We start from the raw sequence: 57,671 nt of genomic DNA, 5'->3' as shown, positions 1-57,671 counted from the left end.
ATTAACGGCTGTACCATAAACTCTAGCTAAGATGCGATCGCCATTTTCCAGCGCTTGACTCAACCGCTTGAGAACAATCATCCCGCAACCTTCGCCCCGAACCATTCCATTCGCACTCGCAGCAAAAGTTTTGCAACGTCCATCAGGCGCAAGCATGTGGGCGCGACTTTCAATTAAGGAAATTACCGGGGTTAAAATTACGTTGACACCACCCGCCAGCGCAATGTCACACTCACCATTACGCAAAGCATTACAAGCCAGATGTACTGCCACCAATGAAGAAGAACAAGCAGTATCAACTGTCATTGAAGGTCCTTGTAAGCCAAGTACATAAGATAGACGACCAGCGGCTACACTTATAGAAGTCCCCGATCCGGTATAAGCATTGATTGCTTCTGGTGCATAACTCAATTGTGCATAGTCTTGAGTCATCGCCCCAATAAAAACACCAGTTTGACTGTTGCGTAACTGTTGCGGATTTTGACCGGCAGATTCCAAAGCCTCCCAAGTAGTTTCTAGCAGCAAACGTTGCTGAGGATCTATAGCCACAGCCTCACGGGGTAAAATTCCAAAAAATTCAGCATCAAAATGGTCGATTTGCTCTAGAAATGCTCCATAAGGGCAATATATTTTTCCGGGTGTATCTGGATCGGGATGATACCATGCATGAATATCCCAGCGATCGCTAGGAATTTCTCCCACCGCATCCTTCCCCTGCTCTAAAAGTTGCCAGAACGATTCGAGATTGTTCGCACCGCCAGGAAATCGGCAAGCCATACCCACAATGACAATTGGATCTTCAAGCTGTGGTTTTGCGTTATATTGCCCATCGATTTCTCTCAACGAGCCCAAAGAAACCCGGTTTCTTAACGAAAAATCTTCGTTTTGAGTCAGAGTCGTTCTCAAGAAACCGGGTTTCTCAAAGGATTCCAGTTGTTCTGGCACAGGAGTTTGCACCTTATCTAAAACTTCCCGCTGCAAATAATCTGCTAAAGTTTCCACCGTAGGAAAACGAAAAGTAATTGTTGTCGGTAGCGAGCAGTTGAAATCTGTTTGCAGGAGATTGCGAAGTTCTGTGGAGGTGAGAGAGTCCATCCCCAGATCGAAAAAGCCTTGTTGGGGAGATACTTCATCGGTTGATAGTCCTAATACAGTGGAGAGGAGCAAACTAATATGACGGATGAGCAAATCACGACGCCGTTTTACAGGAGTTGTTTGCCATTGCGCTAAAATATCCGATGAGGTTTGAGGCTTAGTTTCTACTTGGGGTAAGAACTGTTGATAAAAGCTTTGGTTGATGTAGGGGAAACGTTGCCAGTCAATGGCGATCGCACCAGCACGCACAATCTGATTAAACAAGATTTTTTCTAGAGTATTGAGCGCTAAGTCAGGTGCCATTGCATTAAAACCTTTGGCTGCTAACCTATCCAATACATTGCGATCAACTGCTGCACCAATCTCGCTCCACGGGCCCCAGTTGATGACTGTAGCTGGGAGATTGCGTGCATGACGAAAATAGGTAAAGGCATCCTGAAAGGCATTAGCCGCAGCAGCATTAGCTTGTCCTGCGGAGCCAATCAGCGACACAGCAGAGGTATAACAAACAAAGAAATCTAAAGGATCGGTGAGGGTTAATTGATGCAGCAGCCAAGTTCCTTTCACCTTGGGCGCTAAAACATGGTTAAAACGTTCTGGTGTCAGTCGCAGTAATGTAGTATCGTCTAAAGTGCCAGCGATGTGGAAAATCCCCCGCAAAGGATACTGGGAACGGCATTCTTCTAGCAAGGTGTGAAGTTTCTGTACATCAGTGACATCAACATCCTTAATTTCGATGTCTGCGTTGAGTGATTGCATACTTGCCAGAATTTCGGGAGTGACAGCGTTTGCACCACTGCGACTGCACAATACTAAATGACGAGCGCCACGTTCTATCATCCACCGGGCAGTTGCTAAACCTAACCCGCCTGTACCACCAGAAATCAGATAAAAGCCATCTTGACGGAAATTAATGTTTCCATCTTCTAGTTTTTGCTCTACCAGACGGGGACAGAAGCGTTGTTCGCCGCGCAAGGCTATGCGGTTTTCCCGTGTCTGGCTGTAAAGTTCTCGGAATAATTTTTCTCCTAAATCTTGTCCATTTGGCTCTAAGTCAATCGCTCTAAAATTTAGTTCCGGATGTTCTAGTACCAGGCTCAAAGCGATCCCCAACAACGAAGATTGTTCTGGAGAAGTCAGCGTCGCTACCCCTGCCGCTACACATCCTTGGGTAACGAGAATCAGCGCAGGCGGATTTTCTTGCTGCAATAATGCCTGAAGTAGAAATAGGAAACGTCTACAATGAATCTCTACGGCTTGATAAATTTCACCTTCTATCTCCTGCAATGCCCAAAAGTAGACAATTTCACGAGTTTCTGGAGTTAATAGTTTTTGCAACAGTAGTAGGTAGTCATCGGCATTATCAGGATCGATCGCAGTTTCGCCCTCTTGAGTAGTAACTCCTTGAGGCAATATTACAGAACAAGCAACCCCTCGCTGTTGCAATGGCGTAATTAAACTGTGGGCAATTCCTTTAGTATCGGCAAAGATTAATTCATGGGAAACAGACTTAGAGTAGTCATTTGCTTTGGCGATAATCACACTTTGCCGCAATAGATTGCGTGTTTCTGCTTTCGTTGGTTCAATAACATTAATTTCTGTAAATCCATGACTGACAAGCAAATCTTGCCAATGTTTTGTATCTACCAAAGGATAACCAGCGCGGAGTGGATCGTTAGAGCATAGCCACCAGCCCTCTGTTAAACCAAAGGTTAAATCTATCCAACGGCGTGCTCCAGTACTTTCCAAAAGTATCAGCAGTGCATTAGGAGCGCTTAAAGAACGTACATGCTGCAATGTCTTGTCAATATCTGTTGTTGCATGGAGGACATTAGCTGCAATAATGATATCAAAACTTCCCGGCAGAAAACCTTGAGCAAAGGGATTATTTTCTATATCTAAAGTTTCATATTTAATGAAGGGATAGCTGAAATTTTCTTTAGCTCTAGTTAAAAACCGAGAGGAAATATCGGTAAATACATATTCAATTTGCTCTGGAGGTAAGTGCGGTAAAATTGCCGAGGTAGTGGCTCCTGTTCCGCCGCCAATTTCTAGAATCCGTAGCTGACGATTTGCTGGTATTGCCACTGCAGTTCTAATTGTTTCTGCAACTAGCTCATTCATCAACTTAGCACCAGCCGCATCAGAATAGATAGATGCGATCGCATTCAGATTCCCTTGGGGGAATAGTAACTCTAACGGCTCAATTTGGCGACGCATCACAGCAGCCAAAGCCGAACCACAACGTTCTATGAGATTAATTTCTGCAAGGTAATGAGGAAATTCGCTCTCCAGGCGTTGAATCTCCAATTGAATCGAAGTTGTACTTGGTTCTTTTTCTAACAGCCATCCATCTTTTTGGTGAGTCACAATTCCTTCTTCGGCAAGGATGGCTAAACACCGCGATAATAAGGGACGATAAAAATCAACTACTCCACCTTGAGCGGCAATCTTTTCTTCTTGATAAGTTTGACCTAATTCCGGTTGCCAGTTAAGCTTTTTTAAACCTGACCATATATAATTTACACTTAAACATTCCAACTCCCCAAGCAGGCGTTCATATTGGCGCAATTCCGCCAATTGTTGTTCTAATTGCTGTGGTTTTACTCGCTCTTTAATTAGATTAGGAGTAAGTAAATAATCTCTACCATCAGCTAATAAAGGTGATAAGGAAATCCACTTCTCTAAGTAAGCTTGAGGTTGAATTTCCTGGGGGATAATTTCTTGGCGTTGAACTGATTTGAGTTGAAATCCTGTAATTGATACCAGTAATTCTCCTTGCTCTGAGTAAATTTCCAGATCGGAGATAATATGATTAGCAGAATTTTTCTGTACTCTAACTGAACTAATTACGCTATCACCTGGAGAGCGGAAGAATTGGAATTTAGCAATGCGGATCGGTACATAAGTTACAGAAGACTCTTGCTGAAATAAAATAGCAGCGATCGCTTGAAAACAAGCATCAAGCATTGCCGGATGAAAATAGTATTTTGCTTCGGGAACATCTGTTAAGTTTATGTGAGCCAAAGCACTATTTTTACCGTACTGGAGTTTTTGGATTAACTGAAAGTTAGTCCCGTAACTGACGCCAGATTGCTGGTATTTTTCATAAAAAGAATTAATTTCTAGCTGCTGTGGACAGTTAGCTTCTAGTTGCTCTAGATTTTTGTAAACTGAATCAATTGCTTTTAACTTTTCAATTTCTCCCGAAACAAGTAGATCCCAATTATTTTCAGATTGATTGTAGATTTGAAAACTTTCTTTATTACCACCATCAATAACTAATTGCAATACATCATCATCTTCTCCAAGTACTAATGCTTTATGAAATTCAATTTTCTCTAAAACAACGGTACCTTCTGCCGCAGCTAAAGCCATTTCAATAAACGCAGCCCCTGGAAAGATGGGTTTGTCAAAAACTTGATGCTCTGCTAAAAAAGCTGGGTTTTTCTGACTAATCCTAGCTTGATATTGAATAGAAGATAGAGGCGAGGGTAGACGTTCGCCTAGTAACGGATGCCCGGAGTGATAATTATGAGATTTAGATATGGCTGTTGAATTCTGTCTATCATTAATGGGAACCCAATAGCGTTTGCGGATAAAAGGAGAAGTTGGTAAACTAACTTTTTGTCCTGGACGAGAGCGATGAAATTCTTTCCAATTAATATTTGCCCCTCGGACATATAGTTGTGCTAAGATAGTTTTCAGTTGCTGATCGTCGCTGCAATCCTGAGCTAAGCTACACAACCAAAGGATTTCGCTAGCAGGCAGGCGACGAGCAATGTCGCTAGGCCGGGGCTGGGTGCCAATTTCTATAAATATTTGATAGCCCATCTGATGCAGGGTAGCAATTCCTTTAGCAACATTAACTGGTTGATGTTGCTGTTGCACCCAATAAGCAGCATTTTGAATCTGATGACTTGCCCCACCATCAAGATTTGAAATTAGAGTGAGTTGCGGAACGCTGTAAGAAATTTGCTCTGCTACTTTTTCAAATGGTAATAAAATCGATTCTACAAATCTGTCTACCCCAGTTTGTTGGCTCATACGAGTGCGAGATGCAACCAACTTGACAGCATCTTCAAGAGAAAAAACTCCTGCTTGTTGAGCAGCCACATACTCGCCCACACCACACCCTAAAAGGGCAGAAGGGCGAATTCCCCAAGATTTCCACAGTTCGCAAAGAGCATATTGCACAGCAAATAATGCTGGTTGTACATATAAGGAATCGTGCAGGTGTTGAGTATTTATATCGTGATTTTTATAAAGTAGGTCTTCTATAGAAAAATTTAAATATGTCTGGAATAGGCGATCGCATCGAATAAAAGCATCATGAAATACAGGCTCACCTGTAAACAACTGTTTCCCCATTCCCGGAAATATTGTCTCATCATTGCAGAAAAAAGCAATTTTGGGATTTGCTTGTACCTCTTTGTAAAGAATATTAGTTTCTCGGTTATTACCACTAGCAAAAGCATGAAGCTGTTCTGGAAAACTAGTAGAGTTGGAAACCAATAAAGATAATCGATGTTTATGGTGAAAACGACCTGTATTTAGAGAAAAAGCGAGATCCGTTAAGTTTAAATTGCGACTATCAAGATCGTCAACGAAGCGAGCAGCCAGCAGACGCAAACGCTCTTCATCTTTAGCAGATAGGGTAATCAGTACGGGAAATGTCGTTTTAGTCGGGGATTGTGCTTGAGGAGGTTCGCTCAAGATCACATGGGCATTAGTTCCTGATGCTCCAAAAGAACTAACTCCAGCAGCTTTCATCTTACCAGTGGCAGCCCAGGGACGAGTTTGTGTTACCACATTGAGGGGTAAGCTGTCCCAACTAATATGAGGATTTGGTTTTTGGAAATTGAGATGAGCCGGAATGGAGGAATGATAAATAGATAATACAGTCTTGATTAAACCAGAAATCCCCGCTGCCGCCGCCAGATGACCGAGATTTGTCTTGACAGAGCCGACTAATAAAGGTTGGGATTGAGAGCGATTGACGCACAAAGCATCAGCGATCGCTTTGATTTCAATGGGATCTCCTAAAGCTGTACCTGTACCGTGAGCTTCGACATAATCAATGGCATCGCCGCTCAAACGAGCTTCATTGAGCGCCTCACGAATTAAATCTGTCTGCACCGGACCGTTAGGAACTGTAAAGCCGCCACTTGCACCATCGTTATTAACCGCTGTTCCCCGAATTAATGCCCAGATGCGATCGCCATCTTCTAAAGCGTCGCTCAACCTTTTTAAAACGACGACTCCACAACCCTCGCCAATACCGAAGCCATCAGCGCTTTGGTCAAAGGTTTTGCATCTACCATCAGCAGCTAACATCTGATTTTTACACAACGCGATCGGCACTTCTGGCGTCAGGATCAGGTTCACTCCTCCCACCAGCGCCTGCCGACATTCCTGTGTCCGCAAAGAGCGGCAGGCTAGATGAACTGCCACCAGCGAAGAAGAACACGCTGTATCAACAGCTAAACTCGGTCCGTTGAGATTCAAAAGATAAGAGATGCGTCCAGCAGCAGCATTTAGATGGTTTCCAGAAATATGATAAGCACCAACACTGCTATAATCTTCCCCCGGTGCAATCAAACGAGCATAATCATTGTTTGTGATGCCAATAAAAACGCCTGTTTTGCCGATGCGGGCAGTAGGCGCAGCCATAGCAGCATCTTCTAACGCCTCATAAGCACATTCCAAGAGTAATCTTTGCTGCGGGTCCATGTGCAAGGCTTCTCTCGGCGCAATCCCAAAAAATTGTGGGTCAAACATCGAGACATCATCGAGAAAACCGCCTTGAGATACATAGATTTTGCCCGGTTTACCAGGATCTGAGTCATAAAAATCAGATGTATTCCAGCGATCGCCCGGTATTTCTCTGAGGGTATTGCCACCTGAAGAGAGAAAAGACCAAAATTCTTGGGGAGTGGAAATATTTTTGCCAAAACGACAACCCAAACCAACGACTGCGATCGGTTCGCTTTGTTTAGCTTCAACCGCCTTTAATTTCTCCTTTGCTTCGTTGAGTGCTTTGAAAACTCTCGTTTGAACAGATTTGTCTTGATCTAATATGTCCATGAAACCTGAAATTATTATAAATTACGAATTACTCAGAAAAGCTTCTAAATCCGAAAGCTCTTGCAAAATTAGATCGTTATCAATTTGCTGCGGTGGAAGAGCGGGAACACTGTCCACAGCTACGTTAACCTCCCAACCGAAAACCCGCTCCACGAGATAATCAACTAATCGTTGGATATTGGGAAAATCAAATATCAAAGAAGCAGGTAGAGAAACTTCCAATCCTTTTTCTAAACGATTTTTTAATTCAATAGAAAGAAGAGAGTCAATCCCCATGTCTAAAAATCCTTGCTCGGCGTCAGGAATCTGGTTAATTCCTAAAATGGTAGCTACTTGTTTGCCGATATATTTAAACAAGTGTTCGCGACGTTCCCCTGGTGGTAGCTCTTTGATCAAACCGCCTTCCCCTGGCTGTTTGACAGATTTGACGGGAATTTGGGTTTGTCCAAGTTTTTCTAGAAGTGGTTTATTGCCTTGAAATTCATAAATGTTTTTGAACCGGAGCCAATCTACATCAGCCAGTAAAACTTGCGTTTTACTAGATGCCATAATAGCAGTCATAGCTCGAAAAGCAATATCAAGAGGTATTTCTTTCATACCAATCTGTTTGAGCCAATCTTCATATTCTTCGGAAACTATGCCATTTCCAGCTAATAATGCCCAATTTAAAGTAGTAGCTGGTAATCCTTGAAGATGACGTAAATGAGCCAAAGCATCCATGAGATGACTGGCAGCATCGTATATACCTTGCTCTTTGGCTCCCCAAATTGCACCTGCGGAAGAGAAAAAGACAAAGTAGTCTAATTCCGTTTTTAAAGATAAATGGTGCAGATTCCAAGAACCGCGAACTTTCGCCTGAAAAACCTCTTTGAGATCTTCCAATGTACATTCGCTCAATCGAGCTTTGCGTCCTGATACTCCAGCTAAATGGAAAATACCCCGTAGCGGATAGGATGTTTTTTGTATGCTTTCAAAGATGCGGGACATCTGCTGGAAATCTCCAACATCTGCTTGACAAACCTCTATAGACGCTCCCTTCTGTTCTAAAGTAATGAGATTTTGAATAATTTCCGAAAATTCTGCCTGCGATTCCCAAGACTCCCACTCAGATCTTTGTGGAAATTGACGACGTGTAGTCAAAATGAGGTTTTTCGCACCCGAATCAACCAGATAATGGGCAAGGTGAAGCCCTAGATGACCGATGCCTCCTGTGATTAAATAGGTCGCTTGAGCTTGGATAGTTACTGGCTTTGTAGGTATTTCAAGTGTCGAGAGACGTGCAACATATGCTTGACTGTTGCGGAAGAGAAGATGATCCTCTGCAACAGATGTCAGTTCTGGCAGTAAAGCGGCAAAATTTTGAGTAATATCGACTTGAGGATCGAGGTCAATCATTCCGCCCCATAGTTCTGGTTCTTCTAGCCCTATAACACGCCCCAATGCCCAAAGGGGAGATTGAGTGACAAAAGATGGTCGATCTAGTTCAAAGGGTTGACCACCTTGGGTGACGAGAAATAATTTGGGAGATAATGGTATTTTTTTAATTGCTTGTAGAAGATTTAAAAAATAGCTACAGCGATTAAATAAATTAGAATCAGGATTTTGAGCCAATTCTACTTGATTGTTACCATCACCATTGAGAAGATAAATAATCCCACGCGGAGCCTGAGAAGCACTAGCTTGCTCGATCCATGCTTCTAGCTGCTCTGGTTGGGTAGCATTTAAACAATACTCAAATGGGGATATCCGAGCAAAGCTATCTCCTTGATAAGCGATCGCACAAGAGCCTTGATGTTTTGTAAATTGCTCTTGAATTGCCTGCGTGCTATGAATGTTTTTTTCGCTATCGGTAAAAATTAGCCAATGTCCGGTATCACTCGTTTTGTCTTGGTTACTGCCTAATTTATTTTGGGCAACAATGATACTTTGTTGAAATAAAGCGCTACCAATTTTTTCGTCTGGAGAGACAGAAGAAGCTTGAGCAAAACCAGATTCTCTGAGAATAGATTTCCAAGCGGATGCATCGATGATGGGATGATCGGATCGTAAATGGCGATCGCTAAAGCGCCACCAACCTGGAGCCACGCCAAAGATCAGATCGATCCACCGGGACTGGTTGGTAAGTTCTAGGAGTAACAAATGTCCGCCAGGACGAAGCAAACCGCGAATATGGGGTAAGGTTTCTCCTTGTAAATCTCGCGTAGAATGCAATACATTTGCCGCAATAATCAAATCATAAGAACTGGGTGAAAAACCTTGAAGCTCCCCGTCTTTTTCTATGTCCAGAACTTTGTATTCTATGAAGGGAACTCCAGCAAAAGTTTCCCTGGCAGTCTCAAGAAAGAATGGCGAGATATCAGTAAATGTGTAGGTAATTTGGCGAGCGGCACAAGCTTTGAGTACGTGATGGGTTGTAGCTCCGGTTCCAGCGCCTATTTCTAGAATGCGGATGGGTTCTAATTGAGAATAGCTGGATAATAAAAGCTCAACTGTTCTGGAGATACCAAGGTTGAGAACTTTTGCCCAAGATGTTTCTCGGTAAAACTCGGCTGCACCAAGCTCTGTTTGTGAAAATAATATGGATAGGGGAGAAATTTTTCCTGTAAGTATCGCTGCCAAATTGGCTGCAACTCTATTAAATAGTTTCAGTTCTACACGCGCATTCGGGTATTTTTCAATCAGTTTATCTATTGTTATGGGGTTAGATTGCGGTTCACTGATGATTTTCCAGTCATTACCCTGCTTTGTCAGAATGCCTGTTTCTGCCAATATCTTCAAGCAATGATTCCATAGCAACCTATACTCTTCTTGAATGCCAGCCTGACGAAAACTGTTTTCAGGAGAAAGGATGGTATTTATTTGAAATAATCTCAAATCTTTTAATGCTTTGACAATAAAGTCCGCACTGAGTTCTTCCATCTCACAGAAAGCTAGAGAAACTCCTGTCATTTGTGCCGATTTTATCGTTTCTTCAAAAGAAGATTCTAAATCAGTCTTAATTGTTTCCAGATTCTGTAATTTTCTGGGGGATACATTCGGATGAGGTAGCCATTCAAACTGGTAAAGTAAGTTCTCAAAAGTAGAATTACCAGTGTCTTGATGATGTAGCTTGATTAATTGTTGAACAATTGCAGATAAAGTTTGTTTTTCTCCTTCAGAATAATTGCCAGTTTGTAGTATAGTCTGCATCAAAGTTTTTGTATCTCTTTGAGACAGCATTTTAACTACAGCAGATTCCTGTGAGGAAGTTTGTTGGGATTGGTTTTTTAAAGGAATCCAATGTCGGCGTTGCTGGAAAGGGTAGGTTGGTAAATGGCATCTTTTGGGTTGGTAATCTTTGTCGAAGCCAAACCAATCTACATTTGTGCCGCGAACATAAAGCTTGCCAAGACTTTCTAGTAGAACCTCCCAGTCAGAAAATCCCGAGCGGAGACTTGGTAATATCAGCGGTTTCAATAAAGAGATCGATGACTGTATAATTCCTAGTAGAACGGGTTGCGGACCAATTTCTATAAAAGAATCACACCCCAGAGATTGCAGAGACAGAACTCCTTGGTGAAATTGGACGGTATGCAGCAAATGCTGAATCCAATATTCAGGAGTAACAATGCTGTCATCAGCAACTTCTCCCGTCAGGTTAGAGATGATGGGGATTTGGGGTTGGGCGAAGGAAATTGAGCGCACTTTATTTTTAAAGTCTTCGCATATGGGTTCTATGAGGGGTGAGTGAAAAGCATGAGAAACTTTCAGAGAGCGAACTTTAGCTCCTTCGTTAGTAAAATGTTCGCACAGGTGTTGAATTAATTCTTGTTCTCCAGAAATTACAGTATGTTTTTCGGCATTGATAGCGGCGATCGCGATTTTTATCCCTTTGCTCTGGCAAACTTTACGAATGTAGTTTTCATCCAGAAAAATAGCTGCCATCGCTCCACGTGCAGGCAGTTGACTAATTAAATTTGCCCGATGTGTGATGAGTTTTAAACCACTCTCAATGTCAAAAACTCCGGCAAAACAAGCAGCAGCATATTCACCCAAACTGTGTCCTAAAACAGCAGTAGGCTGAATGCCCCAAGAACGCCACAATTCGGCTAGTGCTACTTCGACAGTAAATAGAGCCGGTTGCGTATAAGATGTATGGTTTAAAGCCGGCTCGGAATGAGCAAATATAACTTGCAGTAAAGATTTACCAGTTAGTTCTTGATATATTGTTTCACATTGGTCTAAAATTCGACGGAAAGTTGGTTGGGTCTGGTAAAGCTGTTCAGCCATTCCGGAATATTGCGACCCCTGTCCTGTAAATAAAAAGGCAATTTTGGGCGGCTTATTTTGCTCGACTTGATTGTAAATGACCGACTCCACGTCAAGTTGTACAAACCTACGTAATTTGGTGACAAAATCACTAGGTTGGGAGCCTGTCACCGCCAAACGATTCGAGAAGTGAACTCGGCTAGTATTTGCTGTGAATACTACATTGCCCATCTCATCGGGTTGATTTTCGAGATATTCTGCATAGCTTTGCGCCAATTCGATCAAAGCCTGCTCTGTTTTTGCAGAAAGCGTGAGTAAATGGTGGGGGCGCTGGATGTCGTTTCGCTGGGGAATAATGGCGGGAGCTTCTTCTAAAACGACATGGGCATTCACGCCTCCTATTCCTAAAGAGTTAACGCCTGCTCGTCGAGGCAATTCTATGCCATCTCGTTGCTTTGCAGTCCAGGGTATGGCTTGTACGTTGACATAAAAAGGAGTTTTGGAGAAATCAATTTGGGGGTTGGGAGTATTGAAATGTAGAGTAGGTGGAATAATTTGATGCTTGAGAGCAAGAGCAGCTTTGATCAAACCAACAATACCAGAAGCAATTTGCATGTGCCCGATATTTGTCTTCACAGATCCTAAGGCACACTCTCCCTGATAAGCAGCGCGATATGCACTAGCTAGGGCATCAATTTCGATGGGATCTCCTAATTTTGTACCTGTGCCATGAGCTTCCACAAAGCCGATAGTATCAGCCTCGACTCCTGCAAAGGCTAGTGCTTCTGCTGCTGCTGAAATCTGACCTTCTCCTCCAGGAGCTGTGAATCCCAATTTTGTTCCTCCATCATTATTGATGGCAGATCCCTTGATGACGGCGTAGATATTATCGTTATCTGCTAAAGCGTCTTTTAGTCTCTTGAGCAGAACAACCCCAATCCCACTCCCAAATATAGTGCCTTCAGCTTGGGCATCAAAGGCGCGACAATGCCCATCTGGAGAAACAAGCGAACCATCTTGATACAAATAACCGATCTTTTGAGGAGTGTTAACAGAAGCAGCTCCAGCCAGAGCCATGTCACTTTCTCCACTGAGCAGACTCTGACAAGCGAGATGCACAACTACTAATCCGGTGGAACACGCTGTTTGGACATTGACACTAGGCCCGCGCAGGTTAAGTTTATAGGAAATGCGCGTAGTCAAATAGTCTTTGTCGTTAGCCACCATACTTTGGAACCCTCCCATCGAATCTAATGTGAAGGGTTGCAACTCGTCATTGGCATCTAATTGACCGCGATTTGGATAGTAGTTATTGATGAAATAGGTGTTCATACTTGCCCCAGCAAACATCCCAATCGCTCCCTCATAGGAGTTAGGATTGTAGCCGGCATTTTCTAAACATTCCCAGCTACATTGGAGCAGTAAACGTTGCTGCGGGTCCATCAATTCCGCTTCTCGGTTTGTATATCCAAAAAAGTCGCTATCAAAGTACTCTACTTTGTCGAGAATCGGTCTAGCTCTCACATAGTTGGGTTGATTAAACAGTTCAGGCGAAACCCCCGATTCTAATAATTCTTCGTCTGAAAAGAAGGATATTGTTTCGACTCCGTTTTTCAGATTTTCCCAGAAAGTTTGAAGATTGTTGGCTCCAGGAAATCGCCCAGCCATGCCAATAATGGCAATATCATGAGTGTCATTATTGTTACGTGTACGTTTTTCAGCACGCTTTCGACTTTTTTCCTCTGTCGCTTTTGTTGATGATTCTTCCGTCAAGAAACGGGCTAATGTCGCTACAGTTGAATTTTTAAACATTTCAGCTAGAGGAAACTGGCGCTGAAATAGTTTTTCTAGTAGATTTTGTACGCGAATTAGGTGTAAGGAATGACCTCCCAGTTCAAAAAAGTTTTCGTGTAAACCTACTGCCGGAAGTTGCAAAACTTCACACCATACTGCGGCAATTTTGCGTTCGTTTTCTGATTGGGGAATTTGTGTTTTGTTGCGATCGCTAACTAAATACTCATTAATCTCTTGAATGCGCTTCGCAAATAATCCCTGTTCAAAATCTTTTTTTAATTTAGATTTTTGCACCTTACCAATAGATGTTTTAGGAATGAGTTCTGCTTCTAAAGGAATTACATAAGCAGGCGCAATTCCCATCTTTTGCGTAAGATGGCTCCGAATCTCTCTTACCAGTTTTACCCAATGATCAAAATTATCTGATTCCGGACTAAAAGTAATAACTAATAAATCTGTTTCTCTATTTTGATCGAAAACTGCAAAGGCTGCCGTATAAGAAACATTGACACCTTCTAATTCTTCTATAGTTGTTTCAATTTCATGGGCAAAGTAATTAATGCCGTTAATAATAATTTCTTGTTTTTCTCTACCAGTAATGACTAACTCACCATTGTGGAGATAACCCAAATCTCCCGTAAGAAACCAACCGTCCTCTTGAAAAACTTCTTGGTTTAGTTCAAAATTTTTATAATATCCTTCTGTTACTGAAGGACCTTTAATCTGAAGTCGTCCAACTTCATTTTCTGGCAAAACATTATTCTCTTGGTCAATAATCCGAATAGTAGCTCCGGGAATAGGCCGCCCAAGAGATACAAAACTATTCTCTTCTGTAAGTTCATCTTTGCTTATACCTGCTGACCAAGTAATCCCAGAACAAGATTCAGTCATCCCGAATGCTGGTCTAATCACTCTATCTCGCAGTTGATGTTTTTCCAGCAGTTCTAAGAATAAACGAATAGTTTTTCCGGAAATTTGCTCTCCTGCATTAACTAAAAACTTCATAGAGGAGAGGTCATAACAAGACTGGTTAAGTTCACCACCATGTTGATTAATTAATGAAAATGCAAAGTTGGGAGACCAAGAGATAGTAGCTTGATGCTTTTGAATGAGGTCTAACCATTTGAGGGGTTGGCGCAGAATCAATTCAATTGGAACATGGATCTGATGACATGCCAAATCCACAGCCATAATCCCTAAAAATACTATTGCCCCTACATGGTCTAAAGGCATCCAGTTAAGAGTAACTTCCTCTTGTGTAAAATTATTCATCCGCACCGTACCAGCGGACATAGATAGAAGGTTGCGGTGATTAAGCATCACACCCTTGGGAAGACCTGTGCTACCAGAAGTAAATAGTAACAATGCCGGATCTAGTGGTGTGAGATGAGGCAATTTATGAGTTGAATTAGTCCCACTTCCATGTCTGGGAATTTCTGCCAACTGTTGGTTTGATAGGGATTGATTATTTCGCAGAGCATCTATCGATACCACTCGCAATCCCTCTAAATGAGATTGAGTGGCTAATTTTTCTATTTCGGTAATTAATTCACCATCTGATAGGATAATAGGCTTATCTAAAATCTGCCAGACATTATAAAGTTTTTTAACTGCGGAGTTTTCTACATCATAATTAGGAGCAGTGGTCAGAGGTGCAGGAATGATTCCGCCTAAAAAACAAGCCCAAAGTGTGGGAATAAAATTTTGATTTATGCCAATTTGAAATATGACTTTATCTCCTAACTTTAGCCCGCACTGATAAAGTCCATCTAAAATATTTAGAGCATCGTTATATAAATCTTTATAAGTCTGAAAATATTCTGTTTCGTCATTTCTGACGTATGTAATACCTTTACTTGGGTAGCAAGCAGCACGAGCCAATAATTCTGGGAGAATCCCTAAATCCTCTTCTAGTTCCCCACCAAAACTGATTGAATTTTTAAATATTTCTTCTTGAGCATACTCAGCATTAAATTTTTCTTGCAATTCCGTTATTTTACTTTCTTGTGTATGCATAACATTTTTTTGACAATTAATAAAAGATTGCTTGACTAAATAATGAGTTTGACTTACACCTCATTACTTTCATCCTGTATTGCTTGTCTTTTTATTAGTGGAGTTTGCTTGTAACGAGCTTTTAACGCATTACAGGGAATGCTGCCAAGGGAACAATCGTCTGACGCTCAATATAAAGTATACAGTATTACTCACTGAATGATCTGCCCGATCCAAAAAAATTTTATGATTTTTACTATTCTAATATTAATTTTTCTTTTCAAATTCTATACATAACTAAATAACCGGAGATTTGGTCAAATTCTAAGTTGTAACTCAACCAACTATATAACTGTTTAGTTATATTTATAATATATGCTTCATCTCAATATTAGGGTAAAAATGCAATAGCAAATAAATTTTTTTGTCTTAACTGTCTTAACTGTCTTCTGACCTTGGTGCATAAAAGTAGGAAAAGTAGGAAAAGTCTTAACTGCCATAGCGTCTTTACCTTTAAAATGACGAGAGTATATATACTGGCATCACTTTTCAATCCCTCTTATGCTCAACGCTCCCACCCCTACTCAAAAAAAATTTACAAATAACTGAAATGCCTACAATCCTAAACACATAAGCATTTATGGCTTTTACTTTCATCAAAGCCCGGAAAAACAATCAGATTTTCTCTTAAGGGCTTATTGTTTAAAAAACACTTATGATGTAAATTGGGATTCGATGATTTAGGTGTTTACCACTATTTCCTCTTGTCTTTGACATAGCAATGCTAAATAATTTGTGAAATTATCTCTTTTTTTTTCTAGGTAAGTAGTTGCACTTTAGGGCTAAAGCGCAACTACTTACCAAAACTAAGTTTCACAATTCAAATAGGATTGCCATAGTATCTTCTCAGAAGGTTCAACCAGCTATTAATGCTGCTATAATGCTCAGATACGTAAGGTGCGCTCTTCGACGAGAGTACGGCACCAAATCCTTAAGAATGGTGCTTTACCCTGTCGAAGAGCGCACCTACAAATACTTAATTTTGTTCAAAAATCAAACCGGATTCCTATATAGCATTTTCTCAGAAGGTTCAACCAGTTGTTAATATTGCTATAATGTTCAGGCAAAGCTCAAGTAATATAAAGTAGAACAGTTAAGCAAGGTAGCAGTTCACATTGATGGCTCGGCTCCTTGAGGGGTGCAGCGCAATTTTGCAGGAGTATAAACAATTTGTCTATAGAAGTGTAAGTTTTAATTTATGTAGTATGCCTGGGAATTTATAAAAAAAATTTATTTCAGTAAAAAAATTATAATCCTTAGTGTATGGAACTGACAAAAGCGCAGATTGTTTCTCTAGATTACCAAATTCGTCAACTTCGAGGAATCCAGCCTGTCACACCTTTATTTAACAGTGTCAATCAGGAGAAACCTGAGCAAAAAGAAAAAATAATTGCTGTTATCCCCGGAACTTTACGTGAGAGAATATATCATCTAACTGCTAATTCTCCTGTTAATAAGCTGGCTTTATATCTATCAGCGCTCAAATTTCTGCTCTTTAAATATACTGCTACTGAAGAGTTTGTTGTGGCAACGGGAACTTTGACCCAATCCAGTACAGATAGCCTTATATTCTCCCGATTCAATGGGCAATTCACATCATTTAAGGATTTATTAAAAACAATTCGCCGTAATTTACAAGAGGGATACCGCTATCAAAGCTATGATATCGATGCTCTGATAGAAACATGTCTAGCAAGAGGCGGCTCTCCTGCAGCGATTTTTGATGTCGCGCTGATCCAAGAAGGATTTTGCACCCGTAGCTCTTTGTTAAACAAATTTCAATTAGTTTTTGAAATTGATGCTCTTGATACTTCTGTTTGTGTAATCGCTCAGAATTTTCCGGCAGATTTTATACAGAGAATGCAGGGGCATTTTCTGCAAATTCTGTCATCTGTTACGGCTAATAGCGATCGCGAATTGTCAGAAATTGACATATTAACAACAGAAGAACGATCGCAAATACTGACAAAATGGAATAACACGGGAATTCAATATCCCCAAAAAAAATCCATCCATCAGCTATTTGAAGAGCAGGTAGAGCTCAATCCCGATGCTGTAGCGGTGGTATTTGAAAATCAGCAATTGACCTATCGACAGTTGAATGAGCGAGCTAATCAGCTGGCTCATTATTTGCGCACAAAAGGCGTGGAACCAGAGGTACTAGTAGGTATTTGCCTAGAGCGTTCCTTGGAGATGGTTGTGGGAATATTGGGGATTTTGAAGGCTGGGGGGGCTTATGTGCCATTAGACCCCAGCTATCCAACAGAACGTCTAGCTTACACGCTATTGGATGCAGAGGTAACAGTGTTGCTCACCCAAAAGTCTCTGTTGCCATCTCTACCAGAAAATCAAGCGTTTGTAGTTTGTTTGGATGCAGACTGGGAGGTGATTAGCACTTGCAGTCGGGAGAATGCAGTTAGTAGTTCCCAACCAAATAACTTGGCTTATGTGATTTATACTTCTGGCTCTACAGGAAGACCGAAGGGGGTATTGGTCAACCATCAGAATGTGATTCGTTTATTTGCCGCTACTCAGTCTTGGTATCATTTTTGTGCAAGTGATGTTTTCACACTATTCCACTCAATTGCCTTCGACTTTTCCGTCTGGGAACTGTGGGGTGCCCTGCTGTATGGTGGACGTCTGGTGATTGTACCCTACTGGGTGAGCCGCGACCCAAGAGCGTTCCACACCTTGCTACGCCAAGAGCAAGTCACGGTTCTGAACCAAACGCCATCCGCCTTTCGCCAACTGATCCGGGTGGAGGAACTAGCGGGAACTGAAGAATCGAAACTAAGCTTACGCTTAGTGATCTTCGGTGGCGAAGCTCTGGAGCCACAGAGCTTAAAGCCGTGGTTTGAGCGATACGGAGATCGGTGTCCGCAATTAGTAAATATGTACGGGATCACAGAAACAACCGTGCATGTCACCTATCGACCACTGACAATCGCAGATGTTCACGCTAGCAAGAGCTTGATTGGTAAACCTATTCCCGATTTGCAATTGTACATCTTGGATGAACAGCTAAAACCTGTACCTATTGGAATCAGGGGTGAGATGTATATTGGTGGTGCCGGGTTGGCTCGCGGTTATCTAAATCGCCCGGAACTGACAGCAGAGCGGTTCATCACCAATCCGTTTAGCGACGATCTACACGATCGACTGTACAAAACTGGCGACCTCGCTCGCTATCTGGAAAATGGAGACATTGAGTACCTCGATCGCATCGATAACCAAGTCAAGATTCGCGGTTTCCGGATCGAACTCGGAGAAATTGAAGCCGCGCTGGTAAAACACCCAGAGGTGCGGGAGGCAGTAGTAATTGCCCGCTCTGACCAACCTGGAGACAAGCATTTGGTAGCTTATGTGGTTTCCACACAAGATCCGTCCTCAAATCAAGCATCTGAGAACCAATCGCATACCGAGCAAATCTCACAATGGCAGCTAGTATTCAATGATACCTACCGCCAAAATGCTCCCACTCAAGACTCAACCTTTAATATTATCGGCTGGAACGACAGCTACACAGGTCTACCCATTCCTCAAGAACAGATGGGTCAATGGTTAGACTCTACAGTTGAGCGGATTCTCTCTTTGCAGCCCCAACGGGTGCTAGAAATTGGTTGCGGTACTGGGATGCTGCTATTTAGGATTGCTCCCCAATCCTCACGTTACTGTGGAACTGATATTTCCAACAATGCTATCCGTTACGTTGAGATGGAAATGCACAAAGTTGGGAGCGCTTGGTCACAGGTGGAGTTATACAACAAACCAGCCCACGATTTTGAAGGTTTTGAGGCAAAAACATTCGATGCAGTTATCCTCAACTCAGTTGTCCAGTATTTCCCCAGCATTGATTATCTGGTAAGTGTTTTGGAAGGTGCAGTGAAAATGGTAGCACCAGGAGGCTCTATCTTTGTGGGGGATGTGCGTAGTTTACCGCTACTAGAAGCTTTTCATGCCGATGTTATGCTGCACCAGGCAAGCTCTGAGCTAACGACAGAAGATTGGTGGCAGCGCGTGCAAAAAAACCTGAAGGAAGACCAGGAACTGGTAATTGACCCAGCCTTCTTTAATGCCCTTGTGCAGCATCTGCCGCAAATCACAAGAGTGCAAATTCAACTCAAACGAGGTCGCGATCGCAATGAGCTAACACGGTTCCGCTACGACGTGATTCTCCATGTAGGAACTGAGGTTTCTTCCACAATCGAGCCTCAGTGTTTGGACTGGCAGAAAGAGCGGCTGACTTTGCCCAAGGTTCGCCAATTTTTGCTCCAGGCACCAGAGATTTTAATTATCAAAGGCGTTCCCAATGCACGTATTGGCAAACAAGTCAAGCTTTTAGAGCTAATAGCAAGGGATGAGAAACCACGATCCGTAGGAGATCTACTTCAGGGCTTAGAGGAAACCCAGTTTGAAGGGATAGAACCCGAAGACTTTTGGAGCTTGAGCGAAGAGTTTCCTTATACTACTGATATCAGCTGGTCGGATACTGGTAATGGTTGCTATGATGTTGTGTTCGGACGGCGATCGCCTGCTCGGATGTCTCAGAAGATACTACCTCCGCTTGGGGAAACGCAGCAGCCAAAACCCTGGAGTCACTATGCCAATAACCCTTTGCAAGGAAAATTAACTCGCCAGTTAGTCCCGCAGCTACGCAGTTTCCTCAAGCAGTCTCTTCCCGACTACATGATTCCCTCTGCCTTTGTGACGCTGGAAGCACTACCGCTAACATCTAATGGTAAAGTTGATCGTCGCGCTCTACCAGCACCCCAGACAGCCAGAGCAGACTTGGAAAATTTTGTGGCACCTCGGACTCTAGAAGAGCAAGTACTAGCCGACATTTGGGCTGAGATTCTCAGTCTGGAACGAGTTGGTATCCACGACAACTTCTTTGCCTTAGGCGGCGATTCCATTCGCTGCATTCAAGTTCTAGCTCTAGCTCAAGAACGAGGTTTGCACTTCTCAGTTCAACAGATGTTCCTGCATCAAACGATTTACGAACTAACGCAAAACCTTGCAACGGCAGAGACTGGTAGTAGAATAGCAGAGAAAGTAAAACCGTTGGCTTTGATCTGCGAACAAGACCGTCTAAAGTTACCCAACAATGTAGAGGATGCCTATCCTCTTGCCAGACTTCAGATGGGGATGTTATTTCACAGTGAGTACAGTCCTGGTTCTTCTGTTTATCACAACGTCAACAGCTTCCATCTGCAAGTTCCTTTCGACGAACAAAAATGGCAGATAGCGATACAGGAACTGGTAGCCAATCATTCCGTACTGCGTACTTTCTTCGATGTCAGCAACTTCAGTGAACCGTTGCAGTTAGTTCAGCGCACAGTTCGTGTTCCCTTGGAAGTAGAGGAACTGCGCCATTTATCTGCACCAGAGCAAGAAAGTATTTTGGATGCTTGGTTTGCAGCAGAAAGAAAACAACATTTTAGTTTGAACCGTCCTCCTCTTTTACGCTTTCATATTCATCGCCGCACTGATAAGACATTTCAGTTAACTTTAATTGAACACCACGCTATTCTCGACGGATGGAGCGTAGGCTTACTATTTACTGAGTTATTGCAAAGATATTTATCCTTCTTAGGTCAAGAAATTATACCTCTCAATCCACCGCCAGCGGTCGCATTCCGGGACTTTGTTGCTTTGGAGCAAACAGCCCTCAAGTCCCAAGAGTGCCGACAACACTGGATGGAAAAACTCAACGATATTACTATTACAAAACTGCCTCGCTGGACTCAATTCTACCGCTCATCTGAACCTGAAAAATTAGGAACATTAGGTACTCATGAACTAACCTTGTCTTTGAAAGTCTCTCATGATTTGAAACAAGTCGCAAACAAAGCAGGAGTTACACTAAAAAGTGTGCTTTTAGCAGCACATATGAAAGTGTTAAGCGTGCTTTTCAATCAATCGGATGTACTGACAGGTTTGGTATCTAACGGTAGACCAGAAGAGGCAGATGGAGAGCGAGTGCTGGGACTTTTTCTCAATACTTTGCCATTGCGTTTGCAACTTCTAGGCGGCACATGGATCGACTTGATGCAGGAGACATTCAAGGCTGAAAGGGAATCCCTACCTTTCCGACGATATCCCCTAGCTGATTTGCAGTGGAATTTGGGCGGTCAACCTTTATTTGAGACATCGTTTAACTTTACCCATTTTCACGTTTACCAGAGTATTTTAGGGCTGCCCGGTGTACAGGTATTAGATAGCAAATTTCTCGGAAAAACAAACTTCACTCTGGGAGTCCACTTTACTTTGGATATAGTCTCGTCCCAGATACAGCTAACCCTTAAATACGATGCTAGCGAGTTGTGTCCAGAACAGGTGATTGCCATTGGCGATTATTACACTAGCACCCTGGCGACAATAGCTAACGACCCATCGCAACGTTACGAATCTTTCACTTTGCATCTTCTAGAACAAGACAGAACGGCAATATCCCGTGCTCAACCAAGCCAGTCACTACAACAGATCGATCTGAACACTGATGCACCCCGGCAAAGCGATATTTTGCAAAGTGAAAATCGTAAAAACCATCTAGATTACTGGCGAAAGCAACTTGACGATGGGCAACTACCCCGTGTTCACTTACCTACAGACTTCCGTCGTCCTCCGGTAAAAACATTCAATGTTTCTCGTTTAAACTGGACATTCAAACCAGAAATTGTCTCTGGGTTGCGAATGATTTGCACACAAACAGAGACTACTTTATTTATGGGACTGGTTGCAGCGGTAAAAGTATTACTTTATCGCTATAGTGGTCAGCACGATATTGCTATTGGTACAGAAATTACCACTCACAACCATCCTCAAATTCCTATTAATACACTTGTTCTACGTGATGAACTAGAGCCAGAACAAGGGTATAAGAATCTGCTCACAAAAGTTCGCCAAACCGTTACCGAGGCATTTGAACATTCCGATTACCCGTTTGATATTTTGGTAGAAGAACTGGCATCTTCCAAAGAAGTTAACCGCACACCATTGTTCGATGTGTTGGTTCTTCTGCAATCTGGTCAAACTGTAGTAGAAATCAGCAAATTTGACCTCTCTTTTGTTTTTATTGAACAAAACGACGAACTTAGATTGGAGCTAATTTACAACACAGACCTCTTCAAAACAGATAGGATGCAAAAAGCTCTTATCCATTTGGAGAAATTGCTCACCGAGATGGTAGCAAATCCCAGTCAACCAGTTGGGGAAATTTCTCTGATATCAGCAGAAGAAACCGATTTTGTTGAAAGCTTTATCAAACCAATTCCTCGATTAGAAACACGGACAGTTGTCCAAGACTTTATCGAACAAGTAGAAGCGACACCAGAAAAAACGTCAATAATTTATCCAGGCGGAGAATTCAGCTATCGTGAATTGGATGCACTAACTAACTCTTGGGCTGATATCTTAAGAGATTTAGGTATTCAAAAGGATACTATTTGTGGCGTGATTCTAGAAGGAGATCACCGTCAGGTAGCAGCGATGTTGGCTGTATTCAAAGCAGGGGGAATTTATTTACCTCTACGTTTGGATGAACCTGAAGAACGCTCTTCACGGATGATATTAAAAACATCCCCCTCGATTGTGGTGACAGCAGCAGAATATATTGATGCTGTGAAACCCCGACTAGCAGCATTACCAAAACCTCCTCATATATTAGCGATCGCCGCTCATGAAATTAAGCACCTCTATAAGTGGGATGGCACAAATTATCAATGCTTGCCTGTAGTAGCAAGTAATGATAAAAAAGCTCTAATTATGCCAGATGCTGATGATTCTAACTATATTATGTTCACTTCGGGGTCAACAGGTGAACCTAAAGCAATACTTGGTAGTCATGGCAGCTTGCGTCACTTCATTAATTGGGAAAGAATTGAATTCGGCATTAATCAGAACTGGCGCTGTCTGCAAATTGCGCAAATTAACTTTGATGCTTATCTGAGAGAAACTCTTGTCACTTTATGTTCGGGAGGAACTCTTTATATTCCTGCTCGCACAGAGCGGGAAGATTTGGAGCGTTTGTTACTTCTGTTGGGAGAATGGCAGATTAACTTACTGCATACTGTACCTTCGGTGATGCGCCAGTTTTTAAAAATTGGTCAGAATTTAGCCAATGCCGATCGCTTACTGAAAAATTTGCAAGTTTTGGTATTGGGAGGAGAACCTTTATTCGTCAAAGAACTTTGTGAATGGCATAATGTTTTTGGTTCTCATACAGAATTTGTCAATATTTATGGAGCCAGTGAAACAACTTTTGTCAAACATTATTACCGTCTAGCCGCTCCTCAGACTATTCCTTATGCACGAGTTCCGGCGGGGAAAACATTGCCAAACTCAGCGAGTGCCGTCATTGATGGCAATCGTCCCTGTGCAGTCGGAGAAGTTGGCGAAATTTTTGTCAAATCGCCTTATTTGACTAAAGGCTATTATGCAGACGAGAATTTAACTCGGAGCGTTTTTGTGCCAAATCCTTTGAATAATGGCAGTGATTTAGTTTATCGCACAGGGGATTTGGGACGTTTGCTACCGGATATGACTTTGGAGGTGATCGGTCGCCGCGATCACCAAATTAAGTTGAATGGAGTACGAATTGAGTTGGGAGAAATTGAGGATGCACTTTCGGCTATTGATGGTGTAGAAAAAGTGCTGGTAGTCGCCGAGAAAAAGGAAGAATTGGTGACGGTAATTGCATATTATCAGGGAAATGACAAGGTAACGGTGGAACACATTAGAAGAAAATTAAAACAAGTGTTACCCATTTACATGCAACCAACCTTTTTAATGCAATTGGAATACTTTCCGCTGTTACCAAATGGGAAAATTAATCGACAGGCACTACCAAAACCAAAAGAAAATCTTGAACAAACAACTAATCAACTTACTAGCTTCAGCAAACAAGAAGCTTTATTAGCTTCAGTTTGGGGCGAACTATTGGAGGTGGAGGTAAGCGACACTGATCAGTCATTCTTTGAACTAGGAGGAAATAGTCTCAAGGCGATGCGCTTAGTATCGCAGATCCGCAACTGCTTTGGCATCTCACTGCGACTGCGGGAAGTTTTTACTCATAATACTTTAAAAGAACAAGCTGTTTTGATTAAATCACGGCAAGCAAAATGATAAATTCACAACGTTGGGAAGTTATTCAGCTACTACCACAGCAAAAATATTACGAAGTATCCCATGCTCAACGACGTATGTGGATTCTGCACCATATAGATGAATACTCAAGTGCTTACAATATCAGGCAGGCAATGAGAATAAATGGCTGCTTAGATATTTCGGCATTTGAGTCAGCTTTCCAACAACTTGTGAGCCGCCACGAAATTCTGCGCACAACCTTTACCAGTGTGGCAGGAAATATTAAGCAGATTGTTCATGAGCAAGTGCCTAAACAGCTAGTAGTTTTTAGAGATTTAAGAGGGCAAAATGATGCTGAGGAAGTAGCTGATACCTTGATTAAAGAGTCAGCAAACTCGCGCTTTGATTTAGAGAAATTGCCACTGATGCGAGTCATGCTGGTGCAGATCAAGTCAAATGAATTTTTGTTTTGTTTGACTCTACATCATATCATTGGTGATGCGCGATCGCTCGATATCCTCTTACTCGAGTTTGTCACTTTTTACTCTGCCTGTACTCAAAAAGGAATAGCCACTTTACCTCAACTAAGATTGCAGTATCAGGATTATTCTGCATGGCAGAATGAGTGGCTAGAAAGTGAGGAGGTGACAGAACAACGTAATTATTGGTGCGATCGCTTTGCTGGACAAGTACCCATACTTAACTTACCAACCGACTTCCCCCGACCTAAAATTAAATCTTCTCAAGCAGGTTTATATACTTATCGTTTTAGTCATAGTCTGAGCGAACAATTACGCACTTTTGCTGCTAAGAATGGAACAACTCTATTTATCACCCTGCTAACTTTATTTAAAATATTACTCTACCGCTATACAGGACAGTGTGATTTAGTAATTGGTGTACCTATTTCTGGGCGCAATCATCCAGACTTGGAAAACCAAGTTGGATTTTATGTTAATACCCTTGCCCTCAGAACTTTGCTGCCAGAAGAGGGAACTTTTAAGCAAGCACTGACAGAAGTTACAAATACTTGCCTCGACGCTTATGAATATAGTGATTATCCTTTTGATAAATTAGTATCTGCCCTTGATTTAGAACGTGATTTATCACGAAATCCGTTGTTCGACGTGATGTTTTCACTGCTAAGTCAAGAAAGCAAAGCAGTGAGGAAAATTCCCGAACTTGAGTATAAAGAATACCCGCTTGCACCACGAACTGCCCAATTTGATTTGAGTTGGAGTTTTTTTGAAGATGCCAATGGACTAAGATTGGTTATAGAATACGAACCAGAGCTTTTTCGCTCCGAGACGATTGCCAGAATGAGCGGTCACTTTTTACAAATAGTTCAGGCAGTAGTCGAGAATCCTAATTGCCAATTGTCACAAATAAATTTATTAACTTCTGAAGAACGTTATCAGTTACTAACAGAATGGAATGACACAGAAATTGCATATCCTCACGATAAATGTATCCATCAGCTATTTGAAGAACAAGTAAAGCGTACCCCTGATGCAGTAGCGGTAATATTTGAAGGTCAAAGATTGACCTACCAACAGTTGAATGAGCGAGCTAATCAATTGGCTCACTATTTGCAAGCAAAAGGCGTAGATGTAGAAGTATTGGTGGGAATTTTTGTCGAGCGTTCCCTGGAAATGGTAGTAGGACTATTGGGAATTTTAAAAGCAGGGGGAGCTTATTTACCTATAGATCCTAGCTATCCAGCAGAACGTTTGGCTCATATGCTTTCAGATTCGGCGGTATCAATATTGCTCACCCAGCAGTCCTTAGTCGCATCTTTACCAGAAAATCAAGCCCAAGTGCTGTGTTTGGATACCGATTGGCAAGCGATCGCCAACTATAGTAAGCACAATCCCAACAGCCAGGTAACATGGGAAAATTTGGTTTATGTCATTTATACCTCTGGCTCTACAGGTAAACCCAAGGGGGTGATGAATCTTCATAGGGGTATTTGCAATAATTTATTACGGACTGTTGATGCTTACCCACTTACAGCAGGCGATCGCATCCTGCAAATAACTCCCTTCAGTTTTGATGTTTCAACGTGGGAAATCTTCTGGGCTTTAATAGCTGGCGCTACTCTAGTAGTGGCTAAACCTGAAGGTCATAAAGATACTGCTTACCTAAGCAACCTGATTGCCCAGCAACAAGTTACCCAAATCAATTTTGTCCCCTCAATGCTGCGAGTTTTTCTGCAAGAACCAAACTTAGAAAATTGTCGTTGCTTGAAGCGAGTGTTTTGTGGTGGAGAAGCACTATCCTATGAACTTACTCAACAATTCTTTGCGCAGTTTAACTGTGAATTGCACAATCTTTACGGTCCAACGGAAACAGCAGTTGATGCAACTTTCTGGCAGTGTACCCCACAGTCTACTCATCGGATAATTCCCATTGGACGCCCCATTGCCAATACCCAAGTTTACATCCTCGATTCTCATCTACAACCAGTTCCGATTGGCATTCCTGGAGAATTGCATATTGGCGGTATCCCTTTAGCTAGAGGCTACCTCAACCGACCAGAATTAACTGCCCAAAAATTCATTTCCAACCCCTTTGGCAATGGCAAATTGTATAAAACTGGGGATTTAGCTCGTTATCTACCAGACGGCAATATTGAATTTATTGGTCGCATCGATAACCAAGTCAAGCTGCGGGGCTTACGTATCGAATTAGGAGAAATCGAATCGGTTCTAGACACTCATCCCCAAGTAGAACAAACAGTCGTCATCCTGCGGCAAGATACCGCTGAAAATCAACGGTTGGTAGCCTATGTAGTGAGAAAAGACCAGTCATTGACCCCTAACGATCTGCGCCGTTTTCTACAGCAGAAATTGCCTGGTTACATGATACCTTCAGCTTTTGTAATGTTGTCAAGTATGCCATTAAATCCTAATGGTAAAATAGATCACAAAAAGTTGCCAGAACCCGATGAAATATCGATAGTACAATCACCGTATTTAGCCCCACGGAATCACTCAGAAAGCATTTTAGCAAACATTTGGCAACAAGTTCTACAAGTGTCAAAGGTAGGAATAAATGACAACTTCTTTGATTTAGGTGGTCATTCATTACAAGCTATGAATCTCATGGCACTAATTTATCAGGAGATGGAAATTGAAATCCCTTTATCGATGATTTATGAAAAACCTACGGTAGCGGAATTGAGCGAGTATATCATCTACGCCAAAGAGATGAATATCCAACCCAAGGAACGTCCCTATGTAGTTTTTAACAAAGAGCGAGAAAAAGCTGTTTTTATATTTCCCCCTGCCCTTGGGTTTGCAGCAGCTTACGCAAATTTAGCTAATTATTTAAAAGATTATGCAATATATACCTTCAGATATATTGCCGATGAAGCAACTTTAGAAAAATATGCAGAATTGATAGACAAATTAGCACAAAATCAAGACATAAAATTGATGGGACATTCGGCAGGAGGTTTTTTGGCAATACTTATGGCTCAAAAGTTAGAAAGTCGTGATCGCGTGGTTTCTGATGTCATTTTAATAGATACTTATAGAGGGGGTCGTGAAGCTATTCAAGCTGATATGTCAGAAATCAAAGAGGGAGTTGATACTTTCTTGCTCAATCCTAAACGCCAGGAATTGAGACGTTACTTTATGGAAAACCAAAAGTTACGCGATCGCACTTACAATCAAGTTTGGGAATACTTTAATTTTCTCTGGCATTCAGATCTAAAAAATTTGCAGATCGATGGGACTATTCATCTCATACGCGCTGAGGAAAACTATGATTGTGAAGATGACTGGGTACAAGCTACAAGGAGTCAACGGATTAATTATTATGCCTATGGTGCCCATCGTGAGATGATCGACCCCCCCTATCTCAATCAAAACGCCACTATTATTAATGCGATTCTGAGTAAATAATTTTGGATGAACATATGAGTAAAGTCAAAGTTAATGACGAGTGGAGTCCCCTTGAAGAAATTATCGTTGGACGTGCAACCAATGCACGTATTGCCTGTCAAGATCGAGGTTTGTTCGCAGTCGAATACAGAGATTATGGCAGTATTGAGAAAATTCCCTCCGGACAGTATAGCGATCAAGTGATCGAAGAAACTGAAGAAGACCTTGATGAACTCGTGCGTACACTTCAAAGCCTCGGCGTAGTTGTCCAGCGTCCCGATGTAGTCGATCATTCGATTAAATTTCGCACCCCTGATTGGGAATCGGACGGCCAATATAATTACTGTCCCAGAGACTTATTCGTTACAGTTGGAAAATGGATTATCGAAGCGCCAATGACGCTACGGGCAAGATTTTTTGAAACTCTTTCATTTAAATCTATTTTAATGGATTATTTGCACAGCGGAGCTAGATGGATATCAGCCCCAAAGCCCAGACTCGCTGATGAAATTTACAATATTCATGATTATAACTCTTCAGCAATCAAAGACTATGAGCCTCTATTCGATGCGGCAAACATATTGCGGCTAGGACAAGATATTTTCTACCTGATCTCAGATACTGGCAACCGATGTGGGGCATTATGGCTTCAAACTATATTAGGCGAAGAGTACAGGGTGCATACCTATGACAATGTTTACTCTGGAAGTCATGTAGACACCACTATTGCTGTAATTCGACCAGGCTTAGTTGTGGTGAATGCTGAACGAGTTGGCGAACAAAATCTGCCCGATCTATTCAAGGGTTGGGATGTCATCTATCTTACGGAAATAGTTGATATTGGTTACACAAAAACATCCTATGCTTCTAAATGGATTGGAATTAACCTCCTAATGGTAAATCCGACTCTGGCGATCGTTGATAAATCCCAAGTTCCACTTATCAAACAGCTTGAAAAACGCGGTGTCGATGTTATAAAACTCCAACTTAGACACTCAAGAACCTTAGGAGGAGGGTTTCACTGCGTGACACTGGACGTGCGACGAAAAAGCTTATTGGAGAACTATTACGCAGGTTAAGATATTCCACAAGAAAATAACAATAGTCCCATTTGATTTGCCAAGGAGAGTATAGATTTGGAAAATATCGGAAGAATTCCTTTCAAGGATGAATGGCGCAATCGCTGGATAGTGATCAAAGATTTTATCAACAATCCAGGTAAGGAAATATGGTTTCTTCAAGACAAATATCAGGTATCCGATCTTTATACAAATTTAGCCAAACGAGATCCTCATCTTTACAACCCAGATGTTCCTCAATGGCTCAATTTTGGCTATTGGAAAGAAGAAACTACTTATAACGGAGCTTGCGCGGCTTTAGCTCGTAAATTAGGAGAACTTGCAGAACTTAGCTCTGGCGATCAAGTTCTAGATGTCGGTTTCGGTTTTGCCGAACAAGATCTACTCTGGGTGCGTGAAAACAACGTTGGCTCAATTAATGGTATAAATATTACAGAGCTACAAGTAGAAATTGCCAAAGAAAGAGTTGCTCGCACGGGACTAGCTCAACGAATACATCTCCAGGTAGGCTCAGCAACCAAAATACCTTTTGGAGAAAATTATTTTGATAAAGTTACGGCTTTAGAATGTGCTTTTCATTTCAATACCCGTGAGAATTTTTTCGCTGAAGCATTTCGGGTTTTACGCCCTGGTGGGAAGCTTGCATTAGCAGATTGCTTGCCTAGAGTAGGACGAGCGATTAACTTTTGGCTTCGCGTCAATAGTAAGAAAATGGGTATTCCCTTTGCCAATCAATATGATAGACATACTTATGTAGAAAAACTTAAAAAGCATGGATTTGTTAACATTCAAGCCGTACCCATTAGCGAATATGTTTGGCCCGCTATGGTTTCTTATTTTGCACAGGTAGGAAAAGGAATTAGTAAACATGACCTAATAATTGATCTCCAGAAAGATAATCCAGGAATTGAAGCTTGGTCGAAAAACAGGGGTTGGTTTATGGCATTTGATGATTATCTTTTGTTTTCAGCGGAAAAACCTAAATAGCCCACAGGCTAGAAACTAGGGGCTAGTCTTAAGTGTCTATATAACTATTAGATAAAGTATTTATAAGTGTATACTTATTATTTTGTCTTATAGGTCATTGCATTTTTTGCATAAAGCAGATAGAATGTGGTAGCTTAAGATAGGATTGTTAGTTTAAAAAAACGAGTTAATTAAATTAAAAAATTAATATTTGACTCGAAAAAATGAATAATAATTAGCTAGAAACTAGCCCCACACGCATTTGAAAAGTTACAGACCAATACAAAGCTTTGATGTCTTTGCAGTCTTTGACCGCTATCAAAATATGCTAATGGGTTGAGAAGAAAATGAAATTTAAAGAAAAAAGTCTAAATTGGGAGAAAATACAGCAACTTAAAACTAAGATTGAATCAGTTTTATTGGAGAAAACTTCAATAAACGACTGCACAGTGGTTGTGAAGAAAACATCTCCACTGGAAGTCATACTATATATTGTTTCAAGCTCAACTATCTCACTAGAGCAAATTCGCTCTTACCTTCAAGGTGTGTGCGATGAGGCATTATTACCAAGAGCTTTAGTGCCAGTGTCCAACCTACCTTTAACTGCCACAGGAGAGGTTGACAAATTGGCTCTGATGAAGATTTCTGTGATTGATGAAAGTTTAATCGAGCAAGTAGAAAAGCAACTGAATTCTCATCACAAAATCGAACAGGCAGTGGTAGTGGTGCAGGAATTGAGAAAGAAGAACCCCTCACTCCATTTGTCGGATTTGCTACCAAATTGGCAAGCCAAGAGTGCGCACGCCAACGAAGCCCCGGTATCAAGAGACTCCAAACCAAATACACAACAACTTTCAGAACCGAAACCACTTGCCATCAGCCACGGCGGTGTTCTCACGGATGAACCCAATGCACCTATTACTTTGCTCGAAGTTTTGCAAAGAGCTGCTCAACAGGTAACGTCCGGGGGTATTGTTTATCTGTTGCCAGATGGGACAGAACTACGCCAATCCTACGCTGAGTTACTCTCTCAAGCCGAGCGAATTCTGACTGGGTTGAGAAAGTTGGGACTCAAGCCAAAAGACAAAGTAATTTTGCAGATGGAACTTAGCTGTGACATTATTCCCAGCTTCTGGGGTTGCCTATTAGGAGGCTTTGTCCCCGTAATTATGGAAGTGCCACCGACTTATCAAGAATCAAACAAGGTGGTAGATAAGCTTTGTCATATTTGGCAGTTCCTAGATAGTCCCGTCATCTTAACTACGGCAGATCGGAAACAACAGGTAGAATCACTATCCCAATGGCTACCAGCAGAACGCCTCAAGGTATCGACGATTGAAGTATTAAAAAATAATAATATTAGTAAATCATATCATAATAGTCAACCAGATGAGGTGGCTCTTTTCAACCTCACCTCTGGGAGTACAGATATACCAAAATGCGTTCAACTGACTCATCGAAATCTCATCGCTCGTGCCAGAGGAACTAACCAACTCAATCAACACCAGCCAGAAGATGTAATTTTAAATTGGCTGCCGTTCGATCACATTGGCAGCATTTCCGACTGGCATATCCGTGGCGTAGAATTGGGTTGCACCCTAGTTTATGCACAAAAAGAATATATCTTGGGTCGCCTCATAAACTGGTTGGATTTGATCCACAAATACCGCATTACTCATAGCTGGGCTCCCAACTTTGCCTATGCCATAGTTAATGACTTTCTCAAACAAGAACCAGAACAAAACTGGAACTTATCGTGCGTGAAATTCCTACTTACAGCTGGTGAAGCAGTATCCAGTAAAGCTGTGGAGGATTTTCGCGAAAATTTGGTTGCCTATGGACTTAAAGCAACGGCAATCCGACCAGCTTTTGGTATGGCAGAGATGGGTTCGGGGATTACATACTATCAGCCGCTCGTGGATGCACCTCTGTTGTTCCATAGGGTAGACAAATTTACATTACAAGGTACTATTAAACGAGTAGAAATAAATCATCCAAATCATAATACTTTTACCGACTTAGGCTCAGTCATTCCTGGAGTTACCATTCGCATAGTAGACGAGCAAAACTCTGTATTAACAGAAGACACTATAGGTCGTTTGCAAGTCAAAGGTGATGCGGTTTCTCCAGGATATTACAATAACCACGATGCCAATCAGAAATTCTTTTTAAAAGATGGCTGGTTTGATACTGGAGATTTAGGATTCATTGCCAACGGACAATTGGTGGTTACTGGTCGCGCCAAAGAAACTATCATCATTAATGGAGCTAACTACTACAGTCATGAAATTGAAGCAGTAGTTGAAGAAATTGAAGAAATAGAAGTGTCCTACACCGCTGCTTGTGCAGTCTGCGCTGGTGGCGCAACAGAGAAACTGGCTATCTTCTTCAATTCTACCATTACGGAAGACAAAAAACTGCTAGAACTACTCAATAAAATCCGACAAAGAGTGGTGAGTAAAGTAGGGTTGAATCCTGATTATTTAATTTTAGTAGCTAAGGAAGATATCCCAAAAACTGCTATTGGCAAAATCCAGCGATCGCAACTTAGCGATCGCTTTCATGCAGGTCAATTCAACCCAATTCTCAAAAAATTCGAGATCTTACTAGGTAATACCAACACTATTCCTGATTGGTTCTACCAAAAAGTTTGGCGACCCAAGCAAGCCACTGTTTTAAAAGTTTTATCCCACAATTATCTTACCATAATCTTCGTCGATGAGTTAGGATTGGGGACATTTCTGTGTCAGCAATTGCAACAGCAAAACCTGCCCTATGTGTGTGTCACACTTGGCTCGGATTTTGTCAAAAAAAGTCCCAATCACTTCTTTTTAGCTCCAGGAAATGCAGACCATTACGAGCTATTGCTTGAAACCATAAAAGCAGATAACCTTGCCATCGGACAGATTATCCATTTGTGGAATTATCAGGAGTATGGCGGAGAAATCAAAAGCCTAGAAGCTCTGGAAAAAGCTCAAGAGCAGGGAATTTACAGTTTGTTGTTTCTTGTCCAAGCCCTAGCAAAAACTCAGGGTTTCCAAGATATAGTCCGGTTATTGTTTGTTTCTAGCTACACCCAGTCTACGCAACCAACAGACTTGATAGCTTATGAAAAATCTCCAGTTTTGGGTGTAGTCAAAACTATTCCCCAGGAAATATCCTGGTTAAACTGTCGCCACATCGATTTGACTCCTAATCGCGTAGAGGAGAATGGAACTTATATTCTCCAAGAAATCCAGGTTTTATCAACAGAGCAAGAGGTTGCTTACCGTGATGGACAGCGTTTTGTTGCTGGTTTGGAAAAAGCCAATCTGCAAGACAAACCAAAGCAAGAACTTCCGTTTAAACCCGGGGGAATGTATCTGATTAGCGGTGGACTTGGGGGTGTTGCGGTTGAAATTGCTAAATATCTAATTAAGTTTTTTAATGCCAAATTGCTATTACTAGGTCGCACTCCTCTACCGGATACAGACGCATCCAATCTCTCTGCAACAATCTTAGACAAAATTAAAGCTTATCAGGAATTAAAGCAACTTGGAACGGTGGTTTATGAGGCAGTGGATATCTGCGACTTTCAAGCCACCCAACAAGTAGTGGAAAAAGTCAAGGCTAACTGGGGAAGTCAGCTAGATGGAGTTATTCATCTGGCAGGAACTTACCACGAGCAAATGCTAGTGGATGAAACACCACAGAGTGTAGCTGCAATTCTGCGTCCCAAAGTGTTAGGTGCTTGGGTGTTGCATCAGATACTGGTGAACCAAGGGCAGGGGGTTTTTATTAGCTTTTCGTCTTTGGCGAGTTTCTTTGGCGGAGCCACCATTTGTGCTTATGCTGCTGCCAACAATTTTTTGGAAAGCTTTAATCAATACCAACGTTCTGTTGGTTGGTTGCACAGCTATTGCTTTGCTTGGACAATTTGGCGTGAAACAGGGATGAACAAGGGTTCCCAGAGGCAAGAAATAATCCACGCTCAAGGCTATTACGATCTGAGCGTTCAACAAGGGTTATATTCCTTATTGGCTGGATTATATCATGACCAAGCACGGCTGATCGTCGGTTTAGATGGCAGCAATCCAAAAATTCGGCGTTTTACCTCGGAGTTTCAAGGTTTACAGAAATTAACTGCCTATTACACTCAGAGTAACGGTTCTTCAGTCCTTGAGTTATCAGATTTGACGGTGCTAGATCGCTTCGGAACAACTGTCAACTGTGACTTCGTACAGCTATCAGAAATGCCCCTTAACGCCAGTGGTGAAATTAATCGAAATTTACTGGTTAGGGGTATGACTAGTTGGGAGGCGATCGCTTCCCCTCCCCGAAACGAGACGGAACGGCAGATTGCTCGAATTTTGCAGCAAGTTTTAGACACACCTCAAATTAGCATTCACGATAACTTCTTTGCATTGGGAGGAAATTCTCTGTTAGCCTTCCAGGTTATTGCTCGGTTGCGCGAGGCTTTTTCGGTGGAGATGGCGCCAAATCGTTTTTTTGCATCCCCTACTGTAGCTGGTTTGGGAGAAAGCCTAGAGGCGCTGCTAACTGCAGCTAAGAGTGCAAAAGACTGCTCCTTTGAGCCAATACTATCTACAGAGCGCTCTAGGGAGTTGCCTTTATCTTTTGCCCAGCAGAGGATGTGGTTTCTTTATCAATTAGAGAGCCAAAGCCCATATTACAACGAGAGTTTCCAGTTGCGCATTCAAGGTGTACTCAACGTAGAAGCTCTTGAGCAGAGTATTAACGAAATCATCCGCCGCCATGAAATTTTGCGCACAACATTTCCAGCAGTAGATGGAAAACCCGTGCAGGTAATTTCTCCCAGCTTGGCGATCGCTGTGCCAGTTCTGGACTTGCAAGGTTTAGAAGAAGCAGAGGTACAACAAATTGTCACAAATCTTGCTCGCCAACCTTTTGATTTGAGTAATGGGCCTTTGTTGCGAGTCACCTTACTGCGCCTTGGGTCATCTTACGTGTTGGTGTTGATCTTGCACCACATTATCACGGATGGCTGGTCAATGGGGATATTCCTCAAAGAGTTGTCCATTCTCTACCGAGCTATTGCGCTTGGTTCTCCTTTGCTCCTCCCTGAGTTGCCCATCCAGTATGCTGATTTTGCAGTTTGGCAGCGACAGTGGTTGACGGAAAAAGTCCAAAAACAGCAACTGAACTACTGGAAGCAACAGTTAGCTGGTGCGCCACCATTGTTAGAACTACCCACAGACAAACCACGCCCCCCCATTCAGAGTTTCTGTGGTGCTACTAAGGAATTTCAACTTGATCGGAATTTGACCGAGCAAATCAAAATCTTCAGCCAACACTCAGGAGCTACCCTTTTTCAAACACTGCTGGCGGCTTTCGTAATTTTAATGTTTCGTTACAGTGGTCAGGATGATATCTGTGTCGGCAGCCCCATTGCTAATCGCAACCGCAGGGAAATAGAAACATTAATTGGCTTTTTTGTCAATACATTAGTGCTGCGTCATCAGATCAAAGGAAATCCCAGTTTCTCTGAGTTTCTCTCTCAGGTACAGCAAGTTACAATGTCTGCTTATGCTCACCAGGATGTTCCGTTTGAACAAGTGGTAGAAGCCTTGCAGCCAGAACGTTCTCTCAGCTACAATCCCTTATTCCAGGTGATGTTTGTCTTAGAGAATTTTTCGTTAGATACATTGGAGTTGCCGAATCTTACCCTAACTCCCCAACTGGTAGAACGTGGGACATCACAGTTTGATTTGAGCGTGGCGGTTTGGGAGACAAAAAAGGGACTAATAGGTTCGTGGGAATATAACAGCGACTTATTTGAGGCAGATACCATTGCTAGAATGACAAGTCATTTCCAGACTTTGTTAACAGCAATTGTTGCTAATCCCAATCAACCCATCAGTGAATTACCACTGCTGACTGAGCGTGAACGTCATCAGTTGCTAGTGGAGTGGAATAATACCCGCACGCCCTATCCTGACAGCAAATGCATCCATCAACTATTTGAAGAGCAGGTTGAAAAAACGCCAAATGCAGTGGCTGTGGTTTATGAGGACGAGTCCCTAACATACCAACAGTTGAACGAACGTGCGAATCAATTGGCGCACTATCTGCAAACTCTTGGGGTGAAGCCAGAAGTTTTGGTGGGAATTTGTGTTGAGCGATCGCTCTTGATGATCGTGGGACTGCTAGGGATTCTCAAGGCGGGAGGTGCTTATGTACCCCTCGACCCAGCATATCCCCAGGAAAGATTAAGCTTCATGTTGTCAGATTCACAAGTGTCGGTGCTGGTGACTCAACAGAAGTTGGTGACAGCTGTGCCGGTTCGGGCAATGGATGTGGTGTGCCTGGATGCCCAGTGGGAAATCATCTCTCAACAAAGTCAGCTCAATCCCAGTAGTGCTGTGCGAGCAGGTAGCTTGGCTTATGTAATATACACCTCCGGATCTACAGGAAAGCCGAAGGGCGTCCTGGTTACCCACCAAGGATTGTGCAACCTGGCACTAGAACAGATTCGCACCTTCGATGTCCAGCCCAACAGCCGTGTTCTGCAATTCGCTTCTTTGAGCTTCGATGCCTCAATTTGGGAAATTGTCATGGCCCTTTGCGCTGGAGCGCGGTTGTGTTTGGGAACTTTGGACTCCTTACTCCCAGGATCTGGTTTGATTGAGCTGATGCAAAACCAGGCCATTACCCATGCTACGCTCCCCCCCTCAGCACTGGCTGCCATGCCTGCTGCCGAATTGCCTAACTTGCAAACTATCATCGTAGCGGGAGAAGCTTGTTCTGCTAATTTAGTAGCGCAATGGTCTAGTGACCGACGTTTCGTCAACGCCTACGGACCAACGGAATCCACTGTGTGTGCCACCACGGCTGTGTGTATTGACAGCAACCAAAAGCTGCCCATCGGTCGCCCAATTGCCAATACCCAAGTCTATATTCTCGACGACCATCTCCAACCAGTTCTAATTGGGGTTCCTGGGGAACTGCACATTGGTGGTGTTGGGTTGGCGCGGGGCTATCTCAATCGTCCAGAGTTGACACAACAGAAATTCATCCCCAACCCCTTTGACAATTCTAAGGTAACAAGTCGTCTTGGAAAGTTTGCTACGGAGGGAAACCCTCCTGGCAACTTTCCGCAAAAGTCAAAATTATATAAAACCGGGGACTTAGCACGTTATTTGCCAGATGGCAACATCGAGTTTCTTGGTCGCATTGATAACCAAGTTAAGATTCGCGGCTTCCGTATTGAACTCTCCGAGATTGAAGCTGTTCTGACTCAACATCCTCAAGTCCGCGAAGTCGTTGTCATTGCCAGGGAAGATAAACCAGGTGTTAAGAGTTTGGCAGCTTATGTCGTCCCAGAATTGACACAGCCTACAAGTAATGAGCTACGTCTGTTTCTCAAGTCAAAGCTCCCCGATTACATGGTACCTGCATCCTTCACAGTTCTGGAAGTTCTGCCAATTACCCCCAACGGGAAGGTAGACCGTCGTGCTTTACCAGTACCGGAGTTTGAGTTCGATGAATCGACTGGCTTTGTCTCCCCCCGCACCCATACTGAAGAAATCTTGGCAAATATATGGCGGGATGTTTTAGGACTAAAACAAGTCGGTATCCACAACAATTTCTTTGAATTAGGTGGGGATTCCATCATTGGTATCCAAATTATTACGCGAGCTAATCAAGCTGGACTAAAACTTACTCCAAAACAACTATTTCAGCACCAAACCATTGCTGACTTAGCTGCTGTTGCTGGTATAATTAATCTAATTCAATCTGAACAGGGTTTAGTTACAGGGGTTGCCCCTCTAACACCAATTCAGCATTGGTTCTTTGAGCAAAATCTGGCCGATAGCCATCACTTTAACCAATCCTTCCTGCTAGAAGTTCCTCCATTACAACCGGAATTACTAGAGCAGGCACTGCAAAAATTGCTATGCCATCACGATGCTTTGCGCCTGCGATTTGTGCAGCAGGACGGGCAATGGCAGCAGTACAACAGTGATGCGTGGGATGGAGTCTCGTTCGGTATGGCGGATTTGTCAGATCTGCCTCAAGCAGAACAGTTAAAGACAATTGAAGCAAGAGCCAACGAAGAACAACAAACGCTAAACTTAGCAGATGGGCCGCTAATGCGGGTCGTTCTGTTTCACTTAGGCAATTCTCCCGGACGTTTGCTCATCATCATCCATCACTTGGCTGTAGATGGAATATCGTGGCGGGTTTTGCTAGAAGACTTATCTGGGGCATACAAACAATTAGAACTTGGGAAAAGTATCCAACTGCCTGCTAAAACAACTTCCTTTAAGGATTGGGCAATTCGATTGCAGGATTATGCACGCAGTCAAGGACTTCACTCACAGCTAGATTACTGGCTGGACTCAATGCGGTTCCCAATTGCTCCTTTACCTTTGGATTATCGCGCTGTTGCCCAAGACAACACTGTAGCCTCCAGTCGGATTATATCTGTATACCTAAGTTTAGAACAGACTCGCGCTCTGTTGCAGGATGTCCCCTCGGCTTACAACACCCAAATTAATGATGTGCTGCTGACGGCACTGGTACAAACTTTCGCCCGATGGACTGGTTCTAACTCCCTACTGATTGATTTAGAAGGTCACGGGCGAGAGGACTTGTTTGAGGATGTAGATTTGTCCCGCACGGTAGGCTGGTTTACTAGTATATTCCCCGTTCTGTTAAAACTTGAGGAGCAACATACCGGAATTCTCAAGTCGGTAAAGGAGCAACTGCGACGTATCCCAAACCGGGGCATTGGCTATGGCATCTTACGCTATCTTAGCCCAGATGCTCTAGCTCGTGAGAAATTGCAGACCTTCCCCCAAGCTGAGGTGAGCTTTAACTACTTAGGTCAATTTGACCAAACCCAGTTAGCAACCTTTGGATGGAAATATGCCCAAGAGTCTAGCGGTTCCATTCACAGCCCCAAAGGACAGCGCCGCCATTTGTTGATTGTAAATGCATTAGTCGTTGAAAGGAAGCTGAAACTGGAGTGGAACTACAGCGAGCATTTCCATCGACGGGCTACTGTAGAAAATTTGGCAAATGACTATCTCAAAGCTTTAGAAGATATCATTGTCCACTGTCTATCGAAAGAAGCAGGAGGCTATACTCCTTCAGATTTTCCTGAAGTTGAGTTAAGCCAAGAAGCTTTGGACGAACTCTTAGCAGAAATTGAATGAGATTGTTCACGCTTAGAAATCCGGTTTATCAGACTCACCTTTATGTCCACTGTTTTTTATCAACCATTATATCGTTTATGAAAATCTCCAAAGCTATCGTTACGGGTTCGCTCGATCAAGAAATTTTGTTCAATGAAGTTGCTTTTAAAATGCCCTGCATTTCTTATCAGAGTATGCGGCGCTCTAACAGGGTTTTACGGGAGTTTGTACTTTACTACTTTCCGATTTATAACCTCTCAATCAATGACTTATTCCGGTTCTATCCAATTCTTAGTTTTATTGAAGCTCTTGTTTATCAAACCAATGAAGAAGTTGAAGAAGTTCAAAGTGAAGGTTCCCAAGAACTTCAAATTTCTCCTTGGAAATATAAACATAAAATTATTCTTTCTGTTCTAGATAAATTTAATCTTAAACATTTTAAAGTTGATTTTTATTTACATAAATTGGGAGACTATTTTGATTTAGAAACGAAGTTATTAACTTCTCGTAACGTGACTCTTACAATGGTTAAAAAAGCAGCAGAGTTACGTTCTTCTGACTATCGAGTTTTACATTGTACTTTGCTCAAGATGTTGGGTCTAAATTACTCACAAGACGAATTAAATGAAGAATTAAAATTGATGTGGCCTCTTGAAGTTTTAAATGATATAGAAGACGATCTGATGTCTTACTCAGAGGATGTAGCAGCTAAACAATATAATACTTACAGAATGTTTGTGAGAATGTATAGAGAAAAAGCCGCCTATTACCTGAGGAGGGAGTTGGATTATTACGAAAGTCTATTTCACGCACAGCTATCACGGTTTTCTGATTTGAAACGAGAAAAGTTCATTAAGCCTTGGAATGCCTATCGTCTCGATCATCCGGTGCCAGTCATTCCCGAACCGATTTTTGAAGATTAATATCAAGTATTGCTAATAGCTAATTGCTCATGGTTAATAACAATGAACCTAGTATATTACCCAGGCTAAAACTATGCTGAAGTTTTCGATTGAATTTAAACCCCCTATCCCACCCTCAAGAAATTTAATTGTAGGGACTTTAGGACCAAGTGGTAGTAGCAGTGACTATGTTTCAAATTATCTAGTCAACCAATTAAAAACAGAGGAATTAACTTTATCGACTCAGTTGTTTGATAGCTTTATAGATGTTAAAGAAGCTTTGCTACAAGACAAAGTGGATCACGCTCTAGTTCCTCATGCTTACGAACTGATTAATGAGTTTTATATGGAGCCCAGTTTTGAACTAGGCTTCATTTTTATATATCCTACTCCAGTTTATGGATTGGCTAAAAAGAAAAATACAGAGGTAGTTTTAGAAGGATGTAGAGTTGCTACTCATCCTGCGCCCCTACCTTTGTTGTCAAAACTATTGCCATCTCAATACCTAGCACAAATGCAAGTAGATTTGTCTCCCTCTACTAGCGATGCAGCGATTCAGGTAAACCAGGGTTTAGCCGATTTGGCTATTACTAATGAGAAGGCTGCTGAAGCCTACGATTTAGAGTTCATTTCCATCTATGGAAACATTCGTATGAGTTGGTCTATTTTTCATAAAAAATTAGCACATCATGTCTAAATTTTTTCCAAAACCACAAACTAAAAAAATTAATTCAGATGTAGAGTTAATAGCATTTCAATGTCAAGACACAGTTGTTCAATTAGCCTCTATTCCACCAGGAGCAACTTTTGAATTACATCGACATCGCGAAAGTCAAATTGGAATGCAAATCGCCGGTCGTTTGGAAATTAACATCAACGGTACTAAAGAAATTCTTGAACCGCTTCAGCAAGTTTATGTGGCTGGTTCTAATGTTCTTCATGGTTCTGTAAATCCTTTTTCAGAAACTGCATTAGCATTTGATGTGAAACGCATCACAAATTCTGAAGAAGCTGAGGAGGCTATTCTTAAAGTTTCGCCGACTCAAGATGAATTGACAGGTTTCGACTGCCAGTCTGTTGTTGGTTCTTGGTTTGAAATTGTCATCACCCAAATTCCTCCAAAGGGAATAATACCAACTCGCCAATCTGCAAGCGACACAATGGGAATAGTCCTTAATGGTCAGTTAACGATCGCAGTGGAAGAACAACAGCAGCAGTTAGAATATGGCAGTGTTTATTATGCTCCTGCTGATGTCCTTTACCAGGGGTATAATCATTGTGATGAAACAGTATCTTTGATAGAAATTTTGATTCGACCTTGCTCTCGTTTCTTACTTAAAGATACTTTTTCTCAGACAGATATGGCGCGACTAGTACAACGCGGCGGAAATAAAGCTACCATTTGAAACAGGCAAAAGCCTTAATCTGTAATAGTTTTGACTTTTGACTTTTGACTTTTGACTTTCGCGCAGCGGTGCTAGCTGCTTCGTAAAGGAATAATCATGGATTTAGGATTAACAGAGAAAGTAGCTTTAGTGACAGGAGCGAGTGCGGGTATTGGTTATGCTATTGCCCAAAAATTGGCAGCAGAAGGTTGTCAGCTAATAATTTGTGGTAGAAATTCAGAACGATTGGAACAAGCCGCTCGAGAACTGGTTAGTTCTCAAGCAATCATCACCATCTGTGCTGATGTCCAAAAGGCAAATGATTCTCAAAAATTAGTACAAGAAGCTCTCAAACAATTTGGCCAAATTGATATTTTGGTCAATAATTCAGATGGTGCTAAATTTTCTACTGCTTCGTTAGAAAATTTATCTGATGAAGATTGGGCAACTGTCTTTGAAGGCAAGTTAATGGGCTATATTCGTATGACCAATCTGGTACTCCCTAATATGAAAAATCAGAAATGGGGACGCATCATAAATATTATTGGGACATCAGGAAAAGAACCTTCTAGTCGTCTTGTTAAATCGGGGGTGGCGAATGCCGCATTAATCAACTTTACTAAAAATGTCGCCACGCAAGTTGCTAAGTCGAATGTGTTGGTTACTTCTATCAATCCAGGAATTATTGATACACCAAGACACAGAGAATATTTGGAAGTATTTGCCCAACAGGAAGGTCGCACGGTTGACTCTATCATAGAAGGAACGAATAATACTATTCCTTTAGGTCGTCGTGGTTTGTCTATGGAAGTTGCTAATTTAGTTGCTTTTCTAGCATCGGAATGTGCTAGCTATATTACGGGTGTAACTATTCCTGTAGATGGCGGATTGTCAATATCTGCTTTCTAAGGGATTTGGTAATCAAGTATTTAGTAAATTCTCAGTCTATAGCAGTTATATTTGAATCGTTCGCATAATTAATATCATCTTTTTTAAAGAAATAAAACAATGGTAACTGAGCAGAAACAAAGTAAAAGTAAAGATATTGAATTTATCTATCCCCTTTCACCTATGCAGGAGGGGATGCTCTTTCATACTCTCTATGAGCCGGAATCGAGAATATATTTCGAGCAGTTTCAATTAACTATTCATGGCAATTTAGAACCAAGTCTATTTGAACGGGCTTGGCAACTTTTGGTTGACAGACACACGGCTTTACGAACTCTTTTTGTTTGGAAGAATCGCAAACAACCTCTTCAGGTGGTGCGTAAACAGGTTAATTTACCTTGGACTAATTTAGATTGGCGTAGACGCTCTGCGGCTTGTCGTCAGACATCGCTTTCTCCACAAGAGCGGCAATCTCGTCTCAATTCTTTCTTAGATTCAGATAGAAAACAAGGTTTTGAACTTGACAAAGCTCCAATAATGCGCTTTGTATTAATTCGGGTGGCGGATGAAATTTATGAGTTTGTCTGGAGCTTTCATCACCTACTACTTGATGGCTGGAGCTGGCCGATTCTCTTCAAAGAACTCTTTGCTTTCTACGAGTCGTTAAAAAACGGTCAACAGTTGTATTTAGCCCCTACTCGCCCTTATCGAGACTACATTAATTGGTTGCAGCAGCAAGACCTAGCTGATGCGAAGGCGTTCTGGCAACAAAATCTGGAAGGTTTCACTGCGCCTACACCTTTGGCGATCGAGCCACCAGCAGGGCAGAGTCTTCATCAACAGCAAAATATCCAGGTTCGATACCGACATCTATCAGCCGAGACAACCACTACTTTAAAGTCTTTTGCTCAACAACATCATCTGACACTCGCTACCTTGGTACAAGCAGCTTGGGCGCTGCTACTGTGTCGCTACAGTGGTGAGTCTGACGTGGTTTTTGGGACTACTGTATCTGGTCGTCCCACTACTTTATCTGGTGTGGAATCGATGGTAGGGTTGTTCATTAATACTCTACCTGCACGGGTAAAAATTCCTGACACAACCGACCTGTTATCCTGGCTACAGTTGTTGCAACAAGAGTACTTAGAGCGGGAGCAGTATTCATACACTCCACTGGTAGATATTCAGGGCGTGAGTGAAATTCAAAGGAATCAACCCCTGTTTGAAAGCATTGTAGTGTTTGAAAACTATCCTGTAAATGCAACTTTGCAGCAACTTCCGGGAAACTTGAGAATAGGAGAGCTGCTTGACTTGGGGCAAACGAATTATCCTCTCACGGTGGTGGCAGTTCCTAGCTTTGAAATGACTGTAAGAATTTACTACGATCGCGATCGCTTTGATGCAGAATTCATTGACCGCATGGCTGGTCATTTCCTAACTATATTAGAGGGAATTGCCGCTCATCCTCATCGAACCCCAGGCGAGTTACCGCTACTTACTCCAGCAGAGCAAGATTTGCTTTTAGTAGAGTGGAATGCTACCTCAGCAGCGCATCCCATCAATCGTTGCATCCATCAATTATTCGAGGATCAAGTCGAAAAAACACCTCTCAACTTGGCTGTGGTATATGAAAACCAAAGATTGACTTATGAGGAGTTGAACCAGCAAGCCAACAGAATCGCGCACTACTTGCAACGCTTGGGTGTCAAACCAAATGTCCCAGTGGGCATTTGTGTGGAGCGATCAATTGAAGCGGCGATCGCCATTTTAGGAACTCTCAAAGCTGGGGGAGTTTGCGTTCCCCTCGATCCCAACTATCCGCCAGAGCGTTTAGCCTTCATGCTCAGCGATTCTCAAGCACCAGTCGTCTTAACTCAAACACGTTGTTCGTCATTGCTTGATGGCCACTTTGCTCACCATCTCATTGTGTTAGATGAAGAATGGGACAATCTTGGCAGAGAATCTGATATCAATCCTCAGATAGATGTTGAAGATACTCATCTAGCTTACATAATTTATACCTCAGGATCTACTGGAACTCCAAAAGGCACCCTTGTCCCCCATCGATCGCTCACCAATTTGATCGAACACCATCAGGCAAAGATGGCAACAGGCGTTGGTGTTCTCCAGTTTGCCTCCCTTAGTTTTGATGTCAGCTATCACGAAATATTTGTGGCATGGTGCTTCGGAGGCACGCTGTATATAATTCCAGAAAGCGATCGCAAAGATTTAGATAAATTAATTCACTTGCTCGCCAATAACCCGATTGGGAAAGTTATTTTGCCAGTTACCCTTTGGCAGCAATTAGCGGAAATATACGGGGAACAAGAACATTTATTTAACAACATTAGGGAAGCGATCGCTTGTGGCGAACAACTCCAGATTACTCAGCCAATGATTAAGCTATTTAAGCGTCTGGAAAATTGTACGCTCTATAATTTCTACGGTCCCACGGAAGCAGATTTAGTTACAGCTTATACTTTTAGCCAAAATCCAGATGAGTGGCCGATTTATCCACCGATTGGTAAGCCTGCTGTCAACGTGCAAGTTTATTTATTAGACCGCAATCTCCAACCCGTGCCGATTGGCGTTCCTGGGGAACTCTACGTTAGCGGTGCTGGTTTGGCGAGTGGCTACCTCAACCGCGTAGATTTGACAAACCAAAAGTTTATCCCCAATCCGTTTGAGGAGTCAGGAGTCAGGAGTCAGGAGTCAGGAGGCAGAAGGCTTTATAAAACAGGGGATTTGGCTCGATATCAACCGGATGGGAATATCGAATTTTTGGGACGGATAGACGATTTGGTAAAAGTCCGGGGCTTTCGCGTTGAACTGGGAGAAGTTGAAGCAGTTTTGAGCAAACATCCCCAAATTAACCAAGCAGTAGCAAAGGTGCATGGAGCAAGTGCAAGGGAAAAATATTTAGTCGCTTACTTTGTACCAATTCGAGGACAGACAGTAACCGTCGAACAACTGCGGACTTTTCTGACTGAACAACTGCCAGATTATATGATTCCATCCGCTTTTGTAGAAATGGAATCCTTCCCCTTAACACCCAATGGTAAAGTCAACCGTCGCGCTCTCAGCGAACCGACAACAAGCAGACCTGAATTAGGTCAAACATTTGTTGAACCGCGTACTCCCACAGAAGAAATTTTGGCTGGGATCTGGAGAGATGTTTTAGGGTTAGAAAAAGTTGGCATTTACGATAACTTCTTTAATTTGGGGGGACAATCTTTAAAAGCAACTCAGGTGATATCTTTGACGCGCAAAGCATTTGGGATAGAATTACCGCTGTTGAGTTTGTTTGAGTCTCCGGCGATCGCACCTTTAGCCAAAAAAATCGAAGCAGCTAGCCAGCCAGATCGGCAGGAGTTATCTTTAAAACGCTTGCCAAAGCAAGACGAGACAATACCAATTTCTTTAACCCAGCTAGAGTTGTGGTTTTTTGACCAATTCTATCCAGGTAATCCCATCTATAACCTGCCTTTGGTCTATCGCGTCACAGGTGCGATCGACGAGAAAGCATTGTTTGAGAGTTTAAGAGAAATTGTCCGGCGGCACGAGACATTGCGATCGACTTTTCAGGTTAAAAATGGACAAGTGGTTTATGCTGTTGTTAACGAACCAGTCTTTGACTTTTCCGTCATTGATCTCCAGCACATAAGCGAAACTGAGCGCGAAACTGAAGTTACAAAACTGGCTGAGAAGGAAATTAAGCAGCCTTTCGATTTGGCACGAGGACCATTATTGCGAAGCAAGCTTTGGCGCTTGAATGAACAAGAGTATTTATTCGTTGCCGTCACACACCATATTGTTGCTGACGGTTGGTCTTTTAGTATTTTAACTCAAGAACTGGCAACCCTTTACGAAGCTTTTTGTCAGGGTAAGCCGTCGCCGCTGCCAGAGTTACCCATCCAATATGCCGACTTTGCTCAATGGCAGCGGCAGTGGTTACAAGGGCAAGTTTTAGAATCTCAGCTTCAGTTTTGGAAAAAGCATTTAGGCATTAGTCCACCTGTATTGAAGCTACCAAGCGATCGTCCGCGTCCACCAGTGCGAACCTTTGAAAGTGCAGGTCAATCAGTAGTTCTCTCCAAGAAGTTAACCGATGCGCTCAAGGTGCTGAGTCAACAGGAAGGCGTAACCCTGTTTATGACCTTGTTGGCAGCATTCAAGACATTACTCTTCGCTTATACAAGACAGGAAGATATCATTGTCAGCAGTGCGCTTGCCAATCGCACCAGAGTGGAAACTGAGAAACTGATTGGTTTCTTTGTCAATTTACTGCCATTTTGTACCAACTTAGGAGGAAATCCCAGCTTTCGGGAATTACTCAGCCGAGTACGTGAGGTAGCTTTGGGTGTCTACGCTCATCAAGAAATGCCCCTGATCAAGCTAGTAGAAGAACTCCAGCCAGTGAGAGATCCTAGTTACACATTACTAAATCAAGTAATGTTTGTCTTTCAAAATACTCCAGAAGATAATTTAGAATTTTCAAATCTAATTTTGAAAGAGCAGTTTATTGCCAAAGATACAAAGGATACCGCCGAGTTTGATTTAGAGTTAACACTCGAAGAAACATCAACAGGTATTGACGGCTTGCTTGTATACAGAACTGATTTATTTGAAGCTGCCACTATTACCAAGATGGTCGAGAATTTTCAGACATTGCTGGAAACAATAACGACCAATCCTAACCGACATATTGCTGAACTTATCTCAAAATATGAACCTCGAATACCAATTCAAAATGCTGCATTCCCAATATTGAAGGGCTTTGTTGCACCTCAAAATCCTATCGAAGAAGTTGTTTTAGATATCTGGAAAGATATTTTAGGGCTAGAGCAGATTGGTACTCAAGACAACTTTTTTGAACTAGGAGGACATTCTTCTCAAGCTCTTCAAGTTATATGCAAACTACAGTCAGCTTTCCAAGTAGATATTCCTTTAGTCTACCTGTTTGAGAAACCTACTGTAGTTCAGCTAGCAGAAGCCATTTCAGTAGGAATCAAAACACCTTTATAATGCAATATCGTAGATTTGGGCGTACAGAATTGGCGATGCCAGTCTTTTCTTGCGGTGGTATGCGCTATCAGTATACTGAGTATGAGGAGCTTGCTCAAGAAAAAATTCCCGATGAAAATCAACGGAATTTAGAAGTTACTATTCACCGTTCTTTAGAAGTTGGTATAAATCACATCGAAACTGCCCGAATGTATGGGACTTCTGAGATGCAATTAGGAGCTATTTTACCTAAGTTGCCTAGAGAAAAAATTATTGTGCAGACTAAGGTTGCTCCTACACCTGCTCCAGAAGACTTTCGCCGTTTGTGCGAGAAATCTTTGGCTTTATTAAAGCTAGATTACATTGACTTACTAGCACTGCATGGCATTAATAGTGACCAACAACTCGAATATAGCATTTGTCCCGATGGCTGTCTTGATGTAGCGCGACAGTTGCAAGCTGAGGGGAAGGTAAAGTTTATTGGCTTTTCTACCCACGCTCCCACAGACTTAATTATCAAAACTATTGAAACCAATCAATTTGATTATGTTAACCTACACTGGTACTACATTAATCAATTCAACTGGTTAGCAATTGAAGCAGCCACACGTCATGACATGGGGGTGTTTATCATTAGCCCATCAGATAAAGGCGGTATGCTCTACAAACCTCCACAAAAGTTAGTGGAATTGTGCTACCCTCTCAGCCCGATGGTGTTTAACGATCTATTTTGTTTGCGCCATCCCCAAGTGCATACCTTAAGCTTGGGTGCATCCAAACCATCAGATTTTGATGAACATTTGAAGGTTATAGAACTTTTAGATCGAGCGGATGAAATTTTACCGCCAATTTTAAACCGTTTGGAAAAAGAAGCGATCGCCACACTAGGCGAAGACTGGTATAATACTTGGCACATTGGTTTACCCACTTATCAAGAAACCCCTGGTCAAATTAATATTCCAATTATTTTATGGTTGCGAAATTTAGCACTAGCCTATGATATGTTTGAATATGCCATAAGGCGTTACAACCACTTATACAATGCAGATCCCTGGTTTCCTGGTTGCACAGCAGAGCGAGTTAGAGAATTTGATCTGAGCCATTGTCTGCGTCATAGTCCCCATGCTGACAAAATACCAGCTTTATTAGAAGATGCCCATAGGTTGTTAGTTTCAGGATGTTGAACGATAAGTTAATTAAAATATTTAAAAACTTTACTTTTATTCGTCATCTTTGGTTAATAATTTTGCTATTGACAACAGCGATCATATTGATTAGCTATAATCAAGTTAATTTAAAAATCAAAGCAACACCAGTATCTCAAATTGTTGTCACTTTTGGGACAGAACCAACGACTTTTAATCCGGCTTTAATTGTAGAATCAGTTGATATTTTGAACTTCACCTATGAAGGGCTAGTAAAAGAAAATGCACGCGGAGAAATTGAACCGAACCTTGCCGAATCTTGGCAAATTTCTCAAGATAATAAACAAGTAATTTACACTCTCAGGAAAGGGCTAAAATGGTCAGATGGAAAGCCCCTAACTGCTTCAGATGTAGTTTTTACTTACAATGAAATTTACCGGAATCCAGCCATTCCTACATATGCTAAAGATTTCTTCTTAATTGGTAAAAATCGCACCTTCCCCACTGTGCGAAAACTTGATGACTTGCGAGTTGAATTTACATTACCTGAACCATTTGCCCCATTTATTCGGGCGACAAAACTAGAAATTTTACCGGAACATGCTTTCCGTGAAGCAGTCAAAACAAAAGACCAAGAAGGCAAACCTAAATTTCTCTCTACTTGGGGAACTGATACTCCGCCAGAAAACATTATTGTTAACGGTCCTTATACGATAGAATCTTATATTCCGAGCCAGCGGGTAACGTTCCGAAAAAATCCTTATTATTGGCGTAAAGATGCTCAAGGCAATTCGCAGCCTTATATTCAACGAGTGATTGGGCAAATTATTGCAAGTCTTGATACCTCTTTAATGCAATTTCGCTCTGGAGGATTGGATTACATCAACGTGAATACTGATTATTTTTCATTATTAAAACATGAAGAAAAAAAAGGTAAATTTACCATCTACAATGGCGGTCTTTTTGTAGGGTCAACTGCTATTACTTTTAATCTCAATAAAGGCAGTAGGAATAGTCAACCACTGGTCGATCCCATTAAGTCTCGTTGGTTCAATACAGTGGAATTTAGACAAGCAGTTGCCTATGGAATTAATCGCCAACAAATACTCAACAATATCTATAAGGGATTGGGTGAACTGCAAAATTCGCCAATTGCTGTACAGAGCAAATATTATCTCCCTGTGCAAGCTGGTTTAAAGGTCTATGAATACAATCAAAAGAAAGCGAAAGAATTACTTCTAAAAGCAGGTTTTAAATACAACAATAAAGGTCAGTTATTAGACGATAGAGGAAATATGGTGCGTTTTACTCTAATGACGAATACTGACAACAAGATATTACTGGCGATGGGGGTAAACATAAAACAAGATTTGAGTAATCTTGGCATAGCTGTTGATTTCAATCCCGTAGCTACTAGCGTTTTCATAGACAAACTGACTCGAACTTTCGATTGGGAGTGTAAATTGCTTGAAGTTGCTGTGAGTGAGGAACCGAATGATTGGGCTAATGTTTGGTTGCCTGAAGCTGGTTGGCACTTTTTTAATCAAGAATCCCAAGCAGGACAAACGCCGATAACAGGGCGACAGGTAGCAGATTGGGAACAGAAAATTGGTGATTTATACATTCAGGTAGCCTCTGAACTGAATGAAGCAAAGCGCAAAGATATCTATGCAGAAACTCAACGAATTACTCAGGAGTATCTACCGTTTATCTATCTAGTTAACCCTTTATCAATGGTGGCAGTACGAAATCGTATCCAAGGTATTCAACACTCCGCCTTACTAGGAACATTTTGGAACTCTTATGACCTGAAACTGACTGACGAGTAACTAAAGAGGAAATCGTTTGTATGCAAATTCCTATCATTGTGATGGAGTTTTTCACAGTTTGTCACGAAAGCTACCTGGTTTCGGGCTTAACGAACCATGTTGCTTTCTTGCGTGAGTTATAACTTACGCAAGAATTTGCTCAAATGTCATCAGCGATGCTAAAATGCTACAAACTCCAATAGACCATCTTCTAAGAAATACGGTCAAACGGTAGAGAGAGTTCATAAAAATTACTAGCAGGTATATGAAAATATGAAAGCACCAGTTGTTCTGTTCATCTTCAACCGACCAGATACCACTGAAAAAGTATTTCAAGCAATTCGCAAAGCAAAACCAGCAAAGCTGTTGGTAGTTGCTGATGGTCCTCGCTTAGAGCGTCAAGGTGAATTAGAGCGATGTGAGGCTGCGCGTGCAATTATCGAACAGGTTGACTGGGATTGTGAGGTTCTGAAAAATTATTCTGATATCAATCTAGGTTGCCATCAGCGAATACCAAGTGGTCTAAACTGGGTTTTCAATACTTTTGAAGAAGCCATTATCCTTGAAGATGATTGTCTACCTCATCCAATTTTTTTTCAGTTTTGTGAAGAATTGCTAACGTTTTACCGAGAGCAAGAGCAGATAATGCATATAGCAGGTTTCAATGTGAAACCTCAACCTGGCATGAAAGAAAGCTTCTATGTATCAAGAATAGGCTTGTGTTGGGGTTGGGCAACTTGGCGGAGAGCATGGGCGTCCTACGATCCGGAAATGAAAAGTTGGCAAACATACAAAATAAAATCCGATCTTCAGTATTTTGGTAAGCAGAGCCGAAATGTTTATAAATCCTTTGAATATGCCGCCACGGGTAGCGTCAGTTGCTGGGACGTTAAATGGGGTTTTAGTCGTGCAGTTAACCAAGGCTTATCTTTGATTCCGAAAACAAACTTAATCCAAAATATTGGATTTAGAGAAGATGCAACTCATACGACACAGGACATTAGCCATATCACCTCCGTACCAGTTGAAGGAATCAACTTACCGTTAGTAAAACCACACAGTCTAATACCAAACAGAGAATTGGATGAAGAGTATCTTGAGTTGCTTTATCAAGACGATGCCATTGACAATGGCTTGCCAGCAGACAAGTAGCTTTGGGTCGTTAGCAAGGCAATATGTTCTTGAATTGCTCATGGTAGAGCATGTGTTTTCTCGAAGCAACAACAATCGCAGTCGTAAAGAATGCAAAACAAAATTAAAGATAGGGACTTCCAGAAAATAAAATATCAAAAACTATTATTATAATCTGATAATCCCAAAGGTAAATCTACTCTTAATGCGCTTGTACTCATTGTTATACCGCCCAATTTACTCTACATTATAAGCCTAATCTAATCGATGAACGATCGCTCAAACGAAATCGTTTCTCTACTCTGTCAAACACATTAAATTCTTAGTAAATTTCACGGTTTCTAAAAGCAACTAGCAATGTTAATTACTTTTTCTAAAAAAATCTATATTTTGTATTATATTTAAGATAATATAATAATTTGACTAACAAGTGGGGATCGTAAGATGACTGAAGCAATACCACAAAAACCTGCACGTCGTCGGGGCAGAATATTTCCCGAACGCACTTTGCCACCAGAAGAATTAGCTAGGCGCAAAGCTGAACGAGACGCATTTCATCAACGTTGTCGGGCAATTTTTGAAAGAGTGCGTCCCGAATGGATAGAGAAACACTATGGTTGGTATATTGCTGTTGAGCCGTATAGCGGTGATTATTTTATTGATGAAGATAAGGAAGTTGCAAGCCTTAAAGCTCGCGAGAAGCACCCAAATGCTGTTCACTGTATGTTCTGCTTAAATGAAACTGGAGCCACGGGCAGAATATGATACAGGGTACATTTGGTGAGAGGGGTAAGCTATTTTTTGAAATTGATTTGATAACTGCTGATGGATTAAATTTGCCTGTGGATACTATGTTGGATACTGGTTTCACAGGCTTTATAGCAATTAATAAACAAGACTTAGATGCGCTTGACTGGGATTTTATTCGTGAGGAAGAATTGCTAACGGCACAGGGAGACAGTACTTTTGATCTTTATTTAGGCAAGGTTTTATTAGCTGGAATTGAGTATGAGATTCCTGTTATTGCGGGGGACGCAATTGAAGAAGTATTGCTGGGTTCAGAGTGGCTTAAGATTCTACCATTGGTGGTGAATTATCAAGCTGGAATACTAACGTTGGGCTAACCAAGTATGAGTGATGTCTACAACAAGAGCAAAGCCCAAGGCGCATTTTTCCGACTTGCCCCTTTTATTCAAGAATATATTTACAATCACAACTGGACTGAATTACGACCAGTTCAAACTGAGGCTTGCAAGGTAATTTTTGATACTGATGAACATCTGCTAATTGCGGCTGGCACTGCTTCAGGAAAAACGGAAGCGGCTTTTCTACCTATTTTGACACTATTACATGAAAATCCTGCCTCTTCTATCGGTGTGTTGTATATTGGACCGATTAAGGCTTTAATTAATGACCAGTTTGAACGTCTTAATGATTTGCTGAAAGAGGCAGATATTCCGGTTTGGCATTGGCATGGTGATGTTTCTCAAAGTCATAAAAATAAGTTGCTGAAGAATCCGCGTGGTGTTCTGCAAATTACTCCGGAGTCTTTGGAGAGTTTGTTGATTAATAAGAATCACGATCTTTTACGTCTGTTTGGTGATTTAAGGTTTGTTGTTATTGATGAAATTCACGTTTTTATGGGTTCGGAGCGGGGTTGTCAGATTCTTTGTCAGTTGGGGCGGTTGGCGAGTCTGACTCGGGTACATCCTCGTCGTGTTGGTTTGTCGGCTACTCTTGGTGATTATTCTTTGGCTGAGGTGTGGTTGGGTTCGGGGACTGATAAAGGGGTGATTACGCCAAGGGTTGAGGTGGGGCAACGGCGGGTTAAGTTGGGGGTGGAGTTTTTTGTTTTGAACCGCCTTCCCTTCGGGACGCTCCGCGAACGCGCAGCGTCTCGCAGAGAAGACGCCAAGAGCGCCAAGGGAAGAGGGGAGGGGAGGGAGGATTATGAGCGGTATATTTTTGATGTTTGTGGGGCTGGGAAGTGTTTGATTTTTGCTAATAGTAAGTCTGAGGCTGAGTCTGTGGTTGCTGGTTTGCGTGGGCTTGCTGCGGATGAGGGGGCTGAGGATGTTTTTTATGTGCATCATGGTAGTGTTTCTGCTTCTTTGCGTCGAGCAGCGGAGATGGCTATGCGTGAACCTGGTGTGCCTGCTGTTGTTGCGGCGACGATGACTTTGGAGTTGGGTGTGGATATTGGTTTTTTGGAGCGGGTGGTTCAGTTGGAGGCTCCTCTTTCTGTGGCTAGTTTTTTGCAGCGGTTGGGGCGTGCGGGGAGAAGGGGTGAGGCTGCTGATATGCGGTTTGTTTGTGGTGAGGATGAGCCAAGGCTTGAGGCTTCTCTACCTGAGCTAGTTCCTTGGCAACTTTTGCAGTGTATTGCGATTATTCAACTTTATTTGGAGGAGCGTTGGATTGAGCCTTCTGTGCCTCCTCGACATCCTTTTAGTTTGTTGTATCAACAAACTATGAGTATTTTGGCGGCGGCGGGAGAGATGAAGGTTGCTGTTCTTGCTCGACAGGTTTTAAGTTTGCCTTCTTTTGCTGCTGTTTCTCAAGATGATTTTAAGTTGTTGCTACGTTATTTGATTGATATTCAACATATTGACCGGACGGATAAGGGTAATTTAATTATTGGTTTGGCTGGGGAGAAGGTGGTTGGTAATTTTAATTTTTATGCTGTTTTTTCGGCTAATCAGGAATATGTTGTGAAGCAAGGAAGTACGGAAATTGGTAGTGTTATGACACCAGTTTCTGTGGGTAGTCAGTTTGCTTTGTCTGGGAGAAGTTGGCAGGTTTTGGAAGTTGATTTTAAGAAAAAGATTATTTTGGTACAGCCTGGGGAAGGTACGACGGCTAATATTTATTGGCGTGGTGGTACTGGTAATATTCATACAAAGGTTCTGCAAAGAATGCGGCAGGTGTTATTTGAGGATGTTGAGTATGGCTATTTGCAGAAGAATGCTTTGCAACGTTTGCAGTCAGTTCGTCAATTGACACGCAATGCTGGGTTGGATAAACACAATATAGTTTTATTGGAAAAAGGTAAGTGCTGTATTTTTCCTTGGATGGGTACTGTAGCTTATCGTACTTTGGAAAGATTGCTTAACTGTTTTTGTCGTGAGTCTTTGGAGATTCACAGTATTGGCGGTGTTAATCCCTATTTTTTGACTCTTAAGTTAGCGAAGGATAAATTTCAATATATTTATCCGGAAATTGTTTCTTTATCTGAGCAAAGAATTACCGCAGAACATTTAGTTAGTAGTTCTGAACCGCTGGAATTACAAAAGTACGATGAGTTTATTCCTCATCCGCTTTTACGCAAGGCTTTTGCTCACGATTATTTAGATATGCCGGAACTAAGGCAGCAAGTAGCTCTTTGGCAAAGATCCCCGACTTCGCAGAAGTTGTCGGGGATCTGATTTCTCAAGTTTTTTGCGGAATCGGAGAGTTAACTGATGATTCTAGAGATAGAAACAAACAAGGATTACAAATTATGACATCTACAACCGATTCATCCAACTTTGCTGCACAACTTAATAAGCCAGTTCTGAAAGAGGGTTCTAGAGGTGAAGCAGTTAAAGAGCTACAAAAACTGTTATTGAAATATGGTGCTTTTGTATACTTAGGTAGTAATGGTGCTTGTGTATTTCCCGGTGAAGAAGTAATTGATGGGATATTTGGTCTAAGAACAACAAAAGCTGTTAAAATTTTTGAGAGCAAGATGTTTTTGCCACAAGATGGAATTGTTGAAGATAGAACTTGGCGATCGCTCTACAAAGGTGCGCCAGTAGATATGCCCATTCTCAAAAAAGGTAGCAAAGGAGAACTGATTAAAAGAATTCAGGAAAGACTTGCAGTTGGTGACTATTATAATGGTGCAATTGATGGAGACTTTGGTAGTCGTACCGAAACAGCAGTCAAAGGTTTGCAAACACGTACTGGCTTACCTGTAGATGGTGTAATTGGCGATCGCACTTGGTTTGAATTGAGCAAGATTAACACTGTTTTTTGTTAAAACTACTTGACATTTTTACCGATTATTTAATTACGAATTATTGCAGCCCCAAATTGTTTGAGTGGAATGTCAATGAGAAACTCAGCGCCTTCACCAGGTTGAGAAATACACAGTAATTTGCCGCCGTGCTTTTCGACAATTTGGTAACTAATTGAGAGTCCTAAACCTGTCCCTTGCCCTACAGGCTTGGTTGTGAAAAAAGGATCGAACAGCCTAGCCTGTACCTCTTGATTCATGCCAACTCCATTATCTTGAATGGAAATTTGCACTTGTTCGCCTCCTACCAGTTGTGTCCTAATCTTAATACTGGGATTGTATTTCTCACCTTGTTTAGCTGATTGACGGCACGACTCTTCTATGGCGTTGATCGCATTTGCCAATAAGTTCATCAGCACTTGATTAAGTTGTCCGGCGAAACACTCTACTTGAGGTAATTCGCCGTACTCCTTAACAACTTTAATACCTGAATGCAATGAATTGGGTTTAAAACGATGCTGCAATATTAGCAGAGTGCTATCAATACCTTCATGAATATTAACCGCTTTGACTTCGGCTTGATCCAAACGAGAGAAATTTCGTAAGGAAAGAACAATTTCACGAATGCGCTCTGCCTCTAGTTTAAGTAAGGAAAACAGTTTAGGCAAATCTTCAGCAATGAATTCTAAATCTGCTAATTTAGCGCGTTTTTGAATTTCCGGTTCAGGTTCAGGATAGTAGTGTTGATAGAGATTGAGCATCTCAATCAAGTTCTGCGTGTACTCATCAATATGGGAAAGATTGCCATAGATGAAATTGACAGGATTGTTGATTTCGTGTGCCACTCCTGCTACTAGTTGTCCCAAACTCGACATCTTTTCACTATGAATTAGATGTGCTTGAGTTTGGCGCAAATGATCCAGTGCTTGAGAAAGTTGTGTGGCTTGTTGTTGTGTATGCTTAAGCAGTACCGCGTGTTGTAAGGCAACTCCTAACTGAGTAGCGATTTGTGTTAAAAACTCTACTTCCAAAGCTTCCCAATGCCGACTACCTGAGTGTTGATATGCCCCCAGTAAGCCCCATAACTCCTGCCCCACAAAAATTGGCGCAATCATGAATGCTCGGACATGAAATTGTTCGAGGATATCAATGTGGCACTGGGTAAATCCCATACTGTAGACATCATCGACTACAAAGCTTTCATTATTACGATAGCGTCCACCTTGGCTTTCCTGTAAGTAGGTGAATAAATAATAATTCTTGCTCACTTACCACCCGTGGTTCAAAATGGTGCGACACCAACAGTCCCCACAATTGAGATGATTGCTGCAAAGAAGGTAACGAATCTTTGCCGGTTTCCTTGCTTTCTAAAACGATTGGCACTACAACTGAGGATTTCACTCCCATTGCTGTCAAATATTCTACATGGCAAGGATCGACAGGACGATAGCGAATATCTTGCTGGTTGAGTGGTTCACCTGTTTCCAAGGAATTAAGAGGACTGATGCCAATTTCATGTGTTGTCAAATCTACTACAGAGCGCTGACGTGCTCGGACAAACAATTCACGGGCATAGGGCGGAATGTCATCTGCGGGAAAATTCAGCCCAAGCAGGGGAGGTAGCCGATCAGGCTGAATCGATTCGGCAATTACTAACCCATGTCCATCAGGTTGAAACTGGTAAATTTTGACGCGATCAGTACCAAGGAATGCGCGTACTTCTGCTACCGTTGCCGACAAAATCTCTTGCAATTCCAACGATTGCCGGATGCGATTGGCAATCCGGTGCAAGAAAATTTCCTGAGTTAGACTTACCTGCTTCGGTAGCGAATTCTCCATAAACTGCACTACGATTTAACGAGATCCCTGGTTTTGACTTCGGGTCTTCAGATTAATTGGTGATAAGTTTATCTAATATATAAAAGAAATTTTTCCGTGACTTTAAGCCAGATTGC

21 protein-coding genes (1 of these 21 running past the window's edge) are annotated in these 57,671 nt (G+C 41.9%); 17 read left to right on the top strand and 4 right to left on the bottom strand.

Translation table 11 applies throughout. The features are described from left to right. Both ICL16_RS31885 and ICL16_RS31880 read right to left on the bottom strand, forming a co-directional pair. A protein-coding gene (locus ICL16_RS31885) for a type I polyketide synthase (protein ID WP_190835607.1) crosses the window boundary here: on the bottom strand, window positions 1-7,182 show its 5' portion. 4,575 nt of this gene lie to the left of the window's left edge; 7,182 of the gene's 11,757 nt are visible here — the first part of the coding sequence; the start codon lies at window positions 7,180-7,182; its stop codon lies off the left edge, out of view. Window positions 7,183-7,203: 21 nt separating this feature from the next. Then, on the bottom strand, window positions 7,204-15,240 hold the full coding sequence (locus ICL16_RS31880; protein ID WP_202895823.1) for a type I polyketide synthase: 8,037 nt from the start codon (window positions 15,238-15,240) through the stop codon (window positions 7,204-7,206). A 1,302-nt stretch (window positions 15,241-16,542) separates the two neighbouring features. Between ICL16_RS31880 and ICL16_RS46250 the strand changes: the two genes are divergently transcribed. The 17 genes from ICL16_RS46250 to ICL16_RS31795 all read left to right on the top strand — a co-directional run bounded on the left by ICL16_RS46250 (window position 16,543) and on the right by ICL16_RS31795 (window position 55,740). Further along, window positions 16,543-24,402, top strand: coding sequence for a non-ribosomal peptide synthetase (locus ICL16_RS46250; protein ID WP_190835606.1), 7,860 nt, complete (start codon window positions 16,543-16,545; stop codon window positions 24,400-24,402). Beyond that, window positions 24,399-28,271: a non-ribosomal peptide synthetase gene (locus ICL16_RS31870; RefSeq protein ID WP_190835605.1), complete on the top strand. Its 3,873-nt coding sequence runs from the start codon at window positions 24,399-24,401 to the stop codon at window positions 28,269-28,271. Before ICL16_RS46250 ends, ICL16_RS31870 begins: the two co-directional genes overlap by 4 nt. 14 nt (window positions 28,272-28,285) lie before the next feature. Continuing rightward, window positions 28,286-29,329 carry an inosamine-phosphate amidinotransferase 1 gene (locus ICL16_RS31865; RefSeq protein ID WP_190835604.1) on the top strand — a complete coding sequence of 348 codons (1,044 nt, stop codon included), beginning with the start codon at window positions 28,286-28,288 and terminating at the stop codon, window positions 29,327-29,329. 57 nt (window positions 29,330-29,386) lie between these two features. Further along, the gene (locus ICL16_RS31860) at window positions 29,387-30,316 is read left to right on the top strand and encodes a class I SAM-dependent methyltransferase (RefSeq protein WP_190835603.1); all 930 of its coding nucleotides are present in this window, start codon (window positions 29,387-29,389) and stop codon (window positions 30,314-30,316) included. 326 nt (window positions 30,317-30,642) lie between these two features. After that, window positions 30,643-39,477, top strand: coding sequence for a non-ribosomal peptide synthetase (locus ICL16_RS31855; protein WP_190835602.1), 8,835 nt, complete (start codon window positions 30,643-30,645; stop codon window positions 39,475-39,477). 77 nt (window positions 39,478-39,554) lie between these two features. Then, window positions 39,555-40,379, top strand: coding sequence for a hypothetical protein (locus ICL16_RS31850; RefSeq protein ID WP_190835601.1), 825 nt, complete (start codon window positions 39,555-39,557; stop codon window positions 40,377-40,379). A 73-nt stretch (window positions 40,380-40,452) separates the two neighbouring features. Then, window positions 40,453-41,055, top strand: coding sequence for a LysR family transcriptional regulator (locus ICL16_RS31845; protein ID WP_190835600.1), 603 nt, complete (start codon window positions 40,453-40,455; stop codon window positions 41,053-41,055). After that, complete coding sequence (locus tag ICL16_RS31840; RefSeq protein ID WP_190835599.1) at window positions 41,048-41,764, top strand: cupin domain-containing protein; 717 nt, start codon at window positions 41,048-41,050, stop codon at window positions 41,762-41,764. Before ICL16_RS31845 ends, ICL16_RS31840 begins: the two co-directional genes overlap by 8 nt. A 96-nt stretch (window positions 41,765-41,860) precedes the next feature. Continuing rightward, window positions 41,861-42,652, top strand: coding sequence for an SDR family oxidoreductase (locus ICL16_RS31835; protein ID WP_190835598.1), 792 nt, complete (start codon window positions 41,861-41,863; stop codon window positions 42,650-42,652). A gap of 99 nt (window positions 42,653-42,751) precedes the next feature. After that, complete coding sequence (locus tag ICL16_RS31830) at window positions 42,752-47,656, top strand: non-ribosomal peptide synthetase (RefSeq protein ID WP_190835597.1); 4,905 nt, start codon at window positions 42,752-42,754, stop codon at window positions 47,654-47,656. Beyond that, complete coding sequence (locus ICL16_RS31825; protein WP_190835596.1) at window positions 47,656-48,819, top strand: aldo/keto reductase; 1,164 nt, start codon at window positions 47,656-47,658, stop codon at window positions 48,817-48,819. The genes ICL16_RS31830 and ICL16_RS31825 overlap by 1 nt, the downstream gene beginning before the upstream one ends. Further along, entirely contained in the window at window positions 48,813-50,609 is a 1,797-nt protein-coding gene (locus tag ICL16_RS31820; protein ID WP_190835595.1) for an ABC transporter substrate-binding protein, read from the top strand. Before ICL16_RS31825 ends, ICL16_RS31820 begins: the two co-directional genes overlap by 7 nt. A 252-nt stretch (window positions 50,610-50,861) precedes the next feature. Continuing rightward, window positions 50,862-51,740 (top strand): glycosyltransferase family 2 protein, encoded by an 879-nt coding sequence (locus ICL16_RS31815; RefSeq protein WP_190835594.1) that lies wholly within the window; start codon window positions 50,862-50,864, stop codon window positions 51,738-51,740. Window positions 51,741-52,163: 423 nt separating this feature from the next. Beyond that, window positions 52,164-52,484 carry a hypothetical protein gene (locus tag ICL16_RS31810; RefSeq protein WP_190835593.1) on the top strand — a complete coding sequence of 107 codons (321 nt, stop codon included), beginning with the start codon at window positions 52,164-52,166 and terminating at the stop codon, window positions 52,482-52,484. Next, a complete protein-coding gene (locus ICL16_RS31805; protein WP_190835592.1) occupies window positions 52,481-52,843 on the top strand; it encodes an aspartyl protease in 363 nt (120 codons plus the stop codon). Before ICL16_RS31810 ends, ICL16_RS31805 begins: the two co-directional genes overlap by 4 nt. 6 nt (window positions 52,844-52,849) lie before the next feature. After that, window positions 52,850-55,144 carry a DEAD/DEAH box helicase gene (locus ICL16_RS31800; RefSeq protein WP_190835591.1) on the top strand — a complete coding sequence of 765 codons (2,295 nt, stop codon included), beginning with the start codon at window positions 52,850-52,852 and terminating at the stop codon, window positions 55,142-55,144. Between the two features lie 74 nt (window positions 55,145-55,218). Next, a complete protein-coding gene (locus ICL16_RS31795; protein WP_190835590.1) occupies window positions 55,219-55,740 on the top strand; it encodes a peptidoglycan-binding domain-containing protein in 522 nt (173 codons plus the stop codon). A 26-nt stretch (window positions 55,741-55,766) separates the two neighbouring features. Here the strand turns inward: ICL16_RS31795 and ICL16_RS31790 are convergent, their stop codons facing one another. Both ICL16_RS31790 and ICL16_RS48040 read right to left on the bottom strand, forming a co-directional pair. Continuing rightward, complete coding sequence (locus tag ICL16_RS31790) at window positions 55,767-56,984, bottom strand: ATP-binding protein (RefSeq protein WP_475580111.1); 1,218 nt, start codon at window positions 56,982-56,984, stop codon at window positions 55,767-55,769. Next, window positions 56,923-57,555: a GAF domain-containing protein gene (locus tag ICL16_RS48040; protein WP_475580109.1), complete on the bottom strand. Its 633-nt coding sequence runs from the start codon at window positions 57,553-57,555 to the stop codon at window positions 56,923-56,925. The genes ICL16_RS31790 and ICL16_RS48040 overlap by 62 nt, the downstream gene beginning before the upstream one ends. Between the last annotated feature and the right edge of the window lie 116 nt (window positions 57,556-57,671).

It is taken from the genome of Iningainema tapete BLCC-T55, assembly GCF_014698965.1.
GTDB classification, from domain to species: Bacteria; Cyanobacteriota; Cyanobacteriia; order Cyanobacteriales; family Nostocaceae; genus Iningainema; species Iningainema tapete.
Note: the sequence above shows the minus strand (reverse complement) of the source record. Positions and strands in the feature narration are given on the sequence as shown.

Bases quoted from the DNA above. Each gene is read 5' to 3' on its own strand.
- ICL16_RS46250 (WP_190835606.1), top strand. From the start codon at position 16,543: ATGGAACTGACAAAAGCGCAGATTGTTTCTCTAGATTACCAAATTCGT.
- ICL16_RS31825 (WP_190835596.1), top strand. From the start codon at position 47,656: ATGCAATATCGTAGATTTGGGCGTACAGAATTGGCGATGCCAGTCTTT.
- ICL16_RS31855 (WP_190835602.1), top strand. From the start codon at position 30,643: ATGAAATTTAAAGAAAAAAGTCTAAATTGGGAGAAAATACAGCAACTT.
- ICL16_RS31850 (WP_190835601.1), top strand. From the start codon at position 39,555: ATGAAAATCTCCAAAGCTATCGTTACGGGTTCGCTCGATCAAGAAATT.
- ICL16_RS31810 (WP_190835593.1), top strand. From the start codon at position 52,164: ATGACTGAAGCAATACCACAAAAACCTGCACGTCGTCGGGGCAGAATA.
- ICL16_RS31800 (WP_190835591.1), top strand. From the start codon at position 52,850: ATGAGTGATGTCTACAACAAGAGCAAAGCCCAAGGCGCATTTTTCCGA.
- ICL16_RS31815 (WP_190835594.1), top strand. From the start codon at position 50,862: ATGAAAGCACCAGTTGTTCTGTTCATCTTCAACCGACCAGATACCACT.
- ICL16_RS31820 (WP_190835595.1), top strand. From the start codon at position 48,813: ATGTTGAACGATAAGTTAATTAAAATATTTAAAAACTTTACTTTTATT.
- ICL16_RS31795 (WP_190835590.1), top strand. From the start codon at position 55,219: ATGACATCTACAACCGATTCATCCAACTTTGCTGCACAACTTAATAAG.
- ICL16_RS48040 (WP_475580109.1), bottom strand. From the start codon at position 57,555: ATGGAGAATTCGCTACCGAAGCAGGTAAGTCTAACTCAGGAAATTTTC.
- ICL16_RS31845 (WP_190835600.1), top strand. From the start codon at position 40,453: ATGCTGAAGTTTTCGATTGAATTTAAACCCCCTATCCCACCCTCAAGA.
- ICL16_RS31870 (WP_190835605.1), top strand. From the start codon at position 24,399: ATGATAAATTCACAACGTTGGGAAGTTATTCAGCTACTACCACAGCAA.
- ICL16_RS31840 (WP_190835599.1), top strand. From the start codon at position 41,048: ATGTCTAAATTTTTTCCAAAACCACAAACTAAAAAAATTAATTCAGAT.
- ICL16_RS31830 (WP_190835597.1), top strand. From the start codon at position 42,752: ATGGTAACTGAGCAGAAACAAAGTAAAAGTAAAGATATTGAATTTATC.
- ICL16_RS31880 (WP_202895823.1), bottom strand. From the start codon at position 15,240: ATGCATACACAAGAAAGTAAAATAACGGAATTGCAAGAAAAATTTAAT.
- ICL16_RS31805 (WP_190835592.1), top strand. From the start codon at position 52,481: ATGATACAGGGTACATTTGGTGAGAGGGGTAAGCTATTTTTTGAAATT.
- ICL16_RS31865 (WP_190835604.1), top strand. From the start codon at position 28,286: ATGAGTAAAGTCAAAGTTAATGACGAGTGGAGTCCCCTTGAAGAAATT.
- ICL16_RS31835 (WP_190835598.1), top strand. From the start codon at position 41,861: ATGGATTTAGGATTAACAGAGAAAGTAGCTTTAGTGACAGGAGCGAGT.